Annotated in this window: 53 protein-coding genes and 1 other RNA gene (1 of these 54 only partly in view); 24 read left to right on the forward strand and 30 right to left on the reverse strand. The window is 63.9% G+C overall.

The features are described 5' to 3' along the window. Positions 1–80: 80 nt before the first annotated feature. The 6 genes from LB541_RS21515 to LB541_RS21540 form a co-directional block, all read right to left on the reverse strand. A complete protein-coding gene (locus tag LB541_RS21515) occupies positions 81–422 on the reverse strand; it encodes a winged helix-turn-helix domain-containing protein (RefSeq protein ID WP_140495328.1) in 342 nt (113 codons plus the stop codon). A 92-nt stretch (positions 423–514) separates the two neighbouring features. Continuing rightward, complete coding sequence (gene modC, locus LB541_RS21520; protein WP_140675354.1) at positions 515–1,627, reverse strand: molybdenum ABC transporter ATP-binding protein; 1,113 nt, start codon at positions 1,625–1,627, stop codon at positions 515–517. Next, positions 1,624–2,328: a molybdate ABC transporter permease subunit gene (gene modB / locus LB541_RS21525; protein ID WP_140648735.1), complete on the reverse strand. Its 705-nt coding sequence runs from the start codon at positions 2,326–2,328 to the stop codon at positions 1,624–1,626. The genes modC and modB overlap by 4 nt, the downstream gene beginning before the upstream one ends. A gap of 15 nt (positions 2,329–2,343) precedes the next feature. Further along, positions 2,344–3,138: a molybdate ABC transporter substrate-binding protein gene (gene modA / locus LB541_RS21530; RefSeq protein WP_140564223.1), complete on the reverse strand. Its 795-nt coding sequence runs from the start codon at positions 3,136–3,138 to the stop codon at positions 2,344–2,346. Positions 3,139–3,868: 730 nt separating this feature from the next. After that, complete coding sequence (locus LB541_RS21535) at positions 3,869–4,663, reverse strand: thymidylate synthase (protein ID WP_140648961.1); 795 nt, start codon at positions 4,661–4,663, stop codon at positions 3,869–3,871. Between the two features lie 303 nt (positions 4,664–4,966). After that, entirely contained in the window at positions 4,967–5,278 is a 312-nt protein-coding gene (locus LB541_RS21540) for a DUF2853 family protein (protein ID WP_140495320.1), read from the reverse strand. Positions 5,279–5,445: 167 nt separating this feature from the next. Between LB541_RS21540 and ssrA the strand changes: the two genes are divergently transcribed. Together ssrA and LB541_RS21550 are read left to right on the forward strand one after the other, a co-directional pair. Beyond that, positions 5,446–5,806: a transfer-messenger RNA gene (gene ssrA / locus LB541_RS21545) on the forward strand. A 115-nt stretch (positions 5,807–5,921) separates the two neighbouring features. Continuing rightward, entirely contained in the window at positions 5,922–6,473 is a 552-nt protein-coding gene (locus tag LB541_RS21550) for an AAA family ATPase (protein ID WP_140516525.1), read from the forward strand. 64 nt (positions 6,474–6,537) lie between these two features. Here the strand turns inward: LB541_RS21550 and LB541_RS21555 are convergent, their stop codons facing one another. Next, on the reverse strand, positions 6,538–7,743 hold the full coding sequence (locus tag LB541_RS21555; protein ID WP_140516527.1) for a multidrug effflux MFS transporter: 1,206 nt from the start codon (positions 7,741–7,743) through the stop codon (positions 6,538–6,540). A gap of 186 nt (positions 7,744–7,929) precedes the next feature. On the opposite strand from LB541_RS21555, the gene LB541_RS21560 reads away from it, so the two are divergent. From LB541_RS21560 to LB541_RS21575, 4 genes are all read left to right on the forward strand, one after another. After that, the gene (locus LB541_RS21560; RefSeq protein WP_140648733.1) at positions 7,930–8,619 is read left to right on the forward strand and encodes a TetR/AcrR family transcriptional regulator; all 690 of its coding nucleotides are present in this window, start codon (positions 7,930–7,932) and stop codon (positions 8,617–8,619) included. Positions 8,620–8,764: 145 nt separating this feature from the next. Continuing rightward, positions 8,765–9,298: an SspB family protein gene (locus LB541_RS21565; RefSeq protein WP_140495312.1), complete on the forward strand. Its 534-nt coding sequence runs from the start codon at positions 8,765–8,767 to the stop codon at positions 9,296–9,298. A gap of 18 nt (positions 9,299–9,316) precedes the next feature. Next, on the forward strand, positions 9,317–9,514 hold the full coding sequence (locus LB541_RS21570) for a DUF4169 family protein (protein WP_140648731.1): 198 nt from the start codon (positions 9,317–9,319) through the stop codon (positions 9,512–9,514). 7 nt (positions 9,515–9,521) lie between these two features. Next, on the forward strand, positions 9,522–9,743 hold the full coding sequence (locus LB541_RS21575; RefSeq protein ID WP_140648729.1) for a ribbon-helix-helix domain-containing protein: 222 nt from the start codon (positions 9,522–9,524) through the stop codon (positions 9,741–9,743). 13 nt (positions 9,744–9,756) lie between these two features. Here LB541_RS21575 and LB541_RS21580 read toward each other — a convergent pair whose 3' ends face one another. Further along, positions 9,757–11,550 carry a chloride channel protein gene (locus LB541_RS21580; protein ID WP_140648727.1) on the reverse strand — a complete coding sequence of 598 codons (1,794 nt, stop codon included), beginning with the start codon at positions 11,548–11,550 and terminating at the stop codon, positions 9,757–9,759. 148 nt (positions 11,551–11,698) lie between these two features. On the opposite strand from LB541_RS21580, the gene LB541_RS21585 reads away from it, so the two are divergent. The 4 genes from LB541_RS21585 to LB541_RS21600 all read left to right on the forward strand — a co-directional run bounded on the left by LB541_RS21585 (position 11,699) and on the right by LB541_RS21600 (position 13,923). Further along, positions 11,699–12,169, forward strand: a complete 471-nt coding sequence (locus LB541_RS21585) for a MarR family winged helix-turn-helix transcriptional regulator (protein WP_140516535.1) — start codon at positions 11,699–11,701, stop codon at positions 12,167–12,169. Between the two features lie 14 nt (positions 12,170–12,183). Continuing rightward, positions 12,184–12,429: a DUF982 domain-containing protein gene (locus LB541_RS21590; protein ID WP_140495302.1), complete on the forward strand. Its 246-nt coding sequence runs from the start codon at positions 12,184–12,186 to the stop codon at positions 12,427–12,429. Between the two features lie 267 nt (positions 12,430–12,696). After that, positions 12,697–13,002 (forward strand): hypothetical protein, encoded by a 306-nt coding sequence (locus LB541_RS21595; protein ID WP_140495300.1) that lies wholly within the window; start codon positions 12,697–12,699, stop codon positions 13,000–13,002. 33 nt (positions 13,003–13,035) lie between these two features. After that, a complete protein-coding gene (locus LB541_RS21600; RefSeq protein WP_140516537.1) occupies positions 13,036–13,923 on the forward strand; it encodes a sigma-70 family RNA polymerase sigma factor in 888 nt (295 codons plus the stop codon). 39 nt (positions 13,924–13,962) lie between these two features. On the opposite strand, the gene LB541_RS21605 is transcribed toward LB541_RS21600, so the two are convergent. Next, the gene (locus LB541_RS21605; protein ID WP_140648725.1) at positions 13,963–17,832 is read right to left on the reverse strand and encodes an AsmA family protein; all 3,870 of its coding nucleotides are present in this window, start codon (positions 17,830–17,832) and stop codon (positions 13,963–13,965) included. Between the two features lie 224 nt (positions 17,833–18,056). Here LB541_RS21605 and LB541_RS21610 point away from each other — a divergent pair, with 224 nt between their 5' ends. Next, entirely contained in the window at positions 18,057–19,040 is a 984-nt protein-coding gene (locus LB541_RS21610; RefSeq protein ID WP_140495294.1) for a Dyp-type peroxidase, read from the forward strand. 112 nt (positions 19,041–19,152) lie between these two features. On the opposite strand, the gene LB541_RS21615 is transcribed toward LB541_RS21610, so the two are convergent. Both LB541_RS21615 and LB541_RS21620 read right to left on the reverse strand, forming a co-directional pair. Beyond that, positions 19,153–19,674 (reverse strand): hypothetical protein, encoded by a 522-nt coding sequence (locus tag LB541_RS21615; protein ID WP_140495292.1) that lies wholly within the window; start codon positions 19,672–19,674, stop codon positions 19,153–19,155. Positions 19,675–19,773: 99 nt separating this feature from the next. After that, positions 19,774–21,189 carry an FAD-binding oxidoreductase gene (locus tag LB541_RS21620; RefSeq protein ID WP_140521185.1) on the reverse strand — a complete coding sequence of 472 codons (1,416 nt, stop codon included), beginning with the start codon at positions 21,187–21,189 and terminating at the stop codon, positions 19,774–19,776. A gap of 215 nt (positions 21,190–21,404) precedes the next feature. Between LB541_RS21620 and LB541_RS21625 the strand changes: the two genes are divergently transcribed. Beyond that, positions 21,405–21,890, forward strand: coding sequence for a thioesterase family protein (locus LB541_RS21625; RefSeq protein ID WP_140495288.1), 486 nt, complete (start codon positions 21,405–21,407; stop codon positions 21,888–21,890). Positions 21,891–22,037: 147 nt separating this feature from the next. Beyond that, positions 22,038–22,235 carry a hypothetical protein gene (locus tag LB541_RS21630; protein ID WP_140495286.1) on the forward strand — a complete coding sequence of 66 codons (198 nt, stop codon included), beginning with the start codon at positions 22,038–22,040 and terminating at the stop codon, positions 22,233–22,235. A 51-nt stretch (positions 22,236–22,286) separates the two neighbouring features. On the opposite strand, the gene LB541_RS21635 is transcribed toward LB541_RS21630, so the two are convergent. Further along, positions 22,287–22,766, reverse strand: a complete 480-nt coding sequence (locus LB541_RS21635; protein WP_140495284.1) for an Lrp/AsnC family transcriptional regulator — start codon at positions 22,764–22,766, stop codon at positions 22,287–22,289. An 89-nt stretch (positions 22,767–22,855) separates the two neighbouring features. Between LB541_RS21635 and LB541_RS21640 the strand changes: the two genes are divergently transcribed. Further along, entirely contained in the window at positions 22,856–23,755 is a 900-nt protein-coding gene (locus LB541_RS21640; RefSeq protein WP_140685495.1) for an EamA family transporter, read from the forward strand. An 8-nt stretch (positions 23,756–23,763) separates the two neighbouring features. Here the strand turns inward: LB541_RS21640 and LB541_RS21645 are convergent, their stop codons facing one another. Further along, a complete protein-coding gene (locus LB541_RS21645; protein ID WP_140559539.1) occupies positions 23,764–24,660 on the reverse strand; it encodes a dienelactone hydrolase family protein in 897 nt (298 codons plus the stop codon). A 243-nt stretch (positions 24,661–24,903) separates the two neighbouring features. Between LB541_RS21645 and LB541_RS21650 the strand changes: the two genes are divergently transcribed. Both LB541_RS21650 and LB541_RS21655 read left to right on the forward strand, forming a co-directional pair. After that, positions 24,904–25,059, forward strand: coding sequence for a hypothetical protein (locus LB541_RS21650; protein ID WP_181168351.1), 156 nt, complete (start codon positions 24,904–24,906; stop codon positions 25,057–25,059). Positions 25,060–25,063: 4 nt separating this feature from the next. Beyond that, positions 25,064–25,498, forward strand: coding sequence for a hypothetical protein (locus LB541_RS21655; RefSeq protein ID WP_140664700.1), 435 nt, complete (start codon positions 25,064–25,066; stop codon positions 25,496–25,498). Between the two features lie 30 nt (positions 25,499–25,528). On the opposite strand, the gene LB541_RS21660 is transcribed toward LB541_RS21655, so the two are convergent. Further along, the gene (locus tag LB541_RS21660; protein ID WP_140685493.1) at positions 25,529–27,844 is read right to left on the reverse strand and encodes a glucose/quinate/shikimate family membrane-bound PQQ-dependent dehydrogenase; all 2,316 of its coding nucleotides are present in this window, start codon (positions 27,842–27,844) and stop codon (positions 25,529–25,531) included. Between the two features lie 182 nt (positions 27,845–28,026). On the opposite strand from LB541_RS21660, the gene LB541_RS21665 reads away from it, so the two are divergent. Next, positions 28,027–30,720, forward strand: a complete 2,694-nt coding sequence (locus LB541_RS21665; protein ID WP_140685492.1) for an ATP-dependent helicase — start codon at positions 28,027–28,029, stop codon at positions 30,718–30,720. A gap of 185 nt (positions 30,721–30,905) precedes the next feature. Here LB541_RS21665 and LB541_RS21670 read toward each other — a convergent pair whose 3' ends face one another. The 3 genes from LB541_RS21670 to LB541_RS21680 all read right to left on the reverse strand — a co-directional run bounded on the left by LB541_RS21670 (position 30,906) and on the right by LB541_RS21680 (position 35,321). After that, positions 30,906–31,220, reverse strand: a complete 315-nt coding sequence (locus LB541_RS21670) for a hypothetical protein (protein ID WP_140495272.1) — start codon at positions 31,218–31,220, stop codon at positions 30,906–30,908. Between the two features lie 123 nt (positions 31,221–31,343). Continuing rightward, positions 31,344–32,897 carry a trimethylamine methyltransferase family protein gene (locus LB541_RS21675; protein ID WP_140516561.1) on the reverse strand — a complete coding sequence of 518 codons (1,554 nt, stop codon included), beginning with the start codon at positions 32,895–32,897 and terminating at the stop codon, positions 31,344–31,346. 12 nt (positions 32,898–32,909) lie between these two features. Then, complete coding sequence (locus LB541_RS21680; protein ID WP_224619556.1) at positions 32,910–35,321, reverse strand: FAD-dependent oxidoreductase; 2,412 nt, start codon at positions 35,319–35,321, stop codon at positions 32,910–32,912. Between the two features lie 309 nt (positions 35,322–35,630). On the opposite strand from LB541_RS21680, the gene LB541_RS21685 reads away from it, so the two are divergent. Together LB541_RS21685 and LB541_RS21690 are read left to right on the forward strand one after the other, a co-directional pair. Beyond that, entirely contained in the window at positions 35,631–37,121 is a 1,491-nt protein-coding gene (locus LB541_RS21685) for an esterase-like activity of phytase family protein (protein ID WP_140685491.1), read from the forward strand. Positions 37,122–37,289: 168 nt separating this feature from the next. After that, on the forward strand, positions 37,290–38,762 hold the full coding sequence (locus tag LB541_RS21690; protein WP_224619557.1) for an MATE family efflux transporter: 1,473 nt from the start codon (positions 37,290–37,292) through the stop codon (positions 38,760–38,762). A gap of 12 nt (positions 38,763–38,774) precedes the next feature. Here LB541_RS21690 and LB541_RS21695 read toward each other — a convergent pair whose 3' ends face one another. Together LB541_RS21695 and LB541_RS21700 are read right to left on the reverse strand one after the other, a co-directional pair. Continuing rightward, positions 38,775–39,983, reverse strand: a complete 1,209-nt coding sequence (locus LB541_RS21695) for an MFS transporter (protein WP_224619558.1) — start codon at positions 39,981–39,983, stop codon at positions 38,775–38,777. A 197-nt stretch (positions 39,984–40,180) separates the two neighbouring features. Next, the gene (locus LB541_RS21700) at positions 40,181–40,585 is read right to left on the reverse strand and encodes an SH3 domain-containing protein (protein WP_140495260.1); all 405 of its coding nucleotides are present in this window, start codon (positions 40,583–40,585) and stop codon (positions 40,181–40,183) included. Positions 40,586–40,822: 237 nt separating this feature from the next. Here LB541_RS21700 and LB541_RS21705 point away from each other — a divergent pair, with 237 nt between their 5' ends. Further along, the gene (locus tag LB541_RS21705; protein WP_140495258.1) at positions 40,823–41,398 is read left to right on the forward strand and encodes a TMEM175 family protein; all 576 of its coding nucleotides are present in this window, start codon (positions 40,823–40,825) and stop codon (positions 41,396–41,398) included. Between the two features lie 4 nt (positions 41,399–41,402). On the opposite strand, the gene LB541_RS21710 is transcribed toward LB541_RS21705, so the two are convergent. Continuing rightward, positions 41,403–41,684: a hypothetical protein gene (locus LB541_RS21710; protein WP_140495255.1), complete on the reverse strand. Its 282-nt coding sequence runs from the start codon at positions 41,682–41,684 to the stop codon at positions 41,403–41,405. A 158-nt stretch (positions 41,685–41,842) separates the two neighbouring features. On the opposite strand from LB541_RS21710, the gene LB541_RS21715 reads away from it, so the two are divergent. After that, a complete protein-coding gene (locus LB541_RS21715) occupies positions 41,843–42,709 on the forward strand; it encodes an SDR family NAD(P)-dependent oxidoreductase (protein WP_224619559.1) in 867 nt (288 codons plus the stop codon). Between the two features lie 79 nt (positions 42,710–42,788). Here LB541_RS21715 and LB541_RS21720 read toward each other — a convergent pair whose 3' ends face one another. The 3 genes from LB541_RS21720 to LB541_RS21730 form a co-directional block, all read right to left on the reverse strand. Next, positions 42,789–43,229, reverse strand: a complete 441-nt coding sequence (locus LB541_RS21720; protein WP_181173455.1) for a low affinity iron permease family protein — start codon at positions 43,227–43,229, stop codon at positions 42,789–42,791. A gap of 333 nt (positions 43,230–43,562) precedes the next feature. Further along, positions 43,563–44,204 (reverse strand): DapH/DapD/GlmU-related protein, encoded by a 642-nt coding sequence (locus tag LB541_RS21725; RefSeq protein WP_140557546.1) that lies wholly within the window; start codon positions 44,202–44,204, stop codon positions 43,563–43,565. A gap of 85 nt (positions 44,205–44,289) precedes the next feature. Continuing rightward, positions 44,290–44,793, reverse strand: a complete 504-nt coding sequence (locus LB541_RS21730; protein ID WP_140630936.1) for a CreA family protein — start codon at positions 44,791–44,793, stop codon at positions 44,290–44,292. Between the two features lie 220 nt (positions 44,794–45,013). Here LB541_RS21730 and LB541_RS21735 point away from each other — a divergent pair, with 220 nt between their 5' ends. From LB541_RS21735 to LB541_RS21745, 3 genes are all read left to right on the forward strand, one after another. Further along, the gene (locus LB541_RS21735; RefSeq protein ID WP_140495247.1) at positions 45,014–45,592 is read left to right on the forward strand and encodes an SCO family protein; all 579 of its coding nucleotides are present in this window, start codon (positions 45,014–45,016) and stop codon (positions 45,590–45,592) included. A gap of 10 nt (positions 45,593–45,602) precedes the next feature. Further along, complete coding sequence (locus tag LB541_RS21740; RefSeq protein ID WP_224619561.1) at positions 45,603–46,475, forward strand: 50S ribosomal protein L11 methyltransferase; 873 nt, start codon at positions 45,603–45,605, stop codon at positions 46,473–46,475. An 86-nt stretch (positions 46,476–46,561) separates the two neighbouring features. Further along, positions 46,562–48,406 carry an aminopeptidase P family protein gene (locus LB541_RS21745; protein ID WP_224619564.1) on the forward strand — a complete coding sequence of 615 codons (1,845 nt, stop codon included), beginning with the start codon at positions 46,562–46,564 and terminating at the stop codon, positions 48,404–48,406. Between the two features lie 46 nt (positions 48,407–48,452). On the opposite strand, the gene LB541_RS21750 is transcribed toward LB541_RS21745, so the two are convergent. The 7 genes from LB541_RS21750 to lpxC form a co-directional block, all read right to left on the reverse strand. Then, a complete protein-coding gene (locus LB541_RS21750; RefSeq protein WP_140516579.1) occupies positions 48,453–48,749 on the reverse strand; it encodes an AzlD family protein in 297 nt (98 codons plus the stop codon). Beyond that, entirely contained in the window at positions 48,746–49,474 is a 729-nt protein-coding gene (locus LB541_RS21755; protein WP_140516581.1) for an AzlC family ABC transporter permease, read from the reverse strand. The genes LB541_RS21750 and LB541_RS21755 overlap by 4 nt, the downstream gene beginning before the upstream one ends. Positions 49,475–49,578: 104 nt before the next feature. Beyond that, complete coding sequence (locus LB541_RS21760; RefSeq protein ID WP_224619600.1) at positions 49,579–50,271, reverse strand: DUF2461 domain-containing protein; 693 nt, start codon at positions 50,269–50,271, stop codon at positions 49,579–49,581. Beyond that, the gene (ligA, locus tag LB541_RS21765; RefSeq protein WP_224619566.1) at positions 50,271–52,475 is read right to left on the reverse strand and encodes an NAD-dependent DNA ligase LigA; all 2,205 of its coding nucleotides are present in this window, start codon (positions 52,473–52,475) and stop codon (positions 50,271–50,273) included. Before ligA ends, LB541_RS21760 begins: the two co-directional genes overlap by 1 nt. A 211-nt stretch (positions 52,476–52,686) precedes the next feature. Continuing rightward, positions 52,687–54,360, reverse strand: coding sequence for a DNA repair protein RecN (gene recN / locus LB541_RS21770; protein WP_224619568.1), 1,674 nt, complete (start codon positions 54,358–54,360; stop codon positions 52,687–52,689). Positions 54,361–54,373: 13 nt separating this feature from the next. After that, positions 54,374–55,243: an outer membrane protein assembly factor BamD gene (locus LB541_RS21775; protein WP_224619571.1), complete on the reverse strand. Its 870-nt coding sequence runs from the start codon at positions 55,241–55,243 to the stop codon at positions 54,374–54,376. A gap of 262 nt (positions 55,244–55,505) precedes the next feature. After that, a protein-coding gene (lpxC, locus tag LB541_RS21780; RefSeq protein WP_140495231.1) for a UDP-3-O-acyl-N-acetylglucosamine deacetylase crosses the window boundary here: on the reverse strand, positions 55,506–55,785 show its final stretch. 671 nt of this gene lie beyond the right edge of the window; 280 of the gene's 951 nt are visible here — the last part of the coding sequence; the start codon falls outside the window, past its right edge; it ends in the stop codon at positions 55,506–55,508.

Here is a 55,785-nt window from a genome sequence, read left to right on the forward strand (position 1 = left end):
CTACCGCGCTACTTCCCTACAGCCCTACAGCCCTACTGCCCTACTGCCCTACTGCCCTACTGCCCTACTGCCCTACTGCCCTACCCCTCCTCAATCTCCGCCTGCAACGCCTCCATATGCGTCGCGGCGGCCGAAGCCGCCGCGCGTTCGATGGCGCGGAAACGGCTGACTACGGCCAGGCCCACCGCCGTCAGTTGCGCGCCGCCGCCCTTGCGGCCGCCGGTCTGCGCGGCCACCAGCGGCTTGCCGAACACCCGGTTCATGTCCTCGACCAGGTCCCACGCATGCTTGTAGGACATCTCCATGCCGCGCGCGGCGGCCGAGATCGAACCGAAGGCGGCGATCTGCTCCAGCAATTCGATCTTGCCCGGCCCGATGCGCCCGTCGGGGTCGAGGTTTATCCGCAAGCTCAGCGACGGCATTTTCTTCCTCCGCGATCACGCCTGCCATGTTAGAGCGTCTTTGGCGGCATCGCTATTCCAAATAGATATAGCGCAAAGACCCACTCGCCGTCTCAGCCATCCGCCTCCGCGGGGAGCCCGCCCCCGGTGTTTGCCTGGTCGAAACTCACCGTCTTGATCACGGCGAAGACCTGTCCGCCGAGCCGCAGCTTCAGAACCTGCCGCGACTGTTCGGTGACCCGTGCCAGCACGGTCGCGCCGTTGCAGTCGATACCGATCTCGACCGTCGGCCCCTCGCCCGGCCTGATCGCGACGATCGTGCCGGCCAGGATGTTGAGCGCGCTGAGACCCGACGGCTGTTCGGTGGCGATCAGGACGTCGCGAGCGCGGATGCGTATGCGCACCGGCGCGCCCACCGTCGCCGCCAGCTTGGGCACGCGTATCTCGCCGGCGTTCGAGCCAAGCACCGTCATGCCGAAAACCTCGTCATGATGAAGTACGCTGGTGTCCAGCACCGCGCCGCCCTCGCCGCGCTCCTCCGCCGGCAGAAGGTCCAGCCTTTGCATGACAGCCGTGGTCGGGCCGCTGGCGGCAAGCTTGCCTTGCGCCAGCATCACCACGTCGCTCGCCAACCGCGCCACCTCGGCGACCGAATGGCTGACATAGACGATCGGGATTTTCGTCTCATCGCGCAGCCGCTCGACGTAGGGCAGGATTTCGGACTTGCGCGCCTCGTCGAGCGAGGCCAGCGGCTCGTCCATCAGCAACAGCCGGGGGCTGGCGAGCAGCGCCCGGCCGATCGCGACGCGCTGCCTCTCGCCGCCCGAGAGCTTTGCCGGCCGCCGCGCCAGCAGCGGCTCGATGCCGAGCAATTCGACGACGGCGTCGATCTCGGCATAACGCTCCGCCGCCGGCGTGAACCAGCGGCCATAGCGCAAATTGCTCGCCACGCTCATATGCGGAAACAGACGCGCGTCCTGGAACACCATGCCGATCCGGCGCCTGTGCTTCGGCACGAAAATGCCCTTGGCCGTGTCGACCAGCACACGGCCATCGACCTCGATGCGTCCCTGGTCGGGCCGGATCAGCCCGGCAATCATATTGATCAGCGTCGTCTTGCCCGAGCCGGAGGGCCCGAACAGCGCCGTCAGCCGCCCGGCGCTCTCGAAGCGGATGTCGAGGGGGAAATCGCCGAGCCGATGGCGGATGTCGACAAGGACCGTCATTCAATGTCCATCCGCCGGCCGACGCGCCGCGCCAACACTTCCGAGGCCACCAGGGCGGCCATCGAGATGACGATCGAGATCAGCGTCAGCCGAAGCGCGCCGGCATCGCCGCCCGGCACCTGGGTGAATGTGTAGATTGCCGATGGCAGCGTCTGCGTCTCGTTCGGGATGTTGGAGACGAAGGTGATCGTCGCTCCGAACTCGCCCATCGCCTTGGCGAAGGAGAGGATGGCACCGGCGATCAGCCCGGGCAGGATCAGCGGCAAGGTGATGGTGCCGAACACCCATGGCGGGCTGGCGCCGAGCGTTCCGGCCGCCGCCTCCATCTTGCGGTCGACGGCCTCGATCGACAATCGGATCGCCCGCACCATCAGCGGAAAACCCATGATGCCGCAGGCAAGAGCCGCACCCGTCCAGCGAAAGGAAAAGACGATGCCGAAATGCTCGGCCAGGAATGCGCCGGCCGGCCCACGCTTGCCGAAGGTCAGAAGCAGGAGATAGCCGGTCACCACGGGCGGCAGGATCAGCGGCAGATGCACCAGCCCGTTGAGCAGCGTCTTGCCCCAGAATCGGCCGCGCGCCAGGAGCAGCGCTATCGCTATGCCCGGCGGCAGGCTGGCGATCATCGCCACTGTCGCCACCTTGATGGACAGCCGGACCGCATTCCATTCGTCGGGAGTGAGGTCCAGCAGCCAGTTCATGCGCAGGTGGCTATCCTAGTTGACAGGCGCAAGGACCGTGAAACCCTGCTCCTTGAATAGATCCGAGGCCTTTGCCGTCCGCAGGCACTTCAGGAAGGCAGGCGTGTCCTTGTCCTTCGAATCAGCCGTTTGGGCAACCGGATAGATGATCGGCGGATGTGAATCCTCGGGGAAAACACCAACCACCTTGACGCCCTTTTCGGCATGCGCGTCCGTGGCATAGACGATGCCGAGAGCCGCTTCGCCCGTCGAGACCAGCTTGAGTGCCGCACGCACATTCTCGGCCTGCGCCACCTTGCCCTCGACCGAGGACCAGACGCCGAGCGATTCAAGCGCGGCCTTGCCGTATTTGCCAGCCGGCACAGCCTTGAGGTCGCCCATGGCGAGCTTGCCGTCGCCGACCAGCTTGGCCAGATCAAAACCCTTTTCGATCTTGGCTTCAACGCCCGAATCCTTCGGCGCCACCAGCACGATCTGGTTGCCGAGCAGCTTCACTTCGGTATCGGGCTTGGTCAGCTTCCTGTCGGAAAGATACTTCATCCAGTCGAGATCGGCCGAGATGAAGACGTCCGCCGGCGCGCCGCTTTCGATCTGCTTGGCGAGCGCCGAACTCGCCGCGTAGGAGATGGTCGCCGCTTCGCCGACATCAGCCGCGCAGGCCTTGTTGACCGCGTCGAGCGCGTCCTTGAGGCTGGCGGCCGCAAACACCACGACCTCGTCTTGCGCGCGCGCCGCCGGCACTGCTGCCGTCCACGCCGCCGCGAAGCCACCAATGGCGACCGCCGCCACTGCAAAACCGTTGCGCGTCATGAAGCTCTCCCTGAGTTGGCATCCGGCCTGCTCGAAGCCTGCCATCCGATATATCCGGATGAATATAACAAGGAAAGGTTTTTCGCCCAGCGTCGCCATTGAATGCGCGGCGTCATCGCGACCTGCGATAGACCAGCACGGATACAGCGAAAGGCAGACGAAGACGTCACAAGAAAATCGGCGCCCGTTGCCCTCGACGGAACCAAGGCTGAAATCTTCTAAAGCGCGTCGTTCCCCCAAAACCGCGGTCACTTTTGGGCGACATAGCTGTCGCCGCCGTGATCTATTGGGAGAGGCGAGACAATGTCTAAATGCAGATAAGTGTGTGTCGAAACGAGCCTTCCGGCGTCTTCACCATCCGCACTTTGCAGACATACCGCGTCTCGCTTGATATGGCGCTTGCGGGAAGGTCATTCCCCTCTGCGTCAGCGGGCTTGCAAGTCGCGCGGGGACAGTTTGGCAGCTTCGCAGCTGGATCGTCGCAGAACGGCTTCATGCTGTTGTTGATGCATTCACACCCGCACTCGGCAAATGCGCGGCCATTGAAAGCGAAGACAAAGACGAGCGCAAATACCGCTGCTGGCAGTCGCATGGACGCCTCCCCGGAAATCTCCTGGCCTGAGGGTAAGGTCGACCGATCTTGTCGAAAAGATATCAAAACGACGTACCGGCGAGGCACCACCATCGCCACGGCCTCGAGACATCAGGTCGGCAAGGTTGCGCCGGCGGTTCAGACCGCGATCGGCGCCTTGATCGTCGCGTCGGCGACATAATTTTCCAGCCGGAAATCCTCGAAGCGGAAGGCGAAGAGATCCTTCACTTCAGGGTTGATCCACATGGTCGGCAGCGTTCTTGGCGTGCGCCGCAGCTGCTCGCGCGCCTGCTCGAAATGGTTCGAATAAAGATGTGCGTCGCCGAGCGTATGGACGAAATCACCGGGCTTCAGGCCGGTCACCTGCGCCACCATCAGCGTCAGCAGGGCGTAGGAGGCGATGTTGAACGGAACGCCGAGGAAGATGTCGCCGGAACGCTGGTAAAGCTGGCAGGAAAGCCGGCCTTCCGAGACGTAGAACTGGAACAGGCAATGGCATGGCGGTAACGCCATCGCCTCCACCTCGGCCGGATTCCAGGCCGAAACGATCAGCCGCCGCGATTGAGGATTGCGGCGTATCTCTTTCACAAGATTGGTTATCTGATCGATCGACCCGCCATGGCCGTCCGGCCAGGAACGCCACTGCTTGCCATAGACGGGGCCAAGGTCGCCATTCTCGTCAGCCCATTCGTCCCAGATGGAAACGCCATGGTCGGTCAGATATTTGATATTGGTTTCGCCGGCCAGGAACCACAAAAGCTCATGAATGATCGATTTCAGGTGCAGCTTCTTGGTGGTGGTGGCGGGAAAGCCGCGCGCCAGATCGAAGCGCATCTGGTAGCCGAACACGGAGCGCGTGCCCGTGCCCGTGCGGTCGCCGCGGTCGGCGCCATGATCCAGCACGTGCTGCAGAAGGTCGAGATACTGGCGCATCGGTTCGGCTCGATTCGATTGTGCGAGCATTATAGCTGCTAGACAGGCGGCCGAACACATCAAAACGGCGCAGGCGACGCTTGCCTCATCACCGTTTCGGCGTCTGCGCCGACATCCAAGCAAACTGGCCGCAGCCTCGGTGTCCGTCTTGCAACCCCGGCAATTGGCGAAACCATCGGTGACAGCATTCCTCTCCCCGTCTCTATACGGGGAGAAGATGGCGGCAGCCAGATGAGGGGCAGCACAAGCCGTGCCCGTTACAAACCAGCGGCGCGCTTCAGCAGCCGCGCGAGCACGGAATTCTCAGAGCGAACCGAGCTTTCCCAGGTCCTTGGCAACGAGGTAGTAAAAAGTCACTCGATTCTTGGTGTTGTCTGCGGCCATCGCCTTGCAGGTCTTCTCGATCGCAGCATCTGCCTTCGCCGCATCGGCGACGCCGAGCTTCTTGCCGACCCAGTTTTCCCGGACGCGCTCGAGTTCTTTGGGATCGGTGCAGGACACCAGCGAGGAGTCGCGGTTCCTGAGCGCGATGCCCAGATGCTTGACGATCTTCTCAACAATTTCCGCACTCGCCGCGGCGTCGTATTTCTTCACGTCTGCAAGATAGTCGGCCATCAAAATTCCCCTCGTCGGCGCCACGGATCCGGTCGATGAGGGCTGTGGCGCGCTCCGCAACTCGTGCGCTCGGTCGGTAACTCCTCACCGCGGCAAAGCTTCGGTTGAGACCGTTCCCAAGTCAACCCTGCCGCGTCGCATTTTGACACAGGGACAAAGCACATTGCGGTCTTTCATTTCTGGCGATGGACCCCTATATTCGCTTCGTCGGCTTGACCGACTATGGCGATAAACTGGCGATGAAATAAGCCGTTCGGACCCGGGGGCGGTACCCGGCGCCTCCACCAAAAACCGCTCTGGAAGACGGAGCGGCTTTTGCTGGGGGCGAAATAGGATCGACGAAGGTGTAAAGATCGTACTTTTGCCCGGCATTGTACCACCGTCATCGGGCTAAACTTATAGTTGCCAACGACAACTATGCGGAAGCACGTCTCGCTGCTTAATGCAGTGCGATAGCTTCAAATCAAGCCCTAGGGGTTCGCACTTCTAGGCGGGGTTCGGAGGTACCTGGCAACAGAAACCTCCACTTCTCCCCTTTTTCATCGGCATCACGCGCAACGGCACGCTCGCGCCGGCCAGACTTCGTTCGGCCCATGGGAGGCGACGCAGTGGAGCCGCGTGCCTCCTTCGACATGGGTAAAAAATGCAAAACAATTCCGACCGATTCTTCGTGCTGACCGGCGGTCCGGGCTCCGGCAAGACCACACTGATCGAAGCCTTGCGCCGTGCAGGGTTCGCCACCTCGGTCGAGGCCGGACGCGGCATCATTCGCGACCAGTCCGCCATTGGCGGCTCCGCTTTGCCTTGGAGCGATCGCGCATTGTTTGCCGAATTGATGCTGTCCTGGGAGATGCGCTCGTACCAAGCCGCGATCGAACAGGAAGGACCGGTCTTCCTCGATCGTGGCGTGCCCGACACGCTGGGCTATCTCCGCCTCAGCGGTCTGCCGGTGCCCGATCACGTCGGCATCGCAGCGAAGCGTTGCCGCTACAACCCTCGTGTCTTCGTTGCCCCGCCTTGGCCCGAAATCTTCACGCAGGATGAAGAACGCAAGCAAACGCTCGACGAAGCCGAGCGTACCTGTCACGCGCTGGTCGGCGTCTATGCCGAACTCGGTTATGAACTGGTACGGCTGCCCCTGGCGCCTGTCGAGACACGGCTGCGCTTCATGCTGGACGAAACGGGATTGGCATGAAAAAGGCCGGGATCGCCCCGGCCTCTTTCAATTTCCCGGCCTCTTTCAATTTATTGGCGATTGCCTACTCCGCCGGCGCTTCGACGGCCTCGCGCGAACGGCCGAGCGTGATCTTGGCCAGGGTGAAGGAGATCACCGCGCAGAGCGTGATGCCGGCGACCATCGGCAACGGCGTGCCGTCGAAAAAGATGCCCGCGACACCCATGGCGAGCGCACCGATGGCGAAGTGCAGCGTGCCCATCAGCGCCGAAGCCGTGCCCGCGATCTCGCCATGCTCCTCCATGGCCAATACCGAGGTGGTCGGAATGACCAGGCCGAGAAAGCCATAGCCGACGAACAGCAGCGCCGCCATCACATCCAGCCGGTCCACACCGGAAGCCATGACAGCGAACAGTGCCACCATCGTCGTGGCGTAGCCGGTCACCGCCACCCACACCACCCGCTTGAGCCCGAAACGCTCGGAAAGCAGGCCGGTGAGCTGCGACATGCCGATGAAGGCGACGGCATTGATCGAGAAGAACACGCTATAGACCGAAGGCGACAGGCCGTAATGGTCGATCAGGATGAAGGACGAGCTCGACAGATAGACGAAGAAGCTCGCAATGCCGAAGCCCGCGATCGCCACCAGGCCGAGGAAATTGCGGTCCCCCATCAGGAAACGGTAGCCTGAAAGGGCGGTGCCAAAGGAAGAACCGGCGCGTTCTTCAGCCGGCCGCGTCTCCTTGAGCGAGGTCGCGAGCAGGATGGTTGCCAGCACCGCTGCGGCCGTGACGGTCCAGAACACGGCGCGCCAGCCGAAACTCTCGATGATCTGGCTGCCGGTCAGCGGCGCCAGGATCGGCGATACCGAGAACACCAGCATCAGCAACGACATCAGCTTGGCGGCTTCGTTGCCAGTGTGCAGGTCGCGCACGATCGCGCGCGGAATGGCCATGCCGGCGCTGGCGCCAAGGCCCTGCAGGAAACGGAAGGCGATCAGCCATTCGATGGTCGGCGCCAATGCCGAACCGACGCCGCCGACCATGAACAGCGCAAGACCGCCATAGAGCGGCAGCTTGCGTCCGACCATATCGGAGATCGGCCCGACGACGATCTGGCCGAAGCCCATCGACAGGAAGAAGATCAAAAGGCTCATCTGCACGGCTGCGGTGCCGGCGTTGAGATCCGCGCCGATCGAGGGCAATGCGGGCAGATACATATCGATGGCGAAGGGCCCGATGGCGGACAACAGGCCGAGCACGACCGCGATGCGGAGGAATTTGGGACTCATGATGTTGGCTTCTTTCGAATCTGGTTGCCGCCGCAAGGCGACGTCTGACCCCAGGACGTTCGATCCCGTGGGATTCCGACTCTCCGAGAGCGAATTGTTCGCCTGTCCAGAGGTGAACCACTTATAGCGTGTCCACAAATTTAGACAGTCTTGTCTAAATCGTCAATCACCTCTATATAGATTTTCATGAGACCGGGTGTTTCTCCTGACAGTTTCCCGCCACGCAGCCACGAGGCCAAGCGCATCTCGGTGGTCGACGCAGCCGCTTCCGTGTTCTGCCGCGAGGGCTTTGCCGGCGCCAATATCGACCTGATCGCCGCCGAGGCGGGTGTCTCGCGCCAGACCGTCTACAACCACCATGGCGACAAGGAAAAGCTCTTCATCGCCGTAGTCCGCGATCTCACCGAGCGCTGCAATGCCGGCATCTTCGCCACCATCGCCACGTTCCCGGACCAGCCGAGGGATCTGGAAGCGGATCTGATCGGCTTTGCCGTGCGCCTGAACCAGAACTGCATCTGCAACCGCGACGGAAAATTCCTGCGCAAGCTGATCCAGACCGAAGGCGAGCGCTACCCCGAACTGTTCGCCGAATGGCGCGAACAGGGTCCTGGCAGGACATGGCCGGCAATCGCCGCCCGCTTCGCCCGCCTTGCCTATGGCGGTTACCTCGCGATCGACGACCCCGACGTCGCGGCGCGGCAGTTCCTCGGCCTCGTCAATGCTGAATTGCAGACGACCTTCATGCTCGGCGGCACCCCGGCCGAGGACGAGGTCATGCAATCGGCGACAAATGGCGTGCGCACCTTCCTGCGCGCTTTCGGCAAGCGCCCCTCCCCGACCAGCGTCAAGAAACACGCCGCGCTTGCCAACGCGTGACATTTGCGGGTGACGCAAGCCGGCTTCCGCGATCAAATCTCGGCAATCGTCCTCGCTTCCTCGCGGCGGCGGTCTATATGCGGTTTACGCCGCGCTCAAGCTTGATTACAGCTATGCGGACGATTCAACGGAACCCGACCGCCACATGGCCGACGACCACATCCGCTATGACATTCTGGCCCAGGAGGCGTTGCGCGGCGTCATGCGCAAAGTCCTGGCCGAGGTCGCGCGCACCGGCCTGCCCGGCAACCATCATTTCTTCATCACCTTCCTGACCGGCGCGCCCGGCGTGCGCGTGTCTTCGCGGCTGCGCGAGCGCTATCCGGAGCAGATGACCATCGTCATCCAGTTCCAGTATTGGGACCTGAAGGTCACCGAGACCGGTTTCGAGGTCGGGCTCTCCTTCTCGGACGTGCCGGAAAAACTCGAAATCCCGTTCTCGGCGGTGCGCGGCTTCTACGATCCGTCGGTTAACTTCGAACTCGAATTCGACGTCAAGACCGAAGGCCAGTCAGATGACGAGCCAGCTTCCCAGCCGGCGTCCGAACCGCTCGCCATCGTCTCCGAGAAAAAGCCGAAGGCTGAGAAGAAGGCCGCCGAACCCGAGAAGAAGGCGGCCGATGCCGATGCCGCCAAGGGCGCCGAAGTCGTCTCGCTCGACGCCTTCCGCAAGAAATAAGCCTTCGGGTCGCGCGTCATGGCCGACATCGTCAATCTGCGCCAGGCTCGCAAGCAGAAGGCAAGGCTGGAGAAGGAACGCACTGCCAGCCAGAACCGCGCCCTGTACGGCCGCTCCGGGGCAGAGAAGGAACGCGACCGCCTGGTTGCCGAGAAGGCCGAGTCCTTCGTCGCGGGCCGTCGGCGTCAACCGTCGCCCGATCCGGACCCCAAATGAGCTTCAGGTGAGCCCGGTCGAAAAACGCTCGGTGACGATCCGTGGCCACCGCACCAGCTATTCGCTCGAAAAGCCGTTTTTTGACGACCTTGTCGCCATCGCCGTCGCGCGCAATCTGACCCTTGCCGCGCTGGTCGCGGAAGTCGACGAAAACCGGCCGCGAGACACCAATCTCTCCTCGGCGCTCCGGATCCATGTACTGGCCTGGGCGAAGCGCGGCCGCGCCTGATGTCTGACGCCCGTCAGGCAGCGCCTTCCTGTTTCCCGCGGCGGGTGCCGAACCCCAGCAGGGCCGTGCGATCGCGCTCCTCCGCCTGCTTCCTGGATCTGACGCGCATCAGGTCCTTCCAGCCGACGTAACCGACCAGCGTTCCGTCGTCGCGTGCCACGACCGGCAGATGCGACACGTTGGCCGTCAAGAGCTTGTCCGACAGGCCTTCCAGATATTCATCGGGATAGGCAAGCGTCACCTTGCTGCCGGCCAGCAAGTCGCCGAGCGTCGTCGTGCGGTGCTTGCCGGCGCGCCGCCAGCGCAGGATCGCCGGTGGATCGATGAGGCCGAGCACCTGCCTGTTGCCGTCAATGACCGGGAAGCTCGGATGACGCGTCTCCGGCGCGGTCAGGAATGCCGCTGCGCCATGCAGCGTCATCGTCGCCGGCACGCTCTGGACCTGCGTGGTCATCACTTCGTGCACCCTGGTCAGCGCGAACGGATCGACCCGGTATTCGCGCACCAGATGATGCCCTCGCCTGGCGATCTTCTCGGTCAGGATGGAACGTTTCATCAAAAGCACCGTCACCGCATGGGCGGCGGCGCAGGCCGCGATCAGTGGCACCAGCACATGTGTGTTGCCGGTCAATTCGACCGCGAAGAAGGTCGCGGTCAGCGGCGCGCGCATCGTGCCGCCCATGGTCGCCGCCATCGCCAGCAGCGCCCAGAAGCCGGGATCGGCCGCCGGCAGGATGCCGGCGAGCACCGCGCCCATCGCGCCGCCCATGATCAGCAGTGGCGCCAACACGCCGCCCGACGTTCCCGAGCCCAGCGCCACCGACCAGATGACGGCTTTCACCACCAACAACAGGAGTGCCGCCGTCGCGATCGTACGGCCGTCCAGCATGTTGGATATGTTGTCGTAGCCGACGCCGAGCGCCTGCGGCTCGATCAAGCCGCCAATGCCAACGGCGAGGCCGCCGAGCATCGGCCACCACATCCAGTGGATCGGCAGCTTCTGGAAACCGTCCTCGCAGGCATAGACCATCTGCGTCAGCAAGGCAGACAGGAGGCCGGCGGCAACGCCGATCAGGACCCAGCCGCCAAGACCGGCAAAGGAAATCGCCATGCCGCCCTGAAACGGAAAGATCGGTCCCGGCATGTGCAGCATGGTGCGCTCGACCTCCGCCACGATGGCAGCCACCGCCACCGGAATGAAGCTGCGCGGCGTCCACTCGAACAGAAGCAGTTCGACCGCCAGCATGATGGCGGCGATCGGCGTTCCGAACACGGTGGTCATGCCCGCGGCGGCGCCCGCCACCAGCAGCGTCTTGCGCTCATTGTCGCTGACCGGCAGCATCTGCGCGATCAGCGAGCCGATGGCGCCGCCGGTCATGATAATTGGGCCCTCGGCGCCGAACGGTCCACCGGAGCCGATCGAGATCGCCGACGACAGCGGCTTCAGCACTGCGACCTTGGCGTCCAGCCGCGAGCGCCCGAGCAGGATCGCTTCGATCGCTTCTGGAATGCCGTGGCCACGGATTTTCTCGCTGCCGTAGCGCGCCATCAGGCCGATAATGAGTGCGCCGATCACCGGCACGGCGACGGCGGCATAGCCAAGCGGCGTGTCCTCCAGCCTCAGATCGGCGAGCGTGAATTGACCGAAATAGGCGACGTTGGTGGCGAGCCGGATCAATTTCAGCAGGATGATGCCGGCAAACAGCGCGGCCGTCGCCACCACCACCGCGATGCCAGCGATCAGCAACACCCTGGCGTCGGTGGTGAAATCGCGCAGATGTCCGGGACTGCCCTGTTCGGTCTTCATTGCCTGCCTGCTTTCCGTGGCGTGTCGCTGTTGGAGGATCGGCAAACCGTCAAAACGGCTTTGCCGGCGGCTATGTATCGTAATACGATATAAATATTCAAGCGGACTTGGCCCGAAATCGTTTGAGCTTTGGCTGGAATGACAACACATGTCTGATATGTCGCATCCGCAAAAACCCCGCCCCGCCATCAGCCAGGCCGACTACCAGCGGCTGTCGGAGTTCCGCTATCTGATCCGCCGCTTCCTGGAATTCAGCCAGCTACAGGCCGAAGACGCCGGTCTGACATCGCGCCAGCATCAGGCACTGCTCGCCATCAAGGGTTTTCCGGGCGGAGGCCCGGTAGCCATCGGCGACCTCGCCGAACGCTTGCGCATCCGTCATCATAGCGCCGTCGAACTGGTCAACCGCCTGTGCGAGGCCGGGCTGATCGTCAGGGATCAGGACAAGGACGACCAGCGCAAGGTGCTGCTGCAACTGACCGAGCGGGCCGATGCCTGCCTCGCCGACTTGTCGGCCGTGCATCTCGACGAGCTTTCGCGCATCGAACCCATGCTGAGGAGCGTGCTCGCCCGAAAGGACCGCGACACGCTCCAGAGACAAGTTTCGCAACCTAGCTGAATGGAGGCTATGCCATGTACAACATCTGGTTTTCCAAGGCAGTCCCGGTTTCCACAGGCGTTACTGGCGACGTTCGAAATCTGTCCAATGCCGAACAAGCTCTCGACCTTCTTACCAATCACTGGCGCGATGCGGGAAGCATCAAGCATAAGGCTGCGCTGCGGGCGTGCCGACAGGCCATGAACGGCGGCGTATCGGCCGATACCGCCAGGGATGCTTTTGTCGAAGCCGCGAGGGAAGCGCGCATTCTGGTCGAATAACTGCCGCGCATGTCCTGGGCGTTGTTGGCCCAACCACAGGCCCGACATACCGTCCTCGATCGACGGTGAGCGCACGATGAGATCGCGACAGCCGTCAGCAACGCGCCGTCGTCCATTCAACTTTTGCGAAGCCCGGCTACCATCGGGAAGATGGGACATAAGGGGCCGCATAAAAAAATTCCGGAAACCCCGAATCCTTTGGCTCCGCCGCTTCGTCTCGGACATGAGCGACCTGCAAGGTGCAGGGCCGGCAAAGGAACAGACAAGATGAAACACCATTTGATACGTTACAGGACCAAACCGGAGCTGGTCGACGAGAACGAGCGGCTGGTCAAGGCCGTGTTCCAGGAATTGCGGGATAAATCGCCCGAAGGGTTTCGCTACATGACATGGCGGTCCGGCGACGGTACCTTCTTCCATCTGGTCGAGGCGGCAACCGAGGAGCAGGCCGGCACCCTTCCGGGGCTAGCGGCATTCGCGACTTTTCAGAACGGCATCAGGGATCGCTGCATCGAGCCTCCGCATCGCGAGGCGATGACGGTAGTGGGCAGTTACCGGATGCTGGACCACTAGGCGCGGTCAAGCGATGTGGAGAACGGCGGGCGTATGAACATCCTCATTCCTGGCGGGCACCGCGCGCTCATCGAACGCCTGCTTGGGGACTTGCGCCCAAAGCTGCACCGCTATTGCGCGCGCATGACGGGTTCCGTCTTCGACGGCGAGGACGTGTTGCAGGAAGCGCTGGCCAAGGCGTTCGAGGCTTTGCCGAACGCCGGCCAGATCGCAAATCCGGAGGGCTGGCTGTTCCGCATCGCGCACAACACGGCACTCGACTTTCTGCGCCGGCGAGCCCGCGAAAAGGCCTTTTCCGATGAGGATCCGGACATGATCGTCGACCCGGCCAACGCCACCTTCGACCGTCAGGCCGCTGCCGCCGGCCTGCACACCTTCATGCGCCTGCCCGTCGCGCAGCGCAGCAGCGTCATCATGATGGACGTTCTGGGTTATTCGCTGCAAGAGATCAGCGCCGCGCTGGACACCAGCGTCCCGGCCGTCAAGGCGGCGCTGCATCGTGGCCGCGGCCGCTTGCGCCAGCTCGCCGCCGAGCCCGAGGATCGGCCGGTTCCCAGGCTGGGCGTCTCTGAACGCCTGTTGCTCGAAGCCTATATCGATCGCTTCAACGCCCGTGATTTCGACGCCGTGCGCGACATGCTCGCCGATGAAGTTCGCCTGGAGCTGGTGGCCAGGACGCGGTTTACCGGACCCAAGGAAGTGGCTACCTATTTCCACAACTATTCCCGCCTCCGCGATTGGCGTTTCGTGCCGGGATTCGTCGAGGACAGGCCGGTGGTCCTCGTTCACGACGGCAACGACCCGGCTGCGCGACCAGCCTATTTCATCCTGCTGGTCTGGCAGGAGGGCAAGCTTGCCGCCATCCGCGATTTTCGTCACGCCCGCTACGTCGCCGACAGCGCCGAACTGCTCGTTCTTTGAACGATCGAGGGAAATCCCCTGCCCTACTGCCCTACTGCCCTACTGCAAAGACTTCAGCAAATTGTCGATCGTAGACGGATTGAACTGCGGTTTGGCCGGAGGCGGATTGTCGTTGGCCACCGGCGGCGGCGCCCGTTCCGGGTTCGGCGCCTGCTCGGCGCCCTTGCGCTCTGCTTCCAGCCTTGCCTTCTCCTGCGAGGCGGTCCGCATCGCCTCCTCGGCCTTTGCCTTGGCATCCGCCTCGGCTTTGGCCTTTGCCTCGGCATCCGCTTTGGCCCTGGCCTCTGCTTCGGCTCGCGCCTGAGCTTCCGCCTCGGCTTTCGCCTTGGCGTCGGCCTCGGCCTTCAGCCGCGCCGCCTCCTCCTGCTGTCGCAGCTCCTCGGCCGCCTTGTCGCGCTGGTCCTGCAACGCAGCGTAATAGCGCACCTCGCGCCGCAGCCGCTGCTTCTCCAGCAACGCGGCCTGCATCGCCTCGACCCGCTGCTGCTCCTTCTCGAGCGCGCGCTGGGTCAGGAACTGCGCCAGCGGTTCGCTGTCGAACTGCCGTTTGACGGCGCCGAACGGCCCCTCGACGCTGAAATTCATCGCCGGTTCGGAACCGACGAGCGCTTCGTCGCCGGGCCGGTAGGTGACCGCGCCCTTGGCGGAGACCGTATCGGCATTGAGGTCCGCCGTGATGTCGGCGGACAAGGTCGCCGAAGGATTTTCGAGGCTGATCGGCGGCGCTCGCAGCGTGCCACCTGCAATGGTGAAGGCGATGTCGGTATCCTTTGCCGCGAAACTGCCATCTGCCGCGATAGCGGGCGCGAAGCCGGCGGTCTTGGCTGCATCGATATCGCGGCCGATCGCGTCCGCCTTGGCGAGGAAGGTGCTGAACGCATTGGGATTGACGCCGGCGACCGTGACGCCCTTCAGCGCCGCCGTGCCCGAACCCGACAGAGCGGCAACCATCGCGTCGACCGATTTGCCACTTGTCGAAAACGCCGCGGAGACATCCCCCTTGCCGCCGATGCCGGCATCCGGCAGCAAGGCTGGCAGATCGGCGTCCGCGAGCTTCATCTGGCCGGTGAAAAGCCCAGTGCCGTCATTGTTTTTCAATTCGAACAGGCCGGTCAGCGCACCGCCAAGGAATTTCGCCTTGAGATCGGACACGCGGATGCCTTCCTGGTCGAGCTTCAGCGACAAGGCCGCGTCATAGGCGGTCGCGAATGGCCCTGCGGCAAGGGAAGCCGTGGTCAAGTCGAGATCGGCCGTGAATGGAAGGCTGGATTTCTGGCTGAACGGGGCCGACGGCCACACACCGCCGTTGTTGTCTCCGCTCTTGTCCGTGAACGCGGAATCGCCGAACAGCGCCACCGCCATCGGGTCGAGATCAAGTTCGTCGAGCGCCAGCGAGCCGGCCAGATGCGGCACGCCATCTTTGCCGTCAATCCCCTCCTTGACGTCGATGTTCACGTCACCCGACACCGCAGATTCGTTGATGGCGGCGTTGAGGCCGGAGAGCACCAGTAGGCCGTTGCCGTAATCGGCCTGCGCGGTGAGCGACGTCGACGTGCCTGTCCCCATGCCCGGCAGGCCTATGCCCGATGTCATCAGCCAGGGCTCGATGTCGGCCGTATCGAGGCTGACCTTGCCCTTCGCGACCGGACCTTGCGGCGTGTCGGCTACGGTGCCGTCGAAACCGGCGTTGAAGTCGTTGCCGGCAAGGCTGAAGCTCGTCGCCAGGCCGCCGCCCAGCGTGCCCTTGGCCTGGATGTCGGTGCTTGCCTCGCCGAGCATGCCGAGCGGCAGTGCCGGCAAGCCGTAAAGTGCCAGCAGCGCTGTGGCGTCGGGGTTCCTGGCATTGAAGGTCAGCGCCACAGGCGCTTCAAGAAGCTTGTCGACCGCTCCCTTCCCCGACAGCGAGGCGGAAAAGGACGATCCGCCGGCCTTGCCTTGCCCGCTCACAGCAAGCCCTGTTGTGCCGTCGCCATTGTCGGCAGCACTCACCACAAGATCGACGCGCGAGTCCTGGAACAGGTCGGGATAAGCAGCGGCGCGGCTTGCCAGTCCCTTGAGCACGGCATTGTCGGCATAGTGCTGCGCCGCCACGTCTATCAGCGGCTTCAGGTCGACGGCGACCACGGAGGCGTCAAGCTTGCCGGTCGGGCTCGCTGGGAAATCCTTGATCCGGCCTGTGGCGCTGATCGACGCGCCAGCCAGCCCGCCCACCGACAGCCGGTCGATCTCAAGCAGCCCGTCGCGCAGCCTGAGCGCGGTGTCGACCGTGTCGGCGGTCAAGCCTCCGGCACTGACCGGTCCCGCCTTGATCTGGAAATCGAGGTCGCGGTCGGCAAATCGGTTGGCGCCCTTGTCACTGATGAAGATCGAAGCGAAGGCCGCTAGCCCGTCGACATCGAGATCGCCGCCTTCCAGCCGCATCAGCACCGAGGGCCTGGCGTCGTCGGGCTGGCTGGAATCGATGCGGCCGGAAAACATCGCTTTGCCCAGGACCAGTTCGAGATCGCTGAAGGCCTGGCGCTTTTCGGAGAGATCGACTTTAGCCCGGAAGCCGGCGGCGGGCAGACGCCGGATCGCCTCGTCGACGTCCTTGGACAACCAGGCAGCGAAGCCGGAAGGCTGCGCCACCGCCAGCAGCAGCGAACCGGTGAAGCCGAAATGGTTCTCGACGCTGAGCAGGCCGTCGGCCTCCAGCGTGGCGCGGCCGGGCAGTGTCGCGGCGAGCGATTTCACCGACCAGCCGCCATCGACCGGCTCGGCGGAAAGATGAACGTCGCGAACCGTGGTGTCACCGGCCACCACGGCCGGCAACCTGACCTCGACCGTTCCGGGAATGGTCGGCTTGGGCAGGTCGAGCAAAGCCTGTTCCAGTCCGGCAATGCGCTGATCCAGTGTCAGGCCGGCGCCTGCCGCACCCACGGCCTCGTCGAACTGCACCTGCGCGCCATTGGCCTCGATGGCGAAGCTCGGCTTCTGGCCGAGATCGATCGAGGCCTTGCCGTCGGCGGTATAGGGATTGTCGAGGGGTCCGGTCTCGAAGCGGAATTCATCGATGCCGAGCTTCTGGTGATCGAGCGCGAACTTGCCGTTAACCCGAAAGCCGGGATTGGACTTGCCGGTGCCGACCTTCACCGTCTCGCCATCGGTGCCCCGCAACTGGGCTGAGTTCTTATCGGCGCCGGAAATCTTGAACTGTCCGGAGTAGATGGCGGCGCCGTTGACGATGCCGGCATTGCCGTCGGTTTCGATGACCAGCGGATACGCGTCGGGATCGGCCTTGAGCCGAAACCGCATCTGGCCGTTGGCTTCGGCCTTGCCGGTAGTGGCGGCAACCGTCGTGCGCAGGCCGTCGAACCTCAACGTGCCATCCATGCGCCACGGGCCCGCCAGCGATTTGGCCGAAATGGTCGAATTGATCTCGGACATGGTGTGGCTGCGTCCGCCGGCGGCATGACGCAGCTCGATCTGCCCTTCCGTCACCGTCAGCTTCTCGATCGAGATCTGGTTGAGGTTGAAGGGCGAGGACGGCCGCATCGCCCAGTCGACGGTGCCATTGGCGGCGATGTCGATCGTCGCTTTCGGCCGCACCAGCCGCATGTCGAAAATCAGCACCTCGCCACGCAGGAACGGCGCCAGTTCCGCATCCATCGAAAACGTCTCGACGGTCATCGCCGGCTGGCCGGCGGGGCCGCCGGCAACGGCGACATTGGAGAAGGTTACCGACGGAAACGGCAACAAGCGCGCCGTGGCGTCGCCCTGCACGGTCACCTTGCGGCCGAGAATGGCGCTCGCTTCGCGCTCGAACTGCGCCCGATAGCCGGACCAGTCGACAAAATACGGCCCCACCAGCGCCGCGCACAGCACCAGCACGAACAGGCCACCAAAGATCACGAACAGGCGTGCGAGCATCAGTTCCGAACGGTTTGGTTGAAATCAGCCGCACTCTACCTGCATCCGCGTGTCGATAAAGAGGCAATTCGATCGTCGTCGGCGACAACCATGGACGGCGTTCGATGTTGCGCGGTCGCTCTTGATCGCGATACCTTGCTTTGGGCGTCCTCGCCCTGTTCCGGTCGCGGCGTTTTCCGATCCGGGATCGTCTGAAACAATCCTGGAAAAGCGGAGAATTGGGGATGTCGGGGAAGAACTGGGACCGTGTGCCGATCGATGCGCAGAGCGTCGACGCGCCGCTTTCGCAATCAGCGATTTTCCTTGTCGTCACCATAGCCGATGAACAGGCGGTTCTCGGAAAGGTTTGTTCCGTACTCGGCGACCTTGACGACCTGGTCAAGACTGTCGGGTTCCGCGACCTCGGCGGCCGCCTGTCCTGCATCGCCGGCATCGGCCACGATCTATGGAACCGGCTCAACCCCGGCCGGCGGCCGGCGGAGTTGAAGCGGTTCACGCCGATCAAGGGTGCGGTTCACGCCGCGCCCACGACGCCGGGCGACCTTCTCTTCCATATCCGCTCCGAGCGGCCAGACATGTGCTTCGAGTTCGAGCGTATCCTGCTGGACAGGCTTGGTGCCGGCGTGACCGTCGTCGACGAAGTCTCGGGGTTTCGTTATTTCGATGCCCGCGACCTGCTCGGTTTCGTCGACGGCACAGCCAACCCCACCGGCCTCGATCTGCCCGCCTCGGCGCTCGTTGGCGACGAAGATCCCGATTTTGCCGGCGGCAGCTATGTCGTCGTTCAAAAATACCTGCACGATCTCCAAGCGTGGGCGCGAATCCCCACGCCCGTGCAGGAGGCGATCATCGGCCGAACCAAGATCGACAACATCGAAATCGATGATGACGAAGCGCCGCGCAAATCGCACAAGTCGCTCGCCACCATCGAGGATGCCGACGGCACCGAACATGACATATTGCGCGACAACATGCCGTTCGGCCGGCCGGGGCAACGGGAATTCGGCACCTACTTCATCGGCTATTCGAGATATCTCTGGGTGATCGAGAAGATGCTGCAGCGCATGTATGTCGGCGACCCGCCCGGCGCCTACGACCGGCTGCTTGATTTCTCCACCCCTCACACCGGCACGACATTCTTCGCACCGACACGGCCGATGCTGCAGGTGCTTGCCGAGGCAGCGCCAGAGAAGTTGGCCACTCGGTAAACGACGCACACAGCAAAGCGGCCTACCGACCACGTGCCGGCGGAGAAGCGTTTGTCGTGCTTCGGCGTGCTGCGGAGATCAGCACGCGATCATCGGCGTCATCAGTGCGAATTCAACGCGCGTCGCGCTTTGCCTGCGCCACCTTGGCCGCTTTGCGTTGTCGGCCGAGCTCAGCCGGCCGAACCAGATTCGGCGTCCTCTGGTTTGCCACCGCTCGCATGCCCTTGTGCGCAGTGCGCGCGTTGAACGCTGGACCATCCGTCGGCGCTTTCTGCTTCAGGGCCAGCGCCTTGCGCGCGCTGTCGACCAATGAGACGCGCGCCGTCAACTGGCGGCGCCGTTCGGCCTCGCCATTCAACCGCCGCATGGCCGTCGCCAGCATCGCAAGCTTCAACTGAGAGCCGCCATCGGCCTTTGAAGCGACAGCCCCTTTCGGTGTGCCCTTGCCCCGGATTTCGCGCCGGCGTCGATGCGCCTCGGTCTGCGCCTTGTCGCGCCGCTCCCGAAGGCGTTTGACGAGGCCGGACAGATCGGCGTCAGAAAGGTCCTGGACCGCCGGATGGTGCGATTTTTCCACCAGCTCGTGTTCGTCGGCACTCAGCGCGCGCGCTTCTTCCTTGCGTGAAATCGCCATGACACCACTCCTCCGCTTGGGTTGCCCGTCTTCTGGGCCTTCAGCACACGGAGTCTCGGCCCGATTGGAGGTGGGGTCAAGACGAGCCGATGACGGCGTCTACTCGGCAGCCGGCAGGATCTTGCCCGGGTTCATGATATCGAGCGGATCGAGCGCCTGCTTGATCGTGCGCATGATGTCGACGCCGTGGCCGAGCTCATGGCGCAGGAAGCCAATCTTGCCTTGGCCGATGCCGTGCTCGCCGGTGCAGGTGCCCTCCATGGCGATGGCCCGCATGTTGAGCCGCGCCACGAACTTTTCCGACAGCGCGATTTCCTTCGGGTCGTTCACGTCCATCAGCACCAGGACGTGGAAATTGCCGTCGCCGGCATGGCCGACGATCGGCGCGACAAGCCCCATTTCGGCGATATCGGCCTCGGTTTCGGTGACGCATTCGGCAAAACGCGAGATCGGAACGCAGACGTCGGTCGACAGGCCCTTGGCGCCTGGCCGCAGCGTCAGCGACGACCAATAGGCGTCATGTCTGGCCTTCCAAAGTTTGGTGCGCTCCTCGGCGACACTGGTCCACAGGAACGGTCCGCCGCCATTCTCCTCGGCGATCATGCCGAAGGTCTCGGCCTGCTCGGCAACGCCGGCATCACTGCCATGGAATTCGACGAACAGGCACGGGCTTTCGGGATAGTCGAGCTTGGAATATGTCTTCATCGCCCGCATCTGCAGCGCGTTGACCAGTTCGATGCGCGCCACCGGAATGCCCATCTGGATCGTCGCGATGACGGCGTTGCAAGCCGCTTCGACGCTCGGAAACGGGCAGACACCACCGGAAATCGCCTGCGGAATCCCTTGCAGCCTCAAGGTCAGCGAGGTGATGATGCCGAGCGTGCCTTCCGAGCCGACCAGCAGCCGTGTCAGGTCGTAGCCGGCCGAGCTTTTTTTTGCCCGCTTGCCAGTGGTCACCGCCTCGCCATCGGCCATGACGGCCGTCAGCGACAGCACGTTCTCGCGCATCGTGCCGTAGCGCACCGCGTTGGTGCCTGAGGCCCGTGTCGCAGCCATGCCGCCCAGCGAGGCATTGGCGCCGGGATCGATTGGAAAAAACAGGCCGGTGTCGCGCAGATGCCGGTTGAGATCCTCGCGAGTCACCCCGGGCTCGACCGTGCAGTCGAGATCCTGCGGATTGACCGATAGGATCCGGTTCATCCGCGAAGTGTCGACCGAGATGCCGCCGCCCGGCGCGTTGGTGTGGCCTTCGAGCGACGAGCCGACGCCGAAGGCGATCACCGGCACGCGGTGCGCGGCGCAGGCGCGCACGATCTCCTGTACCTCGGCGGTCGTTTCCGGGAAGACGACGCCGTCCGGTGCCTGCGTCGGGATGTAGGTTGTCGTATGCGCATGCTGGGAGCGAACCGCCTGGCCGGTCTGAAAGCGCTCGCCAAACCGCTGCTTGAGGATGCCGAGCACGGCGGCGATGCCTTCTTCGTTGCGCTCGACCGGATTGAGGTCGCTCAGGGCCATGAATTCCTCCGCGAATGGACCAGTGTCCATGCTTGTCATGCATTTATGGATGATGCCTAACGCAATTCCAGGAAAAGTGTGAAGCGGTTTTCCCGGGAAAAGCGCCTAGCGCTTTCCCTGGGGAATTGTATCAAAGAGGCGGTCCGACGTTTCCGTGGAACGATGAACCGCTCTTACAACCACGCTCTGTCCAGCACCAGAACAAGGAAGTTGCCATGCCGATCCCCGCCCCTTTTGTTTCTCAGCCAATGGCTATCGAGAAGGACTGGATCGATTATAACGGCCATCTCAACATGGCCTACTACAACGTCCTGTTCGACCGCTGTTCGGATGAAGCCTTCGAGGCGATGGGCATGGGGCTGGACTATGTCAAGAACCGTCGCCTCACCATCTACACCGCCGAAGTCCATGTCTGCTACGTGCAGGAACTGCATCTCGACCACAAGGTCACGGTCTCCTTCCAGCTCATCGACCATGACGAGAAGCGGCTGCGGTTCTACCAGGAAATCCGCCATGCCGACGGCTGGCTCGCCGCGACGTCCGAGCAGCTTGCACTGCATGTCGACATGTCCGGGCCCAAGGTAGCCCCCTTTCCCGCCGACGTGCTGGCCAAGATCGAAGCGATGCGCGCCGCTCACGCAGCCTTGCCGATGCCCGAACGCGCAGGCCGCTCGATCGGCATCAAACGCAAGACGGCTTGAACCCGCCCGGGGCCCGCGTTAACCTTACCGAGGTTTTAACGGGAACAAGCCGATTGGACCGTTGCGCGACTCAGCGGGCCGTTCGAAAACGATCCGCATCGAAGTAGCGACACGGGCGGCGGGGCATAGCCGATTCGGGGGACGTGCATGAAAACCGATATCAAAGTCGAGGTGGACAGGCTCGCCGCCGATCCGCGCATTACCGACTATGATTTCTGGCGCTCGCTGAAGAACGTCAACAACGAGATCTTCCACATCGCCAACAACAATGAGCCGATCCCCTTCGACATGATCCGCTGGCGCGTCATCCTTAAGCAGGCCCGCATGAAGCGCGGCCACGCCTGACGCTGCGGGTAGAGCGGCCACTTCCGTTGACGACATTCCAGGGGTTTGACCTCAACCCTGTCGCCTGATCGCCGCCAGCGGCGAGCGCGCCACCACCGGCGATGACTGGATGATGGCCGTGTTGGTCATCGCGTAGGGAATGATGCGGTCGATCACCCGTTCGAGTTCGGCCATTGAGCCGACATGCGCCAGCGCGATGAAACAGTCCTCGCCGGTTACCCGGTCGCATTGCGCGATCTCGGGCAGGTCGCGGATGATCTCGGCCACGACGGCGAGCTGCCCCGGCACCGGCCGGATGCGCAGCCATGCCGACAGGTTCAGGCCAAGCGCCGCCGGATTGATCCGCACGCAATAGGCTTCGATGACGCCGCTCTCCTGAAGCTGCTTGATGCGCTCGGACACGCTCGGCGCCGACAGGCCGACGGCGCGCGCCAGCTCGGCCGTGCTGGCGCGCGCATCTTTTTCCAGCAGGCGCAGTATCTTCAGATCGACCGCGTCGAGGTCGAGATTTTCGTTTCGAAGGCGCTTCATCAAAAACTCCTTGCATCCGGAAAGCGACCGAGGTCCCTGAACGACCACTGCCCATATCAGACGGAAAAAATACCTGCGATACTGATCCGATGAACGATCGGACGCAAGTCCAAACCTCGCCCACAGGTGCGGCCTTTACCAGCCTGCCGACATCGCTGCCGCCGCATGTCTGGTTCTGCGTCAGCGCCGTGTTCCACTATCTCGGCCCTGCCTTCGCCGTGCTTTTGTTTGCGCAGATCAGCGTGCTTGGCATGGCCTGGCTGCGCATCGCCACCGCCGCGTTGATCTTCGCGCCGCTGACGCGTCCGTGGCGAACCTTCGCCCAGGCCGATCGGTCGACACGGCTGCTGCTGCTCGCCTTCGGCGTCTGTCTGGCAGTGATGAACTGCTCCTTCTATCTGGCGCTCGACCGCCTGCCGATTTCGCTGGTGGCCGCGATCGAATTCGTCGGCACCATCGGCGTCGCGCTGGTCGGTCTCCGAAGCGCGCGCAATCTCGCTGCCCTTGCCGTCGCCGTGGCCGGCACCTTGCTGCTGATCGACGTCAAATGGTCCAGCGATCCTATCGGCCTGTTCTGGGCCTTCCTCAACGGCGCGCTGTTTGTGGGCTATATCGTGCTTGGCCACCGCGTCGCCGCTTCAGGCGCCGGCGGCGGCATTGCCGGGCTCGGCGCCGCGATGGCCGTGGCCTTCCTGGTCGTGCTGCCGATCGGCCTCACCGACGCGTTGCCCGCCTTTTTCTCCGCGCCGCTGCTGCTGGCGGCCATCGGCGTCGGCATCTGCTCCTCGGTCATCCCCTATATCTGCGACCAGCTCGCCATGACGCGGCTGCCGCGGTCGAGCTTCGCGCTGATGCTGTCGCTGCTGCCAGTCACCGCGACGCTGATCGGCATTCTCGTGCTGCGCCAGATCCCCGGCATCAGCGACTGCATCGGTATTGCGCTGGTGGTGGCCGGCGTCGCCTTGCATAGGCCTGCGAGCACGCAGTAGATCCTCCGCTAAGCCAGTTTCTCCTTCAGGAAGGCGACGGTCCGGCCCCAGGCGAGATCAGCCGCCTTCTTGTCATAGCGCGCTGCCGAAGTGTCATTGTTGAAGGCGTGATTGGCGCCTTCATAGACATAGACCGTGTATTCGACATGCGCGGCATCGAGTTCCTTCTTGAAGGCGTCGATGCCGGCATTGGTCCGTTCGTCCAATCCGGCATAGTGCAGCAGCAGCGCCGCCTTTATCTTGGAAACGTCCGCGGCCTTCGGCTGCATGCCGTAATAGGCGACACTTGCCGCCAGATCAGGCGCGTTCACGGCGAGCATGTTGGCCGTGCCGCCGCCCCAGCAGAAACCGACGACACCGACCTTGCCGTTGCCGTCCTTGTCGGCCTTGAGGAAAGCCACCGTCGCGACGCCATTGGCGACGGTCTGCGCCGGATCCAGCTTGGTGAACATGTCGCGCGCCTTGTCCTCGTCGGCGGGCGTGCCGCCGAGTGGCGATAGGAAATCCGGAGCGAGCGCCACGAACCCCTCCAGCGCCACGCGCCGGGCGACGTCGCGTATATGCGGGTTGAGCCCCCTGTTTTCGTGGATGACGATGACGGTGCCGAGCTTGCCCGCCTGGTCCGCCGGCTTGACAAGATAGCCCTTCATCTCGCCGCCGGCGCCAGGATAGGCGATTTCCTGGCCTTTCACGCGGGGATCGTTCTCGGCGACGATGGCCGCCTGGGCGGAGTTGGCAGCCAGCATCGGCGCGATCGCCGCGGCCGCCGCCCCGGATCCCGCAAGCCGGGTCAGTTGCTCCATGAAGCGGCGGCGATCGAGTGTCAGATGCGTGTATTCGTCATAGGCGTCGATCATCGCCTGGGTGATCCCAAGCTTTGCTGGTCTGGCGGCTGCTTTGGTCATGGCGCATTCCTCGGCTTCAGGCTTCAACACCGGAGCTAGATAGGGGCGCGGCTGGGCCGGTCCAGCCTGGATGAGCGCAGCGGCAAGCATCGGCCGCAGCCAGTGAAGCCGGCAACGCCGGCGCCCGCCCCATCACTTTTTGGTCATCGCCGATAAATCCTGCCGGCACTGCCACAATGGTAAGGGAAGCTGCGTGCTACCGATGCCCGTCCCATCCCGTCCCGACCAGAAGGAGCGCCGCCGATGACCATGCCGATCCTCACCAGCGCGTTCGTCCTTGCCCTGGCCGCCGCTCAGGCATTACGCTTCAGGCTTGCGGACGCAGGCAGGCGGTCGATGATCGAGCTTCGCATCGGCCGGGACCACCGCCCGGACCCGAAATTCCCAAATTTGAGGTGAGACCATGAACGTCCAGGATATTGTCAACACCGTCTCGCAAAAGGCGGGCCTCGACCAGGCAACGACCGAGAAAGTCGTCGGCACCATCTTCTCGGTGCTGGAGCACGAGGCGGAAGGCACCAACGTCTCGGGTTTCTTCGCCAAGATTCCCGGCGCCGACGATCTCGCCCGCCAATACGACGTCATGGCCGCCGGCGCGGCCGGCGGTGGTGGCCTGCTGTCCTCGTTGCAAGGCGCGCTGGGCGGTGTTCTCGGCGAAAAGGCCGGCGCACTGATCAACGGCGTCGCCGCGCTCAAGGCCTCCGGCCTCGATATGGCGCAGATCAGGCAGGCCGGCGCCGCGCTGATCCAACAGGCCGAAGCCGCCGCCGGGCCTGACCTCACCAATGAAGTGCTCGGCTCGGTGCCAAGCCTGAAGAGCCATCTCGGAATCAGCTAGGGCGCGATCCTGCGGGACCGAACCCGTTCCTTACTTCGGCAGTGCGTATGCCATTACATAATCGCCGGGCTTGGTGCCGACCGAGCCATGGCCGCCGGCGACGATGACCACGAACTGGCGCCCGTCAGCCACCGTGTAGGTCATCGGCGTCGATTGCCCGCCGGCTGGCAGGCGCGCCTGCCAGAGCTGCCTGCCTGAGGTCAGGTCGTAGGCGCGCAGGTAGTCGTCGACCGCGGCGCCGAGGAAAGCCACCCCGCCGGCGGTGATCATCGGCCCGCCAATGCCGGGCACGCCGACCTTCAGCGGCAAAGGCAGCGGCGTCATGTCATAGACCGTGCCGTTCCTGTGCTTGTAGACGATCTGTCCGGTCCTGAGGTCGGCTCCGGCGACATAGCCCCATGGCGGCGCCTGGCACGGAATGCCGAGCGGCGACAGGAACGGTCCCATCACCACCGCATAAGGAGCGCCGTCATTTCGGTTCAGCCCCTGCTCGCTGCCCTTGGCGTCGCCTGGCGGCGGCACGTCCGCGCGGGGCACAAGCCTGGAGGTGAAGGCGAGATAGGTCGGCATGCCGAACAGCACCTGCCGGACCGGATCGACCGCCACGCCGCCCCAGTTGAAGACGCCGAAATTGCCGGGATAGACCAGCGTGCCCTGCAGCGATGGCGGCGTGTAGCGGCCCTCGTAGCGCAGCCTGTGCAACGCAATCCGGCACGCCAGCTGGTCGAACATGGTGATGCCCCACATGTCGGCATCGGTCAGCGGCGGCGGATTGAAGGAAAGGTCCGACACCGGCTGCGTGGGCGATGTGTGGTCGCCTTCGATGGCGCCGCCGGGCGCCGGCACTTCCTTGACCGGGATGACCGGCTCGCCGGTGCGCCGGTCGAGCACGTAGAGGTCGCCCTGCTTGGTCGGCCCCACCAGCGCCGGCACGACCGTGCCGTCGGCCTTGGTGATGTCGACAAGGCTCGGCTGCGCCGGCACGTCCATGTCCCACAGGTCATGGTGCACGGTCTGGCGCACCCATTTCAATTGCCCCGTATTGAGGTCGAGCGCGGTGATCGAGGAGGAGAATTTCTCGACGTTGGCGCTGCGGCCGGCGCCGAGCTGGTCCGGCGTCTGGTTGCCGAGCGGTATGTAGAGCAGGCCGAGCTTTTCGTCGGCACTCGGCGTCGACCACATGTTGGGCGAATTGGCGGTGTAGGTCTGGCCTGCCGCCAGCGGCGTGGTCTGGTCGGGATTGCCGGAATCCCAGTTCCAGATCAGCGCGCCCGTGGAGGCATCGAAGGCGCGGATGACGCCGGACGGCTCCTGCGTGGAATAATTGTCGTTGACCGCGCCGCCGACGATGATCTTGCCGCCCGATATCAGCGGCGCCGAGGTCGAATAGTAATAGCCGGACTTGGGATAAGGCATGCCGGTCAGAAGGTTCAGCGTGCCGCCTTCGGCAAAGGACGGACAGACCTGACCGTTGGCGGCGTCGAGCGCGATCAGCCGCGCGTCCGAAGTCGGCAGGTAGACACGCGCGGCGCAAGGCTGCCCGGCACCGATCTTGGCGTCGGCGTAGTAGGAGACGCCGCGGCAGGTCTGGTGCTGGCGGTCCTTGTCGAGCTTGACCTGGGGATCGTAGCGCCACTTCTCCTTGCCCGTGGCGGCGTCGATGGCGATGGCGAAATTGTGCGGCGTGCAGATGTAGAGCGTATCGGCGATCTTCAGCGGCGTCACCTGATAGGTGGTCTCGCCGACATCGTCGGGACCTTTCACGTCGCCGGTGCGATAAGTCCAGGCCGGCTGCAGGTTGGCGACGTTCTCCGGCGTGATCTGGTCGAGCGGCGAATAGCGCTGGCCATAGGGCGTACGGCCGTAGAAGTGCCATTCGCCGGCAGGTATGTCGCCGCCGAGATCGGCCGCCGGGGTCACCTTGTCGGTGTCGAGATTGCCGGCAATATCCTTGGGATCGGTCGTCATTGAATAGCCGGCGACCGCCAGCGACGCCAAAACGGCGAGAATGAGCGGCGCGCGGCCATCGGGACCAACAAGGCCCCGCCTCGCCCACGGCGTCAGCAGCCACAACGCGACGAGCACGATGATGCCGCCGCGCGGCCCGAGTTCCCACCAGTCGAAGCCGATTTCCCAGACCGCCCAGGCAAGCGTGCCCAGCACGATCGCGGCGTAGAGCCAGAGCGCGGTGGATCTGCGCCGGTAGAGCAGCCATGCTGCGATGAGGAAGGCGATGCCTGATATGATGTAGTACCAGCTGCCTCCCAGTGAAGCCAACCAGATGCCGCCGGCGCCAAGCGCGAGGCCGATGAGGAAGAGGATGAGGGAGGTGATGGTGACAGCCAAGATGATACTCCTTCGACTGTTGCGCGCCTCGAGGCGGCCGTGGGCAACAGGATCCCCTCCCTGCCCTTTGCGCAGCTTTCCCTCACCCGCCCTGCCTGTCAAGCAGGCCGGAAACAATCAGGAGTGGAACAAAACGTAGACAGTTCTGGTCTTTCTCCACCGAATCACTACATTCGGGGGCGATGTCCGGCTTTTCCGAAGACATGCCCTTTTTCGATGAACCCGATGCGCGGCCCACCGCCCCGTCGGGCATCGCCGCGCGCGCCATGGCTGCCCGCAGCGGCCACAACAACGCGCCCGACTATCTCAAAGGGTTGAACCCCGAGCAGCGGCTGGCGGTGGAAACCACCGAAGGTCCCGTTCTGGTGCTGGCCGGCGCCGGCACCGGCAAGACGCGCGTCTTGACCACCCGCATCGCCCACATCCTGGCGACCGGAAAAGCCTTTCCCTCGCAGATCCTGGCCGTGACCTTCACCAACAAGGCCGCGCGCGAGATGAAGCAGCGCATAGGCATCCTGATCGGCGAAGGCAATGTCGAGGGCATGCCCTGGCTCGGCACCTTCCACTCGATCGGCGTCAAGCTCTTGCGCAGGCACGCCGAGCTTGCCGGGCTGAAATCCGACTTCACCATCCTCGACACCGACGACGTCGTGCGGCTGATCAAGCAATTGATCCAGGCCGAGGGCCTTGACGACAAGCGCTGGCCGGCCAAGCAGTTCGCGCAGATGATCGACGGCTGGAAGAACAAGGGGCAAGGCCCGGCCGATATCGCCGAGGGCGATGCGCGCAGTTTCGCCAACGGCAAGGGCCGCGAGCTCTACAAGGCCTATCAGGAGCGCCTGCAGACGCTGAACGCCTGCGATTTCGGCGATCTGCTCTGCCACCCTATCCGCATCTTCCGCGCCAATCCGGACGTGCTGAAGGAGTATCACAAGCGGTTCAGATACATCCTGGTCGACGAGTACCAGGACACCAACACCGCGCAATACATGTGGCTGCGGCTCCTGGCGCAGCGGCCTGAAGGCAAGCCGATCTCCCCCCTTGAGGGGGAGATGTCCGGCAGGACAGAGGGGGGTGCCTCGCGCCGACAGGCCGGTGGGGCACCGCCCCCCTCTGTCGGCTCCGCCGACATCTCCCCCTCAAGGGGGGAGATCGGGCGCTCTTCGTCCGAAACCCGCGCCACCGTAAACATCTGCTGCGTCGGCGACGACGACCAGTCGATCTATGGCTGGCGCGGCGCGGAGGTCGACAACATCCTGCGCTTCGACAAGGATTTTCCCGGCGCCACCATCATCCGGCTGGAGCGCAATTATCGTTCCACCGCGCATATCCTCGGCGCCGCTTCGCACCTCATCGCCCACAATGAAGGCCGCTTCGGCAAGACGCTGTTCACCGATCGCGACGATCCCGAGGACGGCAAGGTCAACGTCCACGCCGCCTGGGATTCCGAGGAGGAAGCGCGCGCTGTCGGCGAGACCATCGAGGCTTATCAGCGCCAGAAGCACAATCTCAACGACATGGCGATCCTGGTGCGGGCGTCCTTCCAGATGCGCGAGTTCGAGGACCGCTTCGTCACGCTCGGTCTGAACTACCGCGTCATCGGCGGCCCGCGCTTCTATGAGCGCATGGAGATCCGCGACGCGCTTGCCTTCTTCCGCGTCGTCGCGCAAGGCGCCGACGATCTCGCCTTCGAGCGCATCGTCAATGTGCCCAAGCGCGGCCTCGGCGAAACCACCATCCGTCAGATCCACGACACGGCCCGCGCGCTGCGTGTACCGATGCTGGAAGCCGCTGCCAAGCTCGCCGAGAGCGATGAATTGAAGCCCAAGCCGCGCGCCGCATTGCGCGAGGTCGCCGCCAATTTCGAACGCTGGCAGAAGGCGCTGGAAACCACGCCGCATACTGAGCTCGCCGAGACCATCCTGGAAGAGAGCGGCTACACCGACATGTGGAAGAACGACCGTTCGGTCGAGGCGCCTGGCCGGCTGGAAAACCTCAAGGAGCTGATCCGCTCCATGGAGGAGTACGAATCGCTGCGCTCCTTCCTCGAACATGTCGCTTTGGTCATGGATGCCGAACAGAACGCCGAACTCGACGCCGTTAACATCATGACGCTGCATTCGGCCAAAGGCCTCGAGTTCGAGACCGTTTTTCTCCCGGGTTGGGAGGAAGGCCTGTTCCCGCACCAGCGCGCGCTGGACGAAGGCGGCCGTTCCGGCCTGGAGGAAGAGCGCCGGCTGGCCTATGTCGGCGTGACCCGCGCCAAGAAGAACCTGCACATCTGGTTCGTCTCCAACCGCCGCATCCACGGCCTGTGGCAATCGACGATTCCCTCCCGCTTCCTCGACGAACTGCCTGAAACCCATGTCGAAGTCGCCGAAAGCGGCAACTCCTATGGCGGCTACGGCAATTCCTATGGCGGCGGCTCGTTCGCTTCCGGCCGAGGCGGCCAGGGGGCAGGAAGACAGAACCCCTATGGCGCCTCGCGGTTCGACAATGTCGGCGCCGAAAAATCCGGCGCCTTCTCCAACAGCTACGCCACGCCGGGCTGGCAGCGGGCGCAGCAGAACCGCACCGAGGCGACCGATCGCAACTGGGGCTCGCGCTCCGGCCACCAGGTCGAGCGCATCGGCTATGGCGAGACCGACAGCGGCTACGGCGCCGGCCGCACGAGCATCAAGGGCCGCACCATCGATGGCGAGTTGGTCGCCAAATCCGTCGCCGACACGCCGTCCCCCTTCAACGTCGGCGACCGCGTCTTCCACCAGAAATTCGGCAACGGCAACATTGCGGCCATCGAAGGCAACAAGCTGACCATCGACTTCGACAAGGCCGGCCAGAAACGCGTGCTCGACGGGTTTGTCGCGGCTGTGTGAGAAAAATGGACACTCACTCGCGTAAGGAGCTGGTCAAAAATCCTGAGGTTTTCTTGTGAAAATCGAAGTAGATTTTGACCCTAATTATGTTTGCGATTTCACAGCTAAAATTGATTGGAATGAATTCCAATAGCGTGGACGTCCGAAGTGAACGGAACTTTCGGTAGTCACCCGGGCCGGACCGCTCAGTCCACCTTCTTCTCTCCCGCCTCGCCAGCCTTGACGATATCTCCCGTCGTAAACAGGATTTCCTTCAGTTCCGCGCGCCAGTCCTGCTTCTGACGCAGCAGGAATTCGAGATCCATGCCGAAATGCTTGAACTCCTCGCCTTGCGCGTTCTTCATGATGGCGCGGGCCTGCGGGTCCTTCTCCACCGACATGCGCTGTTCGTACCAGGAGATCGCTTCCGCTTCCTCGATCAGCGAGGTGATCATGCGGGCGAAGGTTCGCACCTCCTGCGACAATTCTTCGGGCGGTTCGTGATACTGGTCGAAACCCATGTGGTCGTCCTCCCTCAATGGCTCGCAATGCGAGCAGGCACCGGCCGTCCCATGAATGCATGAGAGGTGCAGCGGGTTCCGGATCGCACCCACAATTCAGGACGATGAGAGGAATAAGCTATCTCACGATACCGGCGCCGCCCCGCCCTGTTCGGTGCGGCGCGCGATGAAATCATCGAGCACAGCTGATGTGGCAATAGCCGTCGCCGGCGGCTCGAAATCGGCGAGGATGCGCTTCCAGATACCGGTGGCGCGTTCGGTTGCGGTCTTGGAACCGGCCTGCGTCCAGTTGCCGAAATTCGACCAGTCGGCCACCAGCGGCTCGTAGAAGGCGGTGCGGTAGCGCGCCATGGTGTGACCTGCCGAGAAGAAATGGCCGCCGGGCTGCACTTCGGCGATCGCCTCGAAGCCGATGGCATCGTCGTCGCCGGGCGTGGCGGCGCACAGTTCAGCCACCGTCTGCAACGCCTCGATGTCGGTGACCAGCTTTTCGAAGGAAACGCTCAGCCCCCCCTCCAGCCAGCCGGCGGCATGGATGCACACGGTGGCGCCTGCCAGCACCGAGCCCCACAGCGCAAACTGCGTCTCATGCGCCGCCTGCGCATCGGAGATGTTGGCCGCGCTGCCGCCGCCCGAACGCCACGGCAGGCCGGTGAAGCGCGCCAGTTGGCCGGCTCCGAGCGTCGCCTTGATATGCTCCGGCGTGCCGAAGGCCGGCGCGCCCGATTTCATGTCGACATTGGAGGAGAAGGAGCCGTAGACGACAGGAGCGCCCGGCCGCACGATCTGCGCCAGCGTCAACCCGGCCAGCGCCTCGGCATGCTGCAGCGTCAGCGCGCCGGCCACCGTGATCGGGGCCATCGCACCCGCCAGGCAGAAGGGCGTGATGATCAGGACCTGGCCCGCCCTGGCGAAGTCGATGATGCCTTGCGCCATCGGGATGTCGAGCTGGCGCGGCGAATTGGTGTTGATGACGGTGTAGCAATGGGCGCCCGAGCGGAACTCGTCCTCGGACAGCCCGCGCGCCAACCTGATCATGTCGAAACTATCGTCGACCTGCGGGGTGCCGCGCGCGAAGATGAAAGGAAGCTTGTCCGACAGGGTCAGTTGCGCCCGGTTGACGGCGTAGTGGCGAAAACGGTTGTCGATGTCCTGCGGCTCGACGCAAGGTCCCAGCATGTGCAGCACGTCGAAATGCTGCACCAGCTTGATGAACTCCTCGAAAGCCGCCAGTGTGCCTGGTCGGCGGCCGCGTTCGAGGTCAGTGACGTTCGGCGCGCCGCACCCTGCCAGGAAGGTCATCGACCCGAGTTCCAGCGTCAGATCGCGGGAGCGGTCACCGGCATGGGTCTGGATCGATTTTGGCGCCGAGGCCAGTGCAGCCGCCACCATGTCGCGGCCGATCCGCACCATGTCGGTTTCGGGGTCGATCAGGGCGCCGGCGCGAGCGAGCAGGTCGCGCGCCTGCGGCAGCAGAACCTTGATGCCCAGCTCTTCCAGCACGCGCAGCGCCGTGTCGTGGATCGAGGCGACGTGGTCGTCCGAAAAGATTGGCTGCGGCAGGAATGGGTTCTTCAGAGAGCGGTAATTGGGCCGGCGGCTGCTCTCGCTGCCGGCGTCGCCGATGCGTCCTCGCCGGCGCTCGCGCCTGCCTTCGCGTGCCGCGTCATCGATCATCCGGAAACCTCCTCATTGCCGCATCGCCTTGCCCAAGGGATCGTAGGGCGAAGCCGGAATGACACGCGCCGGCCGCTCAGTGCCGACAATGTGCACGCAAAGCGCCGTTCCTTCCTCGGCAAAATCGCCATCCACCAACGCTAGCGCGACGCTCTTGCCGATCGTGTAGCCAAAGCCGCCGGAGGTGACGAAGCCGACGCGCCGAGCGCCGTGCCAGACCGGCTCGAAGCCGCTGGCGTCCGCGTCGATGGCATCGACTTCCAGCGTCACGATCCGTCGTGCAACACCGGCCTTGCGTTCCTTCAGCGCCGCCTCGCGGCCAATGAAATCGCCCTTGTCGAAAGCAATGAAGCGGTCGAGCCCTGTCTGGCCGGGCGTGTAGCCTTGCGTGAATTCACGCGACCAGATGCCGAAGCTCTTTTCCAGCCGAAGCGCGTTGAGTGCGTAATAGCCAATCTCGGCGAGGCCGAGATCCTCGCCGGCGGCAAGCAGCGTTTCGCGCAATGTGGCATGCATGGTGGCCGGGCAGTTGATCTCGAAGCCGAGTTCGCCGGCGATGGAGAGGCGAGCCATCCTTGCCCGCACCATGCCAATGTCGAATTCGCCGCATGCCATGAATGGCAATGCTTTGGGGGAGATGTCCTGGTGCGTCGTGCGCTCGACGATCTTTCTGGCATTGGGGCCGGTGACCAGAAAGCCCGACATCGCATCTGAAATATCGGTGACGCAAACGCCTTCAGCCATATGCGCTTCGAACCAGCGCATGTGGAATTCGCGCAGATAGTAGGAGCCCATCAGCCAGTAGTCGCCATTGCCCCAGTTGAAGACGGTGAGATCGCCCTTCAGCCGCCCGTCCGGCCCGAGCATCGGCGCCAGCCTCGCCTGTCCCGCCTTCGGCAGCCTGCAGACCAGCAGCCTGTCGAGCCAGGCCTCCGCGCCCGGTCCCGTGATCGCGTAGCGCGCATAGGCCGAGATATCGATGAGGCCGGCGGCGCGCCGGACTTGCAGCGCCTCGTCACCGACGATGTCGAAGGCGTTGGAACGCCTGAGCGTCGTCTCCTCGCGGAATCCCATCGGCGCGAAATAGGCGGGGATTTCCAGCCCCCAGGAGGCCATCCATTCGCAGCCCGCCGCACTCATGCCGTCATAGGCGCCGGGGCGTTTCAGCGGCCGGCCCGCAGGCATCCGTTCGTTGGGAAAGGTCATGACGAAACGACGAGAATAAAACTGTCGCGTCGTCTGCCTGAGATATTCCCGGTTTGCGGCGAAGGCGCCGTAGCGGGCGATGTCCATGCCGAAAATGTCGGCCTGCGGCTCGCCGTAAATCATCCACTCGGCCAGCGACTTGCCGACGCCGCCGCCCTGGCTGAAGCCGGCCATGACGCCGCAGGCGACCCAGTAATTCTTCAGGCCGCGGACCGGCCCGACGATCGGATTGCCGTCCGGGGTGAAGGTGAAGGCGCCGTTGACCCATTTGCGGATGCCTGCCGTCGCCAGGCAAGGGAAGCGCTCATGCGCCTTGGCAAGTTCCGGGCCGATGCGGTCGATGTCTTCGGGGATGAGCTCGATGCCGTAATCCCACGGCGCGCCGTCCATGTTCCAGTGCTTCGGGTTCTGCTCGTAGACGCCGAGCAGCACGCCCTTGCGCTCCTGCCGCAGATAGGAAAAGCCGTCGAGATCGACGGCCAGGCCGATCTCCTTGTCGAGGGCAGCGACTTCCGGAATGTCCTCGGTGACGAAATAATGGTGCTCCATCGGCGTCACCGGCAGTTCAACCCCAGCCATGCGGCCGAGTTGCTTGGCCCACAACCCGCCGGCATTCACGACATGCTCGGCGGTGATGGTGCGTTGCTCTGTGACCACGTCCCAATGGCCGTCGGCGCGCGCCTTCAGCTCGACCACGCGGTTGCGCAGGATCACGTCGGCGCCGCGCTTCTTGGCGGCACCGACATACGCATGCGTCGTGCCGTAAGGGTCGAGATGGCCCTCGTTGGAATCGTAGAGGCCGCCAAGCACGCCGGTGACGTCGACGATCGGGCAGATCGCCTTGATCTCGTCAGGCGTCACCAGCCGGGCGGTCTCGATGCCGACCGACTGGAATACCGCCCAGGCCGATTTCAGCCACTCCCAGCGCGCCGGATCGCTGGCGATGTTGACGCCGCCGGTCATGTGCAGGCCGACGTCCTGGCCGGATTCGGCCTCGATCTCGCGGTAAAGGTTGATGGTGTAATCCTGCAGCGCGGCGACATTGGGGTCGGCATTGAGCGCGTGGAACCCCGCCGCCGCATGCCAAGTCGACCCCGCCGTCAGTTCGGCGCGCTCGATCAGCGCCACATCCGACCAGCCGAACCGCGCCAGGTGATAGAGCACCGAAGCGCCCACCACTCCTCCCCCGATGACGACTGCGCGGTAGTGAGACTTCAAGGCTTCCCTCCCCGGACTGTCCGAAACCGGCACCATATACGTACTGTACATAAGTGTCTAGTACTGCGAACAGCTCCTGGACGCTGTCGAACCTGTGTTGGAACGATCGATTTTCCGGCGCGGCCGCACTTCCCCAGCAGCGTCGCGGCGGGCCGACGCGAATGCGTCACCAACTGTCATGCAAGCATCATGTTCGCGCCTTAGACCGCTTGCCGAGGGCACAAGCGGCCCTCCAGGGCGGCAGCCTCGCCGCCGCCAGGCAACCTCAGAATTCCGCCGTCCCGGCGCTTTGTCATCAAGGGGATATCCATGACGCATCTACGCTCATTCTCGTTGCGGCTGCTGGTCGCCGCGCTGGCGGCCTCGGCCGTTTCGCTGCCCGCCTTCGCCGACAGCTCGGCCAGCGTCGGCGGCGCCAGTTTCGTCAACAAGGGGCTGGTGGGGGTTGGCCGCATCCCGGCCGGCCAGCGCGACAGGTTCGGCGAGACCTTCGGCTCCGGCTCCGGCATGTCGATCGACACCGCGGGCTGGACGCATGATGCCGGCACCTACAGAGGCTCGCTGTGGCTGCTGCCCGACCGCGGTTATAACGTCGTCGGTACCACCGACTACCGGCCGCGCCTCAACACGATCAACATCGAGTTCGCCCCGGTGGCGCCAGGTGCCGCGCCCGCGGCCGGCCAGGAGCAGACCGGCGTCAAGGCGACGCTCGCCGACACCATGCTCCTGACCGACGACAAGGGCGCCGACGCCAGCGGTCTCGACCCGCTGAACGGCGTGCGTCCCGCCGCCGGCGACATGCCTGTCCTGCCGCAGGCCGACAATGGCAAGCTCGCGCTCGACAACGAGGCGATCGTGCGGCTGCCCGACGGCACCATGCTCGTCTCCGACGAATACGGTCCCGACATCTACCGCTTCTCCGCCGACGGCCGTCTGATGTCGGCGACCCAGCCTCCGGCCGCGCTCGTGCCGATGCGCCACGGCACGGCCAATTTTGCTTCCGACAATCCGGGCCCAGGTGCTGCCGAACCCGACCCAAAGGATCCCGAAACCGGCCGCCAGAACAATCAGGGCCTCGAAGGCATGGCAATGACGCCGGACGGCAAGTTCGTGATCGCGGTTTTGCAGTCGGCGACCCGGCAGGACGGCGGCGATTCGGCCTCGACGCGCCAGAACACCAGGGCGCTGGTCTATGACGCCTCCGATCTTGCCCATCTCAAGCTGGCACATGAATATGTCGTGCCGCTGCCGGTGTTCAAGGACGCCAAGGGCAAGACCAAGGTGGCTGCGCAAAGCGAGATCGTGGCGCTGTCGGATACAGCTTTCCTGATGCTGGCGCGCGACAGCGGCAACGGCCAGGGCCTGAAGGGCGAAGAGTCGCTGTATCGCAAGATCGACATTGTCGACCTTTCCGGCGCGACCGACATCGCCGGCGGTCCCTTCGATGCCGCCGACAAGCCGGTGGCGCCCAAGGGCGTGCTCGATCCGTCGGTGACGCCGGCAAGGCTGACGCCGTTCATCGACATCAACGACAAGGCCGAGCTTGCCCGCTTCGGCCTGCACAATGGCGCGCCCAATGACAAGGACAACCTCTCGGAGAAGTGGGAAGCGATGTCGCTGGCGAGCGTGCTCGATCCGAAGCTGCCCGACGACTATTTCCTGTTCGTCGCCAACGACAACGATTTCCTCGCCCAGGGCGGTTTCCAGGTCGGCGCGCCCTACAAGGCCGAGGACGGCGCCGATGTCGACACCATGTTCCTTGTCTTTCAGGTCACGCTTGCCGGCCTCGCCAGGAAGTAAGCATCTTGCAGGAGGCGCCGCCTGGCGCCTCCTGCCCGACAAGCTTGATCGGATGCACGACGGCGTGCCTTGCCCGCCGTCGCTCCTTTCGCAAGGGTGCATCCCGGTCGGGCCTGCGGTATCCTGCGTGCCGGACTCAAAACAACCAGCTTTGCCGGATTGCCCGCCATGGATGAAAAGATGCCCGCGCGCCGGCGCACCGGTGACCTGACCAGCGGCTCCATTCCGCGCACGCTCCTGCTGTTCGCCCTGCCGGTGCTCGGCTCCAACGTGCTGCAATCGCTCAACGGCTCTGTAAACGCCGTCTGGGTCGGCCGCTTCCTCGGCGAATCCGCGCTCACCGCCACCTCCAATGCCAATCTGGTGCTGTTCCTCATCCTCGGCACCGTGTTCGGCATTGGCATGGCGGCCACCATACTGGTGGCGCAATCGGTCGGCGCCCGCGACCTGCCCGAGGCGCGCCGCATCGTCGGCACCAGCGCCACGTTCTTCTTCTTCGTCTCGGTGCTGTTCGCCGTCTGCGGCTGGATCTGGGTAGACGCCATTCTGGGCGCGCTCGGCACACCGCCCGACGCCTTGCCGCTGGCGCGCTCCTATTTGCGCATCATCTTCGTGGCCGTGCCGATGATGAACCTTCTGTCCTTTGTGATGACGGTGCTGCGCGGCGCCGGCGATTCGCGCACGCCGTTCTTTTTCATGGCGCTCGCCGTCGTGCTCGACATCATCTTGAACCCGCTGCTCATCCGCGGCATCGGGCCGTTTCCAGAGCTCGGCATCGCCGGCTCGGCAACCTCGACGCTTGTGGGCCAGACGGTGAGCGTCATTGCCATCCTGATCGTGCTCTATGTCCGCAAGCACCCGCTGCGTCTGGCCGGCGCCAATCTGGCGCTGCTGCGGCCGGATCCCGCCTTGCTGCGCGTCGTCGTTTTCAAGGGGGTGCCGATGGGTTTGCAGATGATCGTGATTTCGGCCGCGGCCCTGACGGTGATGGGCATCGTCAATTCCTACGGTTCGCAGGTGGCCGCCGCCTACGGCATCGCCGCGCAGTTATGGACCTACATCCAGATGCCCGCGCTTGCCATCGGCGCGGCCGTGTCCTCGATGGCGGCCCAGAACGTCGGTGCCGGCCGCTGGGACCGCATCAGCCGCATCGCAGCGTCAGGCGTCGGCTTCAACCTGGTGCTGACCGGCGCTCTCGTGGCACTTCTATGGGTCTTCGACCGCTCGATCCTCAGTCTGTTCCTGAGCCGCGACAGCGCGGCGATAGACATCGCCGCTCACATCAACAACGTCGCGTCCTGGTCGTTCATCCTGTTCGGCGTCACCATCGTGCTGTTCGCCACCGTGCGCGCCACGGGCGCCGTGATGCCGCCGCTGGTCATCCTGGTGATCTCGGTGTTGGTCGTGCGCACCGGCTTTGCCTATTTCATGCGGGATGTGATCGGCGAGGAAGCGCTGTGGTGGAGTTTCCCGGCCGGCTCGATCACCTCCCTGCTGCTGGCCGCGGCCTACTACCGTCTCGGCGGCTGGCGCACCCTGCACATGATCGAGAACCGGCCGGCCGCCGGCGAGCCGCCCGACACCGGGCTCGGCGTGCCGCGCCAGCGCGCGCATTTTTCCCCAGAGACGCCGAACGGTTGAAGCTGACCGCTCTCAAGGCCTGTTTTCCAACCCAAAGCCCAGCGCGACCAGCGCAAACACGATGATCATCGCGGCGAACGCCAGGCTGGCCGCGATGGGGCTGGCATAGGTCGAGATGATGCCAATGCCGATGACGGGCAAGGCATTGCCGATAAAGCAGCAGATGAAGAAGCTGGATACCACTTCGGCGCGGCGATCCTCCGGTGCGATCTCGTTCACCACCTGCAGGCTGCCACGATAGCCGAGTGCGGCCGTCACGCCGCAGCAGGCGGTGGCGGCGATCATCAGCGCCATCGACGCCAGCATCTGCGCCGCCACCACCATGAGGATGCTGGGAATCATCAACGCCAGCGCGGTCAGCATGGCCTTGCCGCTCTGCATTTGCTTCAGCGCAACTATGCTGAGCGCGGTGATGATCGCCAATTCGAAGAACAGCGCACCGGCGACAGCATGGTTCGTCTCATGCAGTTGCTGCGCCAGGATGCTTGGCGCCACCGCCGCATAGAAGCCGACCAGCGCCATGGCGCCGAAACCGGTCACCGCCGGCGCGACGAAGCGCGCGCGGATTTCATCCGGCACGGCAAAGTGCGGCCGCATGGAAATCTGCCCGAGGCCGCCAGGCTCCGCCACCGTTTCGCGTGTACGCCAGACCAGGATGGAGACGATCACAAGCGCCGCCAGATAAACGATGAAGACCAGGCGCAAGGGCCACGGTTCATACTGCGCCAACAGTCCCGAGACGAGTGCGCCGAAACCGAGGCCCAGGAAATTGGTGCTGGTGGCAATGACGCTGGCGCGCGCCTTGTCAGCGCCGGGGAGAAGCTCGGCGATCCATGCCGTTCCGGTCCCCGCGCCGACACCGATGCCAAGCCCGCTCAGGACGCGCGCCACATCGAGCAGAACGACATTGTTGGCGAACAGAAAGACAAGCGCGCTGGCGATGGCGACGATCATGGCCGCGAGAGCGGCAGGCCGGCGCCCAACGACATCCGACGCGCCGCCCAACATCAGCAGGGCGCCGAGATTGCCGACGACATAGACCGCGTAGACCAGCGTTAGCGTGATCTGTGAAAAGCCGAATTGCTGCTTGTAGATGATGTACAGCGGCGTCAGCACCGTGCTGCCGGCAAACAGAACGGCGATCATTGTGGCGACCACCGGGATTGCGAGAGCCTCGCCGCCTGCTTCGTTGCGCGTATGCGCCAAGTCACGAATGGCCATGGCCAAACCTCTTCATCAGTTTCAGGGATCGCGACCTTAACGCGCCCTTACTCCCGACGTTCCGGCCGGCCGGCGGGCTCCTGACAGCATGACGGACGTTGTCTGGACCGGGAAACCCGTTGGCTGAACAGGCTCGTGTCGGAGCCGATGGTTCCGATCCGTCACGACATCCTGTCGTGTGACCCCGCTGCAATCCGTTATTTGCAGGAGAAACCTGGTGCGATCTTGCACTTCCCGGGACGCGGTTTGTGCGGTGGGCGATGGTGCGGAGGACGGTGCGGCCGATGCTGCCAGTGCGGCGGACCATGCGGCGGGCGCACGATGATCACCGGCGGGCGAACGACATGGGCCCGCGAGAGATAGCCGGAACTGGCCCAGCCGCTGAAGCCGCCGCCATGGATTCTGCACCAACCCGGTTGGCAGCCGGTGACGTTCACCCTGTAGCCGGCTGGCAGCGTCCCCACCTTGGCATATCCCGACCCGGGCCCGGAGCGCACGTTGAGGTTGGTGGTGGTGTGGGCGCTGTAGGCGAACGCGGCGGCCGACGTGCCGAGGATGGCGGCCAGAATGGTCGCGAGGCAGAGCAGAAATCGAAATCTCATCCGTCACCCCATTCGATCGCTCGGCCGTATGTGGTGCAGCCGAGCCTGTCTTCGATGGAGGACTGTGGCAAGAAAAGTCAACAATTTGCCACAGCAAACCATTGCCGCGAGCCGGCCTGGCGGGAGAGTTTCCCCTGATATAGTTGAGAAATTTCCCGGATGGCGTTTATCGGCCTGACAACATCAGCTAACGATTTAGCATCTTCAACGATCGACACCGGACATAGGGCGCAAATCATGGGCAAAGGCAGGGTCGAGGCATTCACCGACGGCGTCGTGGCCATCATCATCACCATCATGGTGCTTGAACTGAAGGTGCCGCACGGCGAGGATCTCTCGGCCTTGCTGCCGCTATGGCCGATCTTTTTCAGCTACGTGCTGTCCTTCATCAACGTCGGCCTTTACTGGAACAATTTGCACAATATGTTCCACACCGTGCAGCGGGTCGACGGCCGCGTGTTGTGGGCGAACCTCAATCTCCTGTTCTGGCTGTCGCTGATGCCGGTGACGACGGCCTTCATGGGCGAAAACCATTTCGCGCCGGTGCCGGTCGCCGTCTACGGCGCCGATCTTGCGCTGTGCGCCATCGCCTACTTCATTCTCGTCGTGACGCTTCACCGATTGCACGGCAACGATACGGCCTTTGCCAGGGCGATCGGCAACGACCGCAAGGGCAAGATCTCGCTTGTCGCCTATCTCTGCGCCATCCCGCTGACCTTCATCAGCCAGTGGATCGGCGTCGCGATCTATGTACTGGTTGCCCTGGTCTGGCTTGTGCCGGACCGGCGTTTCGCACGCGTGATCGAAAAATAAGGATCTATTCGCGCATCGCTTTCAGCTTCTCGGCCACCGACGCGGCAAGATCGGCGTAGCGCTCTTCCAGCCGTTCCGCCGCCTTGATGACCGCAAAGTCATGGCCGAACTTTTCCAGCGCCATGCGCAGCTTCTCGACGAAATCCGCCTGTTTTTCCAAGGCGGAAAACAGCGTCTTCACCTGTGCTTCGTTGATCTCGGGGTTTGCCAGCATCTGCGGCACTTCGCGGCTCATCTGATCGCCAATGGTGGTCTGCTGCTTCAGGATTTCGATCCAGTCCGTCAATCGGGAAATCTCCTTTTTGCGAGGCACCATGCGCAGTCTCGGCTGGACCGGTCAACCCGGCCCAGCAGGCTGCTGAAGCGCAGCCAGGCGCGTGGAGGCTTGCGCCAGCCCGCTCCGGCGCTAAGTTCGGCGCCATCGCAAGAAGGAATCCGCCGCCCATGCTGACCGACGCAGAACTCCAGACCGCTTTGCCCGCGCTTGGTTCGGGCAATGCCGCCGTCATTACCGGTGCTGCCAGCGGCATTGGTCTTGCGGCCGCGAAGCGGCTGGCTCTCATGGGCATGAAGATCGTGCTCGCCGATATCGCCGGCCCGCGTCTTGAGGATGCGGCCCGTGTTGTTTCCGCGATCGCCGGCGACGATGCCGTGCTGGCCGTCGCCGCCGACGTTTCGAAAGCACAAGACGTGGATCGTCTCGCCGAAAGAGCCTTTGGCGTCTTCGGCAATGTGTCGCTGCTGATGAACAATGCTGGTGTCGGCAACAACCCGGGCAAGCCGTGGGAGAACCGCGACGCTTGGAAGCAGCTGCTGGACATCAATTTCTGGGGTGTCGTGCATGGCGTCGAAGCCTTCGTGCCCCGCATGCTGGGAGCCCGCCAGCCGGGTCTGATCGTCAACACCGGCTCCAAGCAAGGCATCACCACGCCGCCTGGAAACCTTGCCTACAGCGTCTCCAAGGCCGGCGTGAAGACCTTTACCGAGGGACTGGCGCATGCCCTGCGCAACGAACCGGGTGCCCATCTGTCGGCGCATCTGCTGATCCCGGGCTTCACCTATACCGGCCTGACCGAGGGTGCGACCGAGAAGCCGGCCGGCGCCTGGACCGGCGAACAGGTCATTGATTTCATGCTGGAATCCCTGACAAAGCGCGACTTCTACATCCTGTGCCCTGACAACGAGGTGACGCGTCCGCTGGATGAGAAACGCATGGCCTGGGCGATCGGCGACATCATCGAAAACCGCCCTGCTCTGTCGCGCTGGCACCCCGACCACAAGGATGCCTTCGCGGCATTCATGAAGCAATGAGCATGTCCGAAAAATGAGAGCCGGTGTTCGGATCGGGTCGCATTCGAGCAACGACGGAACCCTTGGGGGTTAACCGGTTTCAGCCGGTGCTTCGAGCCACCTGCTTTTTCGGTTTGCTCTTTGACGCCACGGCTTTCTTGGCAGCTTCGGCCGCGATTTTCTCGTCATGCCGCTTCGCTGCCCGCTCGCATTTGGCACGGATCTCCTGGACCTCGGCTTCGGTCAGATGCTCGATACCGATGAAGGTGTTCTTGGCTTCGCTGACCCGGATCAACTCGTCCAGTTTGGCCTGGATTGCCGCGCCGTCTCGATTCTGGGTGTTTTGGATGAGAAACACCATCAGGAAGGTGATGATCGTCGTCCCGGTGTTGATCACCAGTTGCCAAGTGTCCGAGAAGGCGAAGAGTGGGCCGCTTACTGCCCAGATGATGACGATCAGGCAGCAGAGTGCGAATGTCGGCGACAGCCCCGCAAGGTGGGCTACCCGGTTGGCGATTTTGGTGAAGAGCTTCTCGATCATGGGGTCCCTCAAACAGCGCCGCGCCGTGCGGTACGCCGGAAGGAACAACCGGCGGCCATATCGGGTTCCCATCGGAAAGAAATACAACCGCCGCAATCGAATGCACGCATCAAGGGAATCGGAAGGACAACACACTTTATCGGTTTGGTGTCACAGTAACGGTGCAGGCAAAACAGGCCTGTTCCTTCCGCTTCACAGCGGTTTACCTCCAGCCCCTTCCGTTGCGCCACCCCCGCATGACGGAAGGGGTTCAGTCCGGAGCGCTCGCACAGTGGTTCCCTGAAGCGCGCCTTTGGCGCAAATGCGCGTGCTCTTCAGCCGCGCCGGCGTCACTCACGCGGCGTGATTTTCCCAGCGGTCCAGGAAGGTCTCGATGGTCATGGCCTGCATGTCGGGAACGGCGCTGGCGAGCTTTTCGACCGGCCAGTCCCACCAGGCGAGAGCCTCGATCCGCGCCGCGACATCGGCTGCGAAGCGCGGCCGAAGCGGCTTGGCCGGCACCCCGGCGACGATCGCATAAGGCGGCACGTCATGCGTGACGACGGCATTGGCGCCGACGACGGCGCCATTGCCGATGGTGAGGCCGGGCATGATCACGGCCCCGTGGCCGATCCACACGTCATGGCCGATGCTCACCGCCTTCGCCTGGCGTCGTTCGCGGAAGACGGCATCGACGCCCAGCCAGCGGAAATATTCGTTGGGCCGGTAGCTGACCTTGTGCTGGGTCAGCCGCTCGATCGGATGATCCAGTGCATTGATGCGGCTGTTGGCGGCAATCGAGCAGAATTTGCCGATGCTCGTGTAGATCGCCTCGGCGTGCCGCTCGAAGTAGGAAAAATCGCCGACGCTCACTTCGCGCAGTACCACCCGCTCGCCGATCGAGGCGTAGCGGCCCAGCTTGCATGCTTTCAGCTCCGCCGTCGGATGGATACGCGGCTCGGGATCTTTCAGCACGAGATTTTCGGAACGGTCCATACGGGCGGCTTTACGTCAGGGCAATAGCTCCCGCAAGCCGGGAGCAATTGTCGGTCGGGTCAATTGCACGGAAAAACGGATCCATCTATTTCGGTTTGCCCTTGGTCCACACCACGTTCTGGCCGTAGAGCGGCACGGTGGTGACCGACATTTTGGCCGAGCCGTTCTGCACCTGGCGCGAATGCGAGAGGTAGATCAGCGTCTCGTTGGCCTTGTCGTAGATGCGGTTCACCACCTGCTTCTTCCAGATCAGGCTGATGCCTTGCTTGAACACCTCCTCGCCGCCTTCGCTCATGTCGATGTCGCCGATGGTGATCGGACCGGTCTGGCGGCACGAAATCGAGGAATCGGAAGGATCCTCGAACCAGTTGCCCTTGTGCAGGCGGTCGATGATGCCGCGGTCGAAATAGGACACGTGGCAGGTGACGCCGTCCACCTTCGGGTCCTTGATCGCTTCGACGATGATGTCGTTGCCGAGCCAGTCGACGCCGACCTTGCCGACTTCATCGGCGACTGCGGCACCGGCGCCAAGGACAAGGCACGCGGCCAGGGCGCCGCCGATCAGATTTCGCCCAATCAGTCGTTGCAAGATAGCCTCCGAGGTTCAAGTTTGCCGGTCTCAGGTGGGGCGAAGGACGTTGCATTGCAAGCCGGCGGCCCCGATCAAAACGCCGGCATAGGTCACGGCCGGTTGCGTCAACGCGGCACCTTTGCGTGTACCCGGTCGAACCGCTAAGACTGTTCGCCGAACCGAGGGCTGCCTGGCCATGACCGGCATGCCGATGAAATTACAAGACGGAATCCTGCGGATGATGCGCTCAATACTGGTCGGCATTCTCGTCCTGATGGCGGCCGGCATAGGCTGGCTGACCTTCGACTGGTATCGCGGCCACTATGGCGGCGAGCCTTTCGGTGCCGCCTTTACGCTGGTCGACCAGAAAGGCGCGCCGATCACCGAAGCCGCCTTCCGGGGCCACCCCAGCGTCGTCTTCTTCGGCTTCACCCATTGCCCAGAGGTCTGCCCGACCACGCTGTTCGAACTGTCCGGCTGGCTGAAGACGCTTGGTGACGATGGCAAGAACCTGCATGCCTACTTCGTCTCGGTCGATCCGGAGCGCGACACCCCCGCGGTCATGAACGCCTATGTCAGCAATTTCTCTGACCGCATCACCGGCATATCGGGCGACCCGGACAAGGTCCACGCCATGGCGAAGTCCTTCGGCATCTACTGGAAGAAAGTCGACACCGGCGACGGCGACTACACGATGGACCATACCGCCTCGGTGCTGCTGCTCAACGGCAAGGGCGATTTCGCCGGCACGATCGCCTATGGCGAAAGCGCCGACACCGCGGTGGAAAAGCTCAAACGCCTCGCGGCCAAGGGCTGATGCGAAATCCATGACCCAGACGCGGCTCCATTTCACCGCCGGCAAGATCGAATCCACCAGAATTTTCGCCGCCCTCGATGCCGCCTTTGAGGACGAAGGCTTGCCGATAGCCGTGCTGGAGGTCGATGAGGACGCGGACATTCATGAAGTCTCTCTCTATGCCGACGGCGAGGTGGATGCGGTCGAGGCGCGGGTGAAGGACATTCTGGCAGGGCTAGCCCTGTCCAGGCCGGTCGAGCGCGAGACCTTGCCCGATATCGACTGGGTGGCGCGCTCGCTGGAAGGGCTGAAACCGGTGCGTGCCGGCCGTTTCTTCGTGCATGGCGCGCATGATCGCCGCAAACGCCACAGTGGCGAGCTTGCCATCGAGATCGAAGCGGGGCTGGCCTTCGGCACCGGCCACCACGGCACCACCGCCGGATGCCTGGAAATGCTGGAAAAGGTGACGCGGCGCGAGCGGCCGCGCAACGCGCTCGATCTCGGCACCGGCAGCGCGGTGCTGGCCATCGCTGTGGCCAAGCTCTTCCATATTCCCGTGCTGGCGACCGACATCGATCCGGTGGCGGTAAGCGTTGCCGCCGCCAATGCGCGGCTCAACCACGTCAAGGCGCTGGTGGAAACAGTGACCGCACCCGGATTCCACCATCCGATCTTTGCCAGGCGTGCGCCTTTCGACCTGATCGTCGCCAACATATTGGCGCGGCCGCTGATGCGGCTTGCTCCGGAAATGGCGCGACACATCAGCCTCGGCGGCTCGCTGGTGCTGTCAGGCATCCTCGACCGGCAGCGCGATGCGGTGATCTCCGCCTATGTCGGCCAGAGCTTTCGCCATGTCAGAACGCTGCACCGCGAAGGCTGGGTGACGATCCATCTCAAACGGTGACGCAGCCCCGTCTGGCCCTGCTGAAATCGATTCCGGTTTCCAGCTCCATGCGCTACGGTCGGGCACTATCCGAGGGAGACGCCACCATGTTCCAGACCTTTGATTCCGCTGGCAATCCGGCCGTCGGCAGACCGCGCGTGGCGCTGCTGCGCCAATGGCTGGCGGAAAACGGCCTGGATGGATTTGTCGTTCCCCGCGCCGACGAGCATCAGGGCGAATATGTCGCCGACCGCTCGGCGCGGCTAAAATGGCTGACCGGCTTCAGCGGCTCCGCCGGCGTTGCCATCATCCTGCGCGACCGCGCCTTCATCTTCGTCGACGGACGCTACACGCTGCAGGTGCGCGGCGAGGTTGATCTCGGTATCTTCTCGATCGAGAGCCTGGTCGACAATCCGCCTGCAAATTGGCTCAAGGATAACCTCGGCAAGGGCGCGCGGCTCGGCTTCGACCCCTGGCTGCACACGATCGGCGAGGTCAAGGCGCTGCGGGCCTCGGCCGAAAAGACCGGCGCCGTGCTGGTGCCGCTCGAGGCGAACCCGATCGACATAATCTGGAAGGATCAGCCGGATGCACCGGTCGCTCCTGTCGAACTCCATCCCATCGGTTTTGCCGGCGAGCTCGCCAAGGACAAGCTGGCGCGGCTGGCGGCGGCGATCGGCCAGGAGGGCGCCACCCATGCGGTGCTGACGGATCCCTCCTCGATTGCCTGGGCCTTCAACATCCGTGGCGGCGACGTACCGCACACGCCGCTGGCGCTCGGCTTCGCTGTCCTCGCTGCCGACGGACGGCACCGGCTATTCATGGACAGCCGAAAATTCTCGCGCCAGGTTGCGGCGTATCTCACCCAGCTTGCCGAGCCCCATGAGCCCGGTGAATTCGAGGCCGCGGTCGTGGCGCTGGCCAAGAGCGGCGCGAAAATCGCGCTAGACCCCGTTTTGGCCGCCTACAGGCTGCGCATGCTGGTCGAGGACAATGGCGGCGAGGTGATTGCCGCTCCCGACCCGGCCCGCATCCCGCGCGCCACCAAGAACCAGGCCGAGATCAACGGCTCGCGCGCCGCGCATCGGCGCGATGGCGCGGCGGTGGCGAAGCTTTTGTGCTGGCTCGACCGCCAGAAGCCCGGCTCGCTCGACGAGATCGCGGTCGTCACCCGGCTGGAAGAGACGCGCCGGCAGACCGGCGAGGAAACGCAAATGCCGCTGCGCGACGTCTCCTTCGACACCATTTCGGGCGCCGGCCCGAATGGCGCCATCATGCACTACCGCGTCTCACGCGCCACCAGCCGCAAGCTCCAGGCCGGCGAGCTGTTCCTGCTCGATTCCGGCGCCCAATATCAGGACGGCACCACCGACATCACCCGCACCGTGCCGATCGGCCAGCCGACCGAGGAAATGCGCGAACGCTTCACGCTCGTGCTGAAAGGCATGATCGGCATTTCCACGCTGCGTTTCCCCGCCGGCACGCGCGGCTCGGAAATCGACGCCGTCGCCCGCATGGCGCTGTGGAAGCACGGCTGCGACTTCGCCCACGGTACCGGCCATGGCGTCGGCTCTTATCTGGCGGTGCACGAAGGCCCGCAACGCATCGCCCGCACGGGCACCGAAAAGCTGCTCGAAGGCATGATGCTGTCCAACGAGCCGGGCTATTACAAGGAAGGTTCTTACGGCATCCGCATCGAGAACCTCATCCTGGTGACGCCGGCCGAGCAGATCGACGGCGGCGACATCGCCATGCACGGTTTCGAGACGCTGACCCTGGCGCCGATCGATGTCAGGCTGGTGCGCTCGGATTTGTTGACCCGCGACGAGCTGCATTGGCTCGACACCTACCACGCCCGCGTGCTGGCCGAGATCGGCCCGATGCTCGACGGCGAGACGCTGGCCTGGCTGGAAAAGGCAACGGCGCCCTTACCGCATGACGCTAAGATTTGAGTGCGTCTAAGGTGGCGCCAGCGTTCGAACGATCGCGCCCGGAACTCTATCCCACGAACTGCCGCGCGAGGATCAGCATCGCCGCACCAGCCAAAAACATAGCCATCAGCCCGCCGCGCAGCGAAACCACAGCGGTGACAACCAATGCCGCCCATTCCGCCGGTCCGGCATTCAACAGTTCCGGCGCCACCAATGTCGTCAGCACCGCCGCCGGCACCGCGTTCAGGCCGGCCTCGACGCGCGGATGGATGTTGTCGAAGCGCGAGATGACCAGATGCCCGCCGATCCGCGTAAGATATGTGGCGATTGAGCCGGCGATGATGATCCAGAACGTCGTGCTCATGGCCGTGCCTTCACGCCTGAGTGGTGGGGCGGCAGGATGACGGCCAGCAGCACGCCAGCGATGGCGCCGATCGAGACGTGCCAGGGTGAACCTACCGTCTTGTAGGCGACGATCGAGGCGCAAGCACTGGCGACGACCACCGGCAGCCACAACGGCCGCTTGCGGAAGCCCATCACCAGGCCAAGGAAATAGATCGGTAGCAGGAAATCGATGCCCAGCGCATGCGTGTCGGGGATAAGCTTGCCGAACACCGCGCCGAGCGCGCTTTCGATCACCCAGAATACATAGACTGGCAGGCCGAGCCCGAGATACCAGGCGAAGCCGACCGTCTCGCCGGACTGCGCCCTCGCCTCGGCGACGGCGAATTGCGGATCGGTGAGGATGAAGAAGCCGAGCGCTTGGCTGACCACGGGCCAGTGCGCTATGCGCCGGCCGATACCGGCGGAATAGAGCACATGGCGAAAATTGACGGCGAAGATCGACAGCACGATCAGCCACGGCGCGACATGCTGGCCGAACAGCTCGATGCCGACCATCTGGCTGGCGCCGCCGAAGATCAGCGCACTCATCAGGAAGGCTTCGAACACCGAGAAGCCATTGTCGACGGCCAGCGCCCCGAACAGCACCGCGAACGGCGCCGACGCCACAACGACGGGCATGGAAAGCCGCACGCCTTGCCAGAAATCGCTCTTTGCGCCGTGCCCGGAGATTGCGTCCGACACCATGGATAACTCCCAGGAGAATGGCCTGATCTAGGTAGCGTGGTCCGCCTTGTCACACGAATTCGGTTGAGCCCAACAATCAGCGGAAATGATTGCCAGGACCAATCCTAGCCCTGCGCCACCTTGCCCTCTATGGCCCTGCCCCAGTCGAGCAGCGGCTTGGCGCACATGGTGAAATCGACCAGCTCGTCGACCAGCGCCGCCGTGTGGATCCCCGCCGGATCGATGACATGCTGGACGTAGAAATGACGGTTGCGGATGGCCTCGGCCAGATCGGAATCACCGACATGCTCGAAGCCCCGCGGCGTGCGCTTCATGCGGCCCTCCGTCTCGAATTCCAGACCGTTCTTCTTCAAGGCGGCCACCAGCGCGCGGAACCTGTCGGGCCTTGCCGCGATGGCCTTGCGCATGGCGAGCAACAGTTCCGGGGCGGGCTGCCACCAGGCAATGTCGGCGAAGCAGCGTTCCAGCCCGACGTGGACATAGAACACGCCCTGCTCCATCTTGGTGCTGTCGGGCGACAGGATCGCCGACAGATGCCGGTTGTAAGGCCGCTTGTCCTTGGCGAAGCGCACGTCCCGGTTGATCCGGAACAGTGATTTCTTGCGGTCGCCCTTGAGGCCGAGCCCGGCCTCGCCGAAACGGCGTGTGAGCGTCTCCACCAGATCGCCCAGCGGATCGCGCAATTCCTGTTCGAACAGGTCGCGATTCTCTACGAACCACTCGCGACTCTGGTGGAAATCAAGTGCCTTCAGGAACGGAATAGCCTTCTGGCCGAACCCCTTGAATTCGCCTGACATCATGCCTTGCCGATCCGCTGCAGCCACGCGTCCTCGTCTATGACCTCGATGCCGAGTTCACTGGCAAGCTTGAGTTTCGAGCCCGCGCCGGGCCCCGCCACTACCAGATCGGTCTTGGTCGAAACCGAGCCCGCCACCTTGGCGCCCAGCCGTTCGGCCATCGCCTTGGCTTCGGAACGCGTCATCTTTTCCAGCGAGCCCGTGAACACGACGGTCTTGCCGGCGACCACGCTGTCGGCCGAGACGGTAACGACATACGGCTTCGGCCTGACCTGTTTAAGCAACGCCTCAAGCACGTCGTCATTGCGCTCATTGCCGAAGAAATCGGCAAGCGCGTTGATCACCGTGTCGCCGATGCCGTTGATCGACGGGAAGACACTATGCGGATCGTCAGCCGCCGCGGTCTCCTTGCCGACGCGGATCAGTTCCTCGATTGTCGAAAACGTCCGGGCAAGCACGGCCGCCGTCGTTTCGCCGATATGGCGGATCCCAAGCGCAAAGATGAAGCGGTCGAGTTCGGGTTCGCGGCGCGAATCGATCGCCGCAAAGAGCTTGTCCAACCCTTCATAGTTGCGGTCCTCGACGCTGCGCACGTTCTTGCGCGTCTTGCCCGACGCCGCCTCGCGCTGCCTCGCCTGCTCCTCGCGCCGCTCGGCCAGCGCCTTGGTGACGGCGGAACGCCGATCCCTGAGCGTGAAGATGTCGGCGGCCGTCTTGACCAGCCCCGCATTGAAGAACAGGTCGATGTTTTCCGCGCCTAGTCCCTCGATATCCATGGCCCCGCGCGACACGAAGTGGCGCAGCCCTTCCACGGTTTGCGCGGGGCAGATCAATTCGCCCGTGCAACGCCTGCGGGAATCCTCCTTGCCGGTCTTCTCGTTGATTTCGCGCGTCGCCGGCGAGCCGCAGATCGGGCAAGTATGTGGGAATTCGTAAGGCACGGCATCCGGCGGACGCTTGTCGAGGACGACACTAACGATCTGCGGGATGACATCCCCTGCCCGCTGGATCACCACAGTGTCGCCGATGCGCACGTCGATGCCGTCGCGGATCGGCTGGCCGTTGCTGTCGAAACCCTTGATATAGTCTTCGTTGTGCAGCGTGACGTTCTCGACCACGACGCCCCCGACTGTCACTGGCGCAAGCCTCGCCACCGGCGCCAGCGTGCCGGTGCGCCCGACCTGGATGTCGATCTTCTGCACGGTCGTCATCGCTTGTTCGGCCGGAAATTTGTGCGCGATGGCCCAGCGCGGTTCGCCGGTGACAAAGCCCCACCGGCGCTGTAACTCCAACTGGTCGACCTTGTAGACGACGCCGTCGATGTCGTAGCCCAAGGAAGAACGCTGTTCCTCGATGCGGTGATAATGCGCGATCAGTTCGCCGACCGACATCGCCCGCACCATCAGCGGGCTGACTTTGAAGCCCCATTCCGCGAATTTCTGCACCGAATCGTATTGTGTTGGAGCGGGGTCGGCTGTCGTGTAGCCCCAGGCATAGGCAAAGAATTTGAGGTTCCGGCTGGCGGTGACCGATGGATCCTTCTGGCGCAGCGACCCAGCCGCCGTATTGCGCGGATTGACATAGTCCTGGCCGCCGGCGGCCGCTGAGCGCTGCTTCAGCGCCTCGAATTCGGCATAGGTCATGTAGACCTCGCCGCGTATCTCGATGATTTCGGGCCAGCCCGAGCCTTTCAGCCTGCCGGGAATATCGGCGATGGTTCTCAGATTGGCGGTGATGTCTTCGCCGACAGCGCCATCCCCGCGCGTTGCGCCCTGCACGAACACGCCGCTCTCGTAACGCAGCGAGGCCGACAGGCCGTCGATCTTCGGTTCGGCCGTGAAGGCGATGTCGAGATCCTTGTCGCGGTCAAAGAAGCGGCGGCCGCGTTCGATGAAATCGGCGACGTCCTCGTCGGTATAGGCCTTGGCGAGGCTGAGCATGGGCACGGCATGGCGCACCTTGGCAAAGCCTTCCGCCGGCGCGGCACCGACCCTGCGCGATGGCGAATCCTCGCGCACCAGGGCGGGAAAGCGCTGCTCGATGGCGAAGTTGCGCCGGGTCAGCGCATCATAGGCGGCGTCGGTGATAACAGGCGCGTCCTCGGTATGGTAGCGGCGGTCGTGCTCCGCGATTTCCTGCGCCAGGCGCTTCAGCTCCGCTTCGGCTTCGCTCTCACTGAGTGAATCGACTGGTCTTTCAGACATCGCACGGCTTCCCTGACCAATGCACGCCGCCCCAAATATGGTGCGATTTTGGGGCAACGACATGCGCAAAACAATAACCAAGGCGCGGCGCACTTTGGTTGGGCGCCACTATAAATCAGGATTTGGCAGGAGGGAGCCGGCCTGCGAAAAAATCATTCCTGAACAGCAGGATGCAGCCATATCCTGACTCGCCTTCACGGGAAACGAGCTTTCAGGCAGCCGCCGTATTCTCCCGCAGCAATCTCTCGGCGGCCGCGCGCGCTTCGTCGGTGATGGTGGCGCCGGCCAGCATGCGCGCGATCTCTTCCTGGCGCGCCGCCCGGTCCATTTCGGCGATACCGGTCGCGACCTTGTCGGTGCTGCCGGACTTGGAGATCAGGAAGTGCGTCGCCGCGCGGGCCGCCACCTGCGGCGCATGGGTGACCGAGAGCACCTGCACGCGCCTGGACAATCTTGCCAGCCGCTGGCCGATGGCATCCGCGACGGCGCCGCCCACCCCTGTGTCGATTTCATCGAAGACCAGCGTTGGCGCCGAGCCCCGGTCGGCCAGCGCCACCTTCAGCGCCAGTAGGAAGCGCGAAAGCTCGCCGCCGGAAGCAACTTTCATCATCGGCCCGGGTCGCGTGCCGGGATTGGTGCGCACCCAGAACTCGATCTGGTCGATGCCCTCTTCCATGCGGCTCTCGGCCTCGCTCTTCATCTCGACGATGAAGGCGGCGCGTTCGAGCTTCAGCGCCGGCAGTTCGGCCATCACGGCCTTGGTCAGGCCGACCGCCGCGGCATGGCGAAGCGAGGACAACTGCGCGGCAGCGATGTCATAGGCTTCGCGCGCTGCGGCCGCCTGCTTTTCCAGCCCATGAAGGCGCTCCTCGCCGGCATCGAGATCGGCAAGATCGGCAACCATCGTGTCGCGCAATTGCGCCAAATCATCGACGGCAACGCTGTGCTTGCGCGCTGCCGCGCGCAGCGAAAACAATCGCTCTTCCGCCTTTTCCAGCCGCTGTGGATCATATTCGGTGGCGCGCAAAGCCGCCTCGACACCCGACTGCGCCGCGTCGAGCGACAGCATCGCCTCATCCAGCGACTTGACCACTTCGTCGAGCAGCCCGGGGGCCTCGCCGGCCTTGCGCTGCAACCGCCTGAGCAGGCTGGCCAGTTGCGGCAAGGGCGAGGATGGACCCGAAAGCACGTCCTGCGCGTCGTGGATTTCGGAGGCGATCTTCTCGGCCCGCATCATGTGGGCGCGCAAGTCGGCAAGCTCAGTCTCCTCACCCGGCTGCGGATCGAGCTTGGTCAGCTCCGTGACCGCTGCGCGCAGGTAGTCCGCTTCGCGCGCCGCCGCCGCCACCTTGGCACGATGGCGCGAGAGCTCCTGCTCGCAGGCGCGCCAGTGCCGCCAGGCCTCGGCCGTCGACCGGACGACGCCGAGATGGCCGCCGAAGGCGTCGAGCACGTCGCGATGCGCGCCGGGATCGACAAGGGCGCGTTCGTCATGCTGGCCGTGGATCTCGACCAGCGCGCGGCCGACGTCGCGCATCAGCGTCACGCTGGACGGCTGATCGTTGACGAAGACGCGAGTGCGGCCGTCCGCCGTCTGCAAGCGGCGCAGGATGATGTCGCCGTCGTCCTCGATGGCATTCTCGGCAAGCAGCGCGCGCACCGGATGGTTGCGCGGCACGTCGAACACGGCAATCACCTGGCCCTGTGCCGCGCCGTGGCGCACCAGGGAAGCGTCACCGCGAGCCCCAAGCGCCAACGACAGGGCGTCGAGCAGGATGGATTTTCCGGCGCCGGTCTCGCCCGTCAGCACCGAGAGACCGGGCTGGAAGTCGATATCCAGCTTCTCGATCAGGACGATATCGCGGATCGACAGCCTGGAAAGCATCGTTACGCCTGCATCAGGCGCCGGTGATCAGTTTCCCGGCCTTGGATATCCACGAGCCGGCATTCTCGCGCGGCGCAAGCCCGTTGCTCTGCAGGAGCTTGTAGGAATCCTTGTACCATGGGCTGTCGGGATAATTGGTGCCGAGAACGGCGGCGGCGGTCTGCGCCTCCGAAGTCAGGCCCATCGCATAATAGCTCTCGGTCAGGCGCGCCAGCGCCTCCTCGACGTGGCGGGTGTTGGAATAATTCTCGACCACATTGCGGAAACGCTTGACCGCGGCGATGTATTCGCGACGTTCGAGATAATAGCGGCCGATCTGCATCTCCTTGCCGGCGAGCTGGTCGTTGGCGAAGCGGATCTTTTCCTTGGCGTCATCGACATATTCTGAATTAGGCCAGCGCGTCACGAGATCCTGCATGGTCTGCACGGTCTGGCGCGCTTCCTTCTGATCCTGCGTCACGTCCTTGATCTGGCGGTAGTAGCTAAGGCCGATGATGTACTGCGCATAAGCCGCGTCATCCGTTGACGGATACAGCGTCAGATAACGCTTGGCCGACGAGATCGCTTCGTCGTAGCTGCCCTTGCGATAGTCGGCGAACGCGCCCATCACCATCGATTTGCGGGCCCACTCCGAATAAGGATGCTGGCGGTCGACCGCGTCGAACTTCTTGCTCGCCTCGTCGAGGCGTCCGGCATTCAGATTGGCGAGCCCTTGGTTGTAGAGAACGTCGGCCGGTTCGGTCTGGTCGACATAGGTCGACAGGTCGATATCTTTTTCCGACGACATGCAAGCAGACAGCAAGAGCGATGGAGCAACCACCGAAAGCGCCAGGAAAACGGACCGCTGCGGCGCTTTCAATTGACCGACTCGCTTGAAGAACATGATTGGATTGCGCCCTTTCGGCGTTATTTCAGTGCCTGTTGCATATCGTTTCCCCAAAACTGGTCCCCACTTCCAGGCGACATGCACTATCGACGGCAGCAGCCATAAACCATAACCGCCTTGCCCGGCAACGCTATGTCTAGGCAATCGAACATTTTTGTGGCGGCCGGGCCGCGCCGGAGCATCCCTGCGATTTCGCCGGCAAATGATGCATTCATGCAACACCAGCGAGCTGCGATGGCATCCGGAAAGTGGCGGCGACTCAGATCATCCAGGGCGCATAGAGAGGCGCGTTGACGGCGCTCATCTCGGCCGCACGGCCGCGCTCGCGGCGGGTCGTTTCGACGATCTCGAACGCGGTACGGTCCGACAGCACGCGCCGCAAGGCGGCCGCATTCAGCCTATGGCCGCCACGATAGGAGCGGAAGCAGCCGATGAAGCGGGCCCCAGCCAGTGCCAGGTCGCCCATGGCGTCCAGCGTCTTATGGCGTACGAACTCGTTGGGGTAGCGCAAGCCGCCCATGTTGATGACGCGGTTGTCG

The organism is Mesorhizobium sp. BR1-1-15 (assembly GCF_020165475.1).
Lineage (GTDB): Bacteria > Pseudomonadota > Alphaproteobacteria > Rhizobiales > Rhizobiaceae > Mesorhizobium.

Excerpts from the sequence above, each read along its gene's own strand:
- modB (WP_140648735.1), bottom strand. The coding sequence starts at position 2,328 with ATGAACTGGCTGCTGGACCTCACTCCCGACGAATGGAATGCGGTCCGG.
- LB541_RS21685 (WP_140685491.1), top strand. The coding sequence starts at position 35,631 with ATGACGCATCTACGCTCATTCTCGTTGCGGCTGCTGGTCGCCGCGCTG.
- LB541_RS21595 (WP_140495300.1), top strand. The coding sequence starts at position 12,697 with ATGAAACACCATTTGATACGTTACAGGACCAAACCGGAGCTGGTCGAC.
- LB541_RS21655 (WP_140664700.1), top strand. The coding sequence starts at position 25,064 with ATGAACGTCCAGGATATTGTCAACACCGTCTCGCAAAAGGCGGGCCTC.
- LB541_RS21775 (WP_224619571.1), bottom strand. The coding sequence starts at position 55,243 with ATGTTCTTCAAGCGAGTCGGTCAATTGAAAGCGCCGCAGCGGTCCGTT.
- LB541_RS21625 (WP_140495288.1), top strand. The coding sequence starts at position 21,405 with ATGCCGATCCCCGCCCCTTTTGTTTCTCAGCCAATGGCTATCGAGAAG.
- LB541_RS21700 (WP_140495260.1), bottom strand. The coding sequence starts at position 40,585 with ATGAGATTTCGATTTCTGCTCTGCCTCGCGACCATTCTGGCCGCCATC.
- LB541_RS21550 (WP_140516525.1), top strand. The coding sequence starts at position 5,922 with ATGCAAAACAATTCCGACCGATTCTTCGTGCTGACCGGCGGTCCGGGC.
- LB541_RS21515 (WP_140495328.1), bottom strand. The coding sequence starts at position 422 with ATGCCGTCGCTGAGCTTGCGGATAAACCTCGACCCCGACGGGCGCATC.
- LB541_RS21645 (WP_140559539.1), bottom strand. The coding sequence starts at position 24,660 with ATGACCAAAGCAGCCGCCAGACCAGCAAAGCTTGGGATCACCCAGGCG.
- modA (WP_140564223.1), bottom strand. The coding sequence starts at position 3,138 with ATGACGCGCAACGGTTTTGCAGTGGCGGCGGTCGCCATTGGTGGCTTC.
- LB541_RS21610 (WP_140495294.1), top strand. The coding sequence starts at position 18,057 with ATGTCGGGGAAGAACTGGGACCGTGTGCCGATCGATGCGCAGAGCGTC.
- ligA (WP_224619566.1), bottom strand. The coding sequence starts at position 52,475 with ATGTCTGAAAGACCAGTCGATTCACTCAGTGAGAGCGAAGCCGAAGCG.
- LB541_RS21585 (WP_140516535.1), top strand. The coding sequence starts at position 11,699 with ATGTCTGATATGTCGCATCCGCAAAAACCCCGCCCCGCCATCAGCCAG.
- LB541_RS21725 (WP_140557546.1), bottom strand. The coding sequence starts at position 44,204 with ATGGACCGTTCCGAAAATCTCGTGCTGAAAGATCCCGAGCCGCGTATC.
- LB541_RS21635 (WP_140495284.1), bottom strand. The coding sequence starts at position 22,766 with ATGAAGCGCCTTCGAAACGAAAATCTCGACCTCGACGCGGTCGATCTG.
- LB541_RS21615 (WP_140495292.1), bottom strand. The coding sequence starts at position 19,674 with ATGGCGATTTCACGCAAGGAAGAAGCGCGCGCGCTGAGTGCCGACGAA.
- LB541_RS21590 (WP_140495302.1), top strand. The coding sequence starts at position 12,184 with ATGTACAACATCTGGTTTTCCAAGGCAGTCCCGGTTTCCACAGGCGTT.
- LB541_RS21650 (WP_181168351.1), top strand. The coding sequence starts at position 24,904 with ATGACCATGCCGATCCTCACCAGCGCGTTCGTCCTTGCCCTGGCCGCC.
- LB541_RS21720 (WP_181173455.1), bottom strand. The coding sequence starts at position 43,229 with ATGATCGAGAAGCTCTTCACCAAAATCGCCAACCGGGTAGCCCACCTT.
- LB541_RS21750 (WP_140516579.1), bottom strand. The coding sequence starts at position 48,749 with ATGAGCACGACGTTCTGGATCATCATCGCCGGCTCAATCGCCACATAT.
- LB541_RS21695 (WP_224619558.1), bottom strand. The coding sequence starts at position 39,983 with ATGGCCATTCGTGACTTGGCGCATACGCGCAACGAAGCAGGCGGCGAG.
- LB541_RS21745 (WP_224619564.1), top strand. The coding sequence starts at position 46,562 with ATGTTCCAGACCTTTGATTCCGCTGGCAATCCGGCCGTCGGCAGACCG.
- LB541_RS21570 (WP_140648731.1), top strand. The coding sequence starts at position 9,317 with ATGGCCGACATCGTCAATCTGCGCCAGGCTCGCAAGCAGAAGGCAAGG.
- LB541_RS21620 (WP_140521185.1), bottom strand. The coding sequence starts at position 21,189 with ATGGCCCTGAGCGACCTCAATCCGGTCGAGCGCAACGAAGAAGGCATC.
- LB541_RS21675 (WP_140516561.1), bottom strand. The coding sequence starts at position 32,897 with ATGATCGATGACGCGGCACGCGAAGGCAGGCGCGAGCGCCGGCGAGGA.
- LB541_RS21565 (WP_140495312.1), top strand. The coding sequence starts at position 8,765 with ATGGCCGACGACCACATCCGCTATGACATTCTGGCCCAGGAGGCGTTG.
- recN (WP_224619568.1), bottom strand. The coding sequence starts at position 54,360 with ATGCTTTCCAGGCTGTCGATCCGCGATATCGTCCTGATCGAGAAGCTG.
- LB541_RS21760 (WP_224619600.1), bottom strand. The coding sequence starts at position 50,271 with ATGTCAGGCGAATTCAAGGGGTTCGGCCAGAAGGCTATTCCGTTCCTG.
- modC (WP_140675354.1), bottom strand. The coding sequence starts at position 1,627 with ATGACGGTCCTTGTCGACATCCGCCATCGGCTCGGCGATTTCCCCCTC.
- LB541_RS21605 (WP_140648725.1), bottom strand. The coding sequence starts at position 17,832 with ATGCTCGCACGCCTGTTCGTGATCTTTGGTGGCCTGTTCGTGCTGGTG.
- LB541_RS21540 (WP_140495320.1), bottom strand. The coding sequence starts at position 5,278 with ATGGCCGACTATCTTGCAGACGTGAAGAAATACGACGCCGCGGCGAGT.
- LB541_RS21705 (WP_140495258.1), top strand. The coding sequence starts at position 40,823 with ATGGGCAAAGGCAGGGTCGAGGCATTCACCGACGGCGTCGTGGCCATC.
- LB541_RS21715 (WP_224619559.1), top strand. The coding sequence starts at position 41,843 with ATGCTGACCGACGCAGAACTCCAGACCGCTTTGCCCGCGCTTGGTTCG.
- LB541_RS21690 (WP_224619557.1), top strand. The coding sequence starts at position 37,290 with ATGGATGAAAAGATGCCCGCGCGCCGGCGCACCGGTGACCTGACCAGC.
- LB541_RS21580 (WP_140648727.1), bottom strand. The coding sequence starts at position 11,550 with ATGAAGACCGAACAGGGCAGTCCCGGACATCTGCGCGATTTCACCACC.
- LB541_RS21560 (WP_140648733.1), top strand. The coding sequence starts at position 7,930 with ATGAGACCGGGTGTTTCTCCTGACAGTTTCCCGCCACGCAGCCACGAG.
- LB541_RS21740 (WP_224619561.1), top strand. The coding sequence starts at position 45,603 with ATGACCCAGACGCGGCTCCATTTCACCGCCGGCAAGATCGAATCCACC.
- LB541_RS21630 (WP_140495286.1), top strand. The coding sequence starts at position 22,038 with ATGAAAACCGATATCAAAGTCGAGGTGGACAGGCTCGCCGCCGATCCG.
- LB541_RS21600 (WP_140516537.1), top strand. The coding sequence starts at position 13,036 with ATGAACATCCTCATTCCTGGCGGGCACCGCGCGCTCATCGAACGCCTG.
- LB541_RS21640 (WP_140685495.1), top strand. The coding sequence starts at position 22,856 with ATGAACGATCGGACGCAAGTCCAAACCTCGCCCACAGGTGCGGCCTTT.
- LB541_RS21735 (WP_140495247.1), top strand. The coding sequence starts at position 45,014 with ATGATGCGCTCAATACTGGTCGGCATTCTCGTCCTGATGGCGGCCGGC.
- LB541_RS21665 (WP_140685492.1), top strand. The coding sequence starts at position 28,027 with ATGTCCGGCTTTTCCGAAGACATGCCCTTTTTCGATGAACCCGATGCG.
- LB541_RS21755 (WP_140516581.1), bottom strand. The coding sequence starts at position 49,474 with ATGGTGTCGGACGCAATCTCCGGGCACGGCGCAAAGAGCGATTTCTGG.
- LB541_RS21555 (WP_140516527.1), bottom strand. The coding sequence starts at position 7,743 with ATGAGTCCCAAATTCCTCCGCATCGCGGTCGTGCTCGGCCTGTTGTCC.
- LB541_RS21535 (WP_140648961.1), bottom strand. The coding sequence starts at position 4,663 with ATGCGCCAGTATCTCGACCTTCTGCAGCACGTGCTGGATCATGGCGCC.
- LB541_RS21670 (WP_140495272.1), bottom strand. The coding sequence starts at position 31,220 with ATGGGTTTCGACCAGTATCACGAACCGCCCGAAGAATTGTCGCAGGAG.